Annotated in this window: 47 protein-coding genes and 9 pseudogenes; 18 read left to right on the forward strand and 38 right to left on the reverse strand. The window is 59.9% G+C overall.

Annotation, left to right across the window (positions count from 1 at the left end; genetic code table 11):
* Window positions 1-185 (reverse strand): hypothetical protein (locus tag NKI58_RS28345; protein ID WP_352828387.1); only part of this gene is annotated, 185 nt, incomplete at its 3' end.
* A gap of 10 nt (window positions 186-195) precedes the next feature.
* On the opposite strand from NKI58_RS28345, the gene NKI58_RS28350 reads away from it, so the two are divergent.
* Window positions 196-459, forward strand: a complete 264-nt coding sequence (locus tag NKI58_RS28350) for a helix-turn-helix transcriptional regulator (protein ID WP_036239966.1) — start codon at window positions 196-198, stop codon at window positions 457-459.
* A 300-nt stretch (window positions 460-759) separates the two neighbouring features.
* Here NKI58_RS28350 and NKI58_RS28355 read toward each other — a convergent pair whose 3' ends face one another.
* Entirely contained in the window at window positions 760-2520 is a 1761-nt protein-coding gene (locus NKI58_RS28355; protein WP_502898846.1) for a DUF3363 domain-containing protein, read from the reverse strand.
* Window positions 2517-2873, reverse strand: a complete 357-nt coding sequence (locus NKI58_RS28360) for a hypothetical protein (protein WP_352787223.1) — start codon at window positions 2871-2873, stop codon at window positions 2517-2519. Before NKI58_RS28360 ends, NKI58_RS28355 begins: the two co-directional genes overlap by 4 nt.
* 525 nt (window positions 2874-3398) lie before the next feature.
* Between NKI58_RS28360 and NKI58_RS28365 the strand changes: the two genes are divergently transcribed.
* A complete protein-coding gene (locus tag NKI58_RS28365) occupies window positions 3399-3761 on the forward strand; it encodes a hypothetical protein (protein ID WP_352637569.1) in 363 nt (120 codons plus the stop codon).
* Here NKI58_RS28365 and NKI58_RS35635 read toward each other — a convergent pair.
* Window positions 3758-4159, reverse strand: coding sequence for a hypothetical protein (locus tag NKI58_RS35635; protein WP_245274834.1), 402 nt, complete (start codon window positions 4157-4159; stop codon window positions 3758-3760). The genes NKI58_RS28365 and NKI58_RS35635 overlap by 4 nt on opposite strands.
* Here NKI58_RS35635 and NKI58_RS28375 point away from each other — a divergent pair.
* Together NKI58_RS28375 and NKI58_RS28380 are read left to right on the forward strand one after the other, a co-directional pair.
* On the forward strand, window positions 4158-4328 hold the full coding sequence (locus NKI58_RS28375) for a hypothetical protein (protein ID WP_245274835.1): 171 nt from the start codon (window positions 4158-4160) through the stop codon (window positions 4326-4328). The genes NKI58_RS35635 and NKI58_RS28375 overlap by 2 nt on opposite strands.
* Before the next feature lie 449 nt (window positions 4329-4777).
* Window positions 4778-5236: pseudogene (locus NKI58_RS28380) on the forward strand (Ros/MucR family transcriptional regulator); the annotation flags it as partial.
* A 157-nt stretch (window positions 5237-5393) separates the two neighbouring features.
* Here the strand turns inward: NKI58_RS28380 and NKI58_RS28385 are convergent.
* Window positions 5394-5705, reverse strand: coding sequence for a DUF736 domain-containing protein (locus tag NKI58_RS28385; RefSeq protein ID WP_023680034.1), 312 nt, complete (start codon window positions 5703-5705; stop codon window positions 5394-5396).
* Between the two features lie 410 nt (window positions 5706-6115).
* Window positions 6116-6881: pseudogene (locus NKI58_RS28390) on the reverse strand (IS110 family RNA-guided transposase); the annotation flags it as partial.
* Between the two features lie 551 nt (window positions 6882-7432).
* Here NKI58_RS28390 and NKI58_RS28395 point away from each other — a divergent pair.
* A complete protein-coding gene (locus tag NKI58_RS28395) occupies window positions 7433-7654 on the forward strand; it encodes a hypothetical protein (protein ID WP_023680037.1) in 222 nt (73 codons plus the stop codon).
* Window positions 7655-7749: 95 nt separating this feature from the next.
* Here NKI58_RS28395 and NKI58_RS28400 read toward each other — a convergent pair whose 3' ends face one another.
* The 6 genes and pseudogenes from NKI58_RS28400 to NKI58_RS28425 form a co-directional block, all read right to left on the reverse strand.
* Window positions 7750-8220 (reverse strand): hypothetical protein, encoded by a 471-nt coding sequence (locus NKI58_RS28400; protein WP_352637564.1) that lies wholly within the window; start codon window positions 8218-8220, stop codon window positions 7750-7752.
* 733 nt (window positions 8221-8953) lie between these two features.
* Window positions 8954-9550 carry a 2-hydroxychromene-2-carboxylate isomerase gene (locus NKI58_RS28405; RefSeq protein ID WP_352637562.1) on the reverse strand — a complete coding sequence of 199 codons (597 nt, stop codon included), beginning with the start codon at window positions 9548-9550 and terminating at the stop codon, window positions 8954-8956.
* Window positions 9551-9626: 76 nt separating this feature from the next.
* The gene (locus tag NKI58_RS28410) at window positions 9627-12110 is read right to left on the reverse strand and encodes an ATP-binding protein (protein WP_352824682.1); all 2484 of its coding nucleotides are present in this window, start codon (window positions 12108-12110) and stop codon (window positions 9627-9629) included.
* The gene (locus NKI58_RS28415) at window positions 12110-13006 is read right to left on the reverse strand and encodes an adenylate/guanylate cyclase domain-containing protein (protein ID WP_352757322.1); all 897 of its coding nucleotides are present in this window, start codon (window positions 13004-13006) and stop codon (window positions 12110-12112) included. The genes NKI58_RS28410 and NKI58_RS28415 overlap by 1 nt, the downstream gene beginning before the upstream one ends.
* 147 nt (window positions 13007-13153) lie before the next feature.
* A complete protein-coding gene (locus tag NKI58_RS28420) occupies window positions 13154-13633 on the reverse strand; it encodes a c-type cytochrome (protein WP_352457996.1) in 480 nt (159 codons plus the stop codon).
* A 55-nt stretch (window positions 13634-13688) separates the two neighbouring features.
* Window positions 13689-14144 (reverse strand): annotated as a pseudogene (locus NKI58_RS28425) (IS1 family transposase); the annotation flags it as partial.
* 293 nt (window positions 14145-14437) lie between these two features.
* Here NKI58_RS28425 and NKI58_RS28430 point away from each other — a divergent pair.
* The 4 genes from NKI58_RS28430 to NKI58_RS28445 all read left to right on the forward strand — a co-directional run bounded on the left by NKI58_RS28430 (window position 14438) and on the right by NKI58_RS28445 (window position 16195).
* A complete protein-coding gene (locus NKI58_RS28430; RefSeq protein ID WP_031212899.1) occupies window positions 14438-14689 on the forward strand; it encodes a hypothetical protein in 252 nt (83 codons plus the stop codon).
* A 66-nt stretch (window positions 14690-14755) separates the two neighbouring features.
* Complete coding sequence (locus NKI58_RS28435; protein ID WP_352622060.1) at window positions 14756-15007, forward strand: helix-turn-helix domain-containing protein; 252 nt, start codon at window positions 14756-14758, stop codon at window positions 15005-15007.
* Window positions 15007-15861 (forward strand): hypothetical protein, encoded by an 855-nt coding sequence (locus NKI58_RS28440; RefSeq protein ID WP_352828393.1) that lies wholly within the window; start codon window positions 15007-15009, stop codon window positions 15859-15861. The genes NKI58_RS28435 and NKI58_RS28440 overlap by 1 nt, the downstream gene beginning before the upstream one ends.
* Before the next feature lie 13 nt (window positions 15862-15874).
* Window positions 15875-16195, forward strand: a complete 321-nt coding sequence (locus NKI58_RS28445; RefSeq protein ID WP_352787231.1) for a tyrosine-type recombinase/integrase — start codon at window positions 15875-15877, stop codon at window positions 16193-16195.
* A gap of 710 nt (window positions 16196-16905) precedes the next feature.
* Here NKI58_RS28445 and NKI58_RS28450 read toward each other — a convergent pair.
* The 5 genes from NKI58_RS28450 to NKI58_RS28470 form a co-directional block, all read right to left on the reverse strand.
* Window positions 16906-19107 (reverse strand): xanthine dehydrogenase family protein molybdopterin-binding subunit, encoded by a 2202-nt coding sequence (locus NKI58_RS28450; RefSeq protein WP_352853983.1) that lies wholly within the window; start codon window positions 19105-19107, stop codon window positions 16906-16908.
* 3 nt (window positions 19108-19110) lie between these two features.
* On the reverse strand, window positions 19111-19569 hold the full coding sequence (locus tag NKI58_RS28455; RefSeq protein WP_352467057.1) for a (2Fe-2S)-binding protein: 459 nt from the start codon (window positions 19567-19569) through the stop codon (window positions 19111-19113).
* 237 nt (window positions 19570-19806) lie between these two features.
* Entirely contained in the window at window positions 19807-20121 is a 315-nt protein-coding gene (locus NKI58_RS28460; RefSeq protein WP_352854033.1) for a DUF4917 family protein, read from the reverse strand.
* A 658-nt stretch (window positions 20122-20779) separates the two neighbouring features.
* Window positions 20780-22195, reverse strand: coding sequence for a mannose-1-phosphate guanylyltransferase/mannose-6-phosphate isomerase (locus NKI58_RS28465; protein WP_352622068.1), 1416 nt, complete (start codon window positions 22193-22195; stop codon window positions 20780-20782).
* A 242-nt stretch (window positions 22196-22437) separates the two neighbouring features.
* Entirely contained in the window at window positions 22438-23427 is a 990-nt protein-coding gene (locus NKI58_RS28470; RefSeq protein ID WP_352853985.1) for a nodulation protein NodZ, read from the reverse strand.
* Between the two features lie 797 nt (window positions 23428-24224).
* On the opposite strand from NKI58_RS28470, the gene NKI58_RS28475 reads away from it, so the two are divergent.
* The 3 genes and pseudogenes from NKI58_RS28475 (at window position 24225) to gmd (ending at window position 26583) form a co-directional block, all read left to right on the forward strand.
* Window positions 24225-24626 (forward strand): hypothetical protein, encoded by a 402-nt coding sequence (locus NKI58_RS28475; protein WP_352853987.1) that lies wholly within the window; start codon window positions 24225-24227, stop codon window positions 24624-24626.
* 440 nt (window positions 24627-25066) lie between these two features.
* Window positions 25067-25381, forward strand: a pseudogene (locus NKI58_RS28480) (nodulation factor ABC transporter ATP-binding protein NodI); the annotation flags it as partial.
* Window positions 25382-25512: 131 nt separating this feature from the next.
* The gene (gene gmd, locus NKI58_RS28485; RefSeq protein ID WP_352853989.1) at window positions 25513-26583 is read left to right on the forward strand and encodes a GDP-mannose 4,6-dehydratase; all 1071 of its coding nucleotides are present in this window, start codon (window positions 25513-25515) and stop codon (window positions 26581-26583) included.
* A gap of 124 nt (window positions 26584-26707) precedes the next feature.
* On the opposite strand, the pseudogene NKI58_RS28490 reads toward gmd, so the two are convergent.
* Window positions 26708-26986, reverse strand: a pseudogene (locus NKI58_RS28490) (integrase core domain-containing protein); the annotation flags it as partial.
* A 922-nt stretch (window positions 26987-27908) separates the two neighbouring features.
* Between NKI58_RS28490 and NKI58_RS28495 the strand changes: the two are divergent.
* From NKI58_RS28495 to NKI58_RS28510, 4 genes are all read left to right on the forward strand, one after another.
* On the forward strand, window positions 27909-28181 hold the full coding sequence (locus NKI58_RS28495; protein ID WP_352467052.1) for a hypothetical protein: 273 nt from the start codon (window positions 27909-27911) through the stop codon (window positions 28179-28181).
* A gap of 96 nt (window positions 28182-28277) precedes the next feature.
* A complete protein-coding gene (locus tag NKI58_RS28500; protein ID WP_352853990.1) occupies window positions 28278-29003 on the forward strand; it encodes a thermonuclease family protein in 726 nt (241 codons plus the stop codon).
* Window positions 29004-29278: 275 nt separating this feature from the next.
* Window positions 29279-29608: a hypothetical protein gene (locus NKI58_RS28505; RefSeq protein WP_352853992.1), complete on the forward strand. Its 330-nt coding sequence runs from the start codon at window positions 29279-29281 to the stop codon at window positions 29606-29608.
* Window positions 29592-30794: a PAN domain-containing protein gene (locus NKI58_RS28510; RefSeq protein WP_352853994.1), complete on the forward strand. Its 1203-nt coding sequence runs from the start codon at window positions 29592-29594 to the stop codon at window positions 30792-30794. Before NKI58_RS28505 ends, NKI58_RS28510 begins: the two co-directional genes overlap by 17 nt.
* A 337-nt stretch (window positions 30795-31131) precedes the next feature.
* Here the strand turns inward: NKI58_RS28510 and NKI58_RS28515 are convergent, their stop codons facing one another.
* The 3 genes and pseudogenes from NKI58_RS28515 to NKI58_RS28525 all read right to left on the reverse strand — a co-directional run bounded on the left by NKI58_RS28515 (window position 31132) and on the right by NKI58_RS28525 (window position 35401).
* The gene (locus NKI58_RS28515; RefSeq protein ID WP_352853995.1) at window positions 31132-34458 is read right to left on the reverse strand and encodes a DEAD/DEAH box helicase; all 3327 of its coding nucleotides are present in this window, start codon (window positions 34456-34458) and stop codon (window positions 31132-31134) included.
* A 197-nt stretch (window positions 34459-34655) separates the two neighbouring features.
* Window positions 34656-34955: pseudogene (locus NKI58_RS28520) on the reverse strand (site-specific integrase); the annotation flags it as partial.
* Between the two features lie 296 nt (window positions 34956-35251).
* Window positions 35252-35401: a hypothetical protein gene (locus NKI58_RS28525; RefSeq protein ID WP_352854036.1), complete on the reverse strand. Its 150-nt coding sequence runs from the start codon at window positions 35399-35401 to the stop codon at window positions 35252-35254.
* Between the two features lie 377 nt (window positions 35402-35778).
* Here NKI58_RS28525 and NKI58_RS28530 point away from each other — a divergent pair, with 377 nt between their 5' ends.
* Window positions 35779-37194, forward strand: coding sequence for a hypothetical protein (locus NKI58_RS28530; protein WP_352853996.1), 1416 nt, complete (start codon window positions 35779-35781; stop codon window positions 37192-37194).
* Between the two features lie 263 nt (window positions 37195-37457).
* Here NKI58_RS28530 and NKI58_RS28535 read toward each other — a convergent pair whose 3' ends face one another.
* The 17 genes and pseudogenes from NKI58_RS28535 to NKI58_RS28620 form a co-directional block, all read right to left on the reverse strand.
* Window positions 37458-40520, reverse strand: a complete 3063-nt coding sequence (locus NKI58_RS28535) for a DEAD/DEAH box helicase (protein WP_352853997.1) — start codon at window positions 40518-40520, stop codon at window positions 37458-37460.
* Window positions 40521-40566: 46 nt separating this feature from the next.
* A pseudogene (locus NKI58_RS35640) lies at window positions 40567-41378 on the reverse strand (Hachiman antiphage defense system protein HamA).
* A gap of 371 nt (window positions 41379-41749) precedes the next feature.
* Complete coding sequence (locus NKI58_RS28550) at window positions 41750-42022, reverse strand: DUF2274 domain-containing protein (RefSeq protein ID WP_023718715.1); 273 nt, start codon at window positions 42020-42022, stop codon at window positions 41750-41752.
* 11 nt (window positions 42023-42033) lie between these two features.
* Complete coding sequence (locus NKI58_RS28555) at window positions 42034-43251, reverse strand: TraB/TrbI/VirB10 family type IV secretion system protein (protein WP_352854003.1); 1218 nt, start codon at window positions 43249-43251, stop codon at window positions 42034-42036.
* Between the two features lie 10 nt (window positions 43252-43261).
* Window positions 43262-44290 (reverse strand): P-type conjugative transfer protein TrbG, encoded by a 1029-nt coding sequence (gene trbG, locus NKI58_RS28560; RefSeq protein ID WP_352854004.1) that lies wholly within the window; start codon window positions 44288-44290, stop codon window positions 43262-43264.
* Entirely contained in the window at window positions 44280-45011 is a 732-nt protein-coding gene (gene trbF / locus NKI58_RS28565; RefSeq protein WP_031212913.1) for a conjugal transfer protein TrbF, read from the reverse strand. Before trbF ends, trbG begins: the two co-directional genes overlap by 11 nt.
* Window positions 45012-46334, reverse strand: coding sequence for a P-type conjugative transfer protein TrbL (trbL, locus tag NKI58_RS28570; protein ID WP_352838356.1), 1323 nt, complete (start codon window positions 46332-46334; stop codon window positions 45012-45014).
* A gap of 36 nt (window positions 46335-46370) precedes the next feature.
* The gene (gene trbJ / locus NKI58_RS28575) at window positions 46371-47096 is read right to left on the reverse strand and encodes a P-type conjugative transfer protein TrbJ (RefSeq protein ID WP_352854005.1); all 726 of its coding nucleotides are present in this window, start codon (window positions 47094-47096) and stop codon (window positions 46371-46373) included.
* Window positions 47093-49543, reverse strand: a complete 2451-nt coding sequence (gene trbE, locus NKI58_RS28580; RefSeq protein WP_352854007.1) for a conjugal transfer protein TrbE — start codon at window positions 49541-49543, stop codon at window positions 47093-47095. The genes trbJ and trbE overlap by 4 nt, the downstream gene beginning before the upstream one ends.
* Entirely contained in the window at window positions 49537-49809 is a 273-nt protein-coding gene (locus NKI58_RS28585; RefSeq protein ID WP_352571685.1) for a VirB3 family type IV secretion system protein, read from the reverse strand. The genes trbE and NKI58_RS28585 overlap by 7 nt, the downstream gene beginning before the upstream one ends.
* Entirely contained in the window at window positions 49809-50117 is a 309-nt protein-coding gene (locus NKI58_RS28590) for a TrbC/VirB2 family type IV secretion system protein (RefSeq protein ID WP_023680310.1), read from the reverse strand. Before NKI58_RS28590 ends, NKI58_RS28585 begins: the two co-directional genes overlap by 1 nt.
* Before the next feature lie 11 nt (window positions 50118-50128).
* The gene (trbB, locus tag NKI58_RS28595) at window positions 50129-51097 is read right to left on the reverse strand and encodes a P-type conjugative transfer ATPase TrbB (RefSeq protein ID WP_352854009.1); all 969 of its coding nucleotides are present in this window, start codon (window positions 51095-51097) and stop codon (window positions 50129-50131) included.
* On the reverse strand, window positions 51094-51507 hold the full coding sequence (locus tag NKI58_RS28600) for a CopG family transcriptional regulator (protein ID WP_352467842.1): 414 nt from the start codon (window positions 51505-51507) through the stop codon (window positions 51094-51096). The genes trbB and NKI58_RS28600 overlap by 4 nt, the downstream gene beginning before the upstream one ends.
* 120 nt (window positions 51508-51627) lie before the next feature.
* Window positions 51628-53655 carry a conjugal transfer protein TraG gene (locus NKI58_RS28605; protein WP_352854012.1) on the reverse strand — a complete coding sequence of 676 codons (2028 nt, stop codon included), beginning with the start codon at window positions 53653-53655 and terminating at the stop codon, window positions 51628-51630.
* 423 nt (window positions 53656-54078) lie between these two features.
* A complete protein-coding gene (locus NKI58_RS28610) occupies window positions 54079-54312 on the reverse strand; it encodes a GcrA family cell cycle regulator (RefSeq protein ID WP_352457941.1) in 234 nt (77 codons plus the stop codon).
* 803 nt (window positions 54313-55115) lie between these two features.
* Window positions 55116-55572 (reverse strand): annotated as a pseudogene (locus tag NKI58_RS28615) (amino acid ABC transporter ATP-binding protein); the annotation flags it as partial.
* A gap of 179 nt (window positions 55573-55751) precedes the next feature.
* Window positions 55752-55909: pseudogene (locus tag NKI58_RS28620) on the reverse strand (aminoglycoside phosphotransferase); the annotation flags it as partial.
* Between the two features lie 676 nt (window positions 55910-56585).
* Here NKI58_RS28620 and NKI58_RS28625 point away from each other — a divergent pair.
* Entirely contained in the window at window positions 56586-56804 is a 219-nt protein-coding gene (locus tag NKI58_RS28625; RefSeq protein ID WP_352854037.1) for a KTSC domain-containing protein, read from the forward strand.
* Window positions 56805-57671 lie beyond the last annotated feature (867 nt).

Genomic DNA, 57671 nt, shown 5'->3' on the forward strand with positions numbered 1-57671 from the left:
AATGATGTCAGAAGCTGGTAAGGCAGAAAATGACAAAAGCGCTTGACCCCAAGCCGCCGAATAGAGAAGCCATGATCCGAGCTCCAATCAGCTTGGGTAGTGGTTAGGCCGTGCAAGGTGTAACGAGCACCTCGTGCGGCCGCATCTTTGTCTTCCAAAATGTCACTTTTTGTGACTTTTAACAAGCAGAATATCATGAAAAAAGACATATCGCCCCAGCAGCTCCGCGCCGCCCGAGCCTTAATTGATTGGACGAGAGAGGATCTGGCTAACGCATCGGGGATAACCGTTCGCACGCTCGTCAGAATTGAGAATGCCCAAACGACTTCGAGGCAAACCACGTTTGACGCGTTAGTTGCGGCGCTCGAAACTGCCGGGATCGAATTCATCCCGGAAAACGGTGGTGGTGCTGGCGTTCGCCTGGCGCGTAGATCTAACAGTCCAAAAGGCCAAATGTGACCGTTTTGCATAGACCGGCTGTCGTTCGTAACCGTGGCCTGCGGGATTACCGAAAGCCGCAATTGCGTATCCGACCTGTTGGAGCGGCGCTCGACTGGTCAGAGGGAAGGCTTGGCGCGCTGCTCCTCAATAGGTGAGCTAGCAACAGCTCGTCTGGACCGAAGACGATCCGCTCCGAGGCCGCCCGAAACGGCGGCGAAATTCTCAAGGCTCTGACGGATGGAGCAACAGAATTCCTTGTGGAGCGCGGCAGCGGAACCTGGAGTAGGAAAGGCCTTGGTGAGCACCATACCTCAGCCGTCACATCCCGATTCCGCGCTTTCTGCCGAAGCTCCAGTCGATGCCGCCGCTGTTTTGCACGAGGCCGGTGATGTGCTGGCCGATGCGCCCTTCCAGCATCGGCTGCCAGGGCACGAGCCGAAAGCCGAGACCATTGTCCAGCATGGCGAAGCGCCCGCTCGCAAGACTGACGGGGCCAAGCAGCGTGCCGCCGACATGATTGCCGGGCTGGACGGGCGCGAAAGTGAGGCCGCGCGCAGCGGCCATTTCTTTGCCGACGCGCGTAACCTCCTGGCGCTCCAGCGTGGCTACAAGGTCGCGCGCGAAGGTGATGGTGCGGCTCGTCGCGTCGCGTTCGGCATGGCCCAGCCTGACGAGTTGGGCAGCCCGTTTGTCGAGCGCGTTGTCCACGTCAAGGGCGAAGCCTGACCGGACCATCGGCACAGGGTTTCTGGCCGTAAGCTCCCGATCGAGCCAGGTGGCGCCGTCGCTGCCGATCTGCGCGTCGAGGTCAAGCGTCGAAAGCAGGCGGACGGAGAAGTCTTTTGCGCGGTTCTGGCCATCGTAGGCAATGCCGCGCTCGGACAGGTCTTTTGGTACGCGCCAGTGGTCTTCGTCGATGCGTTCGACATGGCCGGCCCGGCGCAGCGCTTCGAGACGGCGGACATGGAAGCGGACGAAGGCGTCCGGGTCCTTGCCCTGCTGCAAAAATGTTTCCCGGATCGCCTCCAGGTGCCTGCTCGGCCGATAGATGCCATCCTCGCCGGCTGCGACGCCGATGTTGCGGTCGGCGGCACGCGGCTCCTCCTTCGGCGGGATCGGATCAAGCGCTACGATATGGCCGCGCTGAATGTCTTCGAGCTTTGCCGCATCGGCGGTCTCGACAAAGTGCGTTCGCCCGTCGACGCCATCGATGACGAGCGACAGCCGGTCGCTCATCTCGTCGCCGGCAAGACCCTTGGCGAGCACACGGCCGACGACCGGCTCGGTGATGGTCTGGCGGTGCATGACATATTGCGCGGGGCCTCGCTCGTGGGCGAGGCCGTGCTCCTCGAGTGCCCGGTGCATGGTCTTGATGATGTCGTTGCGCTCGCCAAGCGCGCGCAGCGTGCTTTCGGCTTTGTCGGAGATCAACCACCGGCCGGGCTCGATCTCGTTCGCCAGGCCGAAGTGCTCCAGCTTCTTTGCCCGATCGATCAGCAGATAGCGATTGCTGGAAATGGTGTAGCTGTCGCTGGCATTGGGACGGAGGTCGACAACATCGTGCTCCTGCTGTTCGGCGATCAGCATGCGGTCGAGCCGGGTCAGCCGTTCGGCGTCCACCTCGTTGGCCAGCTTGCGGGCGACCTCGATCTCGCTTTGCAGCCCAAGCTCCCGTTCCACCAGCTCGCCTGCCCGGTGACGGATGCCATGGGCGATGTAGTCGCCGGCGATGTTCAGGATCTTGCCGTCGCCGGTGACGCCGCGCACCAGGATGTGGGTATGCGGATGACCGGTGTTGTGATGGTCGACAGCGATCCAGTCGAGGCGCGTGTCAAGATCGGCTTCCATCTGGAGCATGAGATCGCGGGTGAAGGAGCGCAGGTCTTCCATCTCGGCGGCATCCTCCGGCGCGACGATGAAGCGGAACTGATGCCGGTCACCGCGTCCGCGCTCGACGAAGGCCTTGCCGTCGGCCTCGTCGTCGAAGGCCGAGTACACCCTGCCCTTCTCGCCGTCCCTGGTGACGCCGTCGCGCTGGAGATAGCGCAGATGCGCGTTAACGGCCTTGCTCGACGTCACGAACTTTTGGCCGTGCCCGGTGGTCCCTTGCCTCGCCCCGGCAGCTTGACCACGCGCGCCTTCACGACGACGCGGCGGGAGCGAAAGCGGACGCCATTGCCGTCCTGCTTCCAACCGCCACCATCCCTTGGCAACTCTGCTGCCAGCTTGCCGCCGCGGCCGCGGGCGTTGAAGCGGCCACTCCCCTTTCCGGCACCGCTGCTTGCACCGAGGCGATAGGGATTGCCGCCCTGCTTGCGGATGGCAATCTCGACCTGGCGCACAAAGGGCAGTGCGCGAGAATTGACCGGCGCGCCGCCATGCCGCGTCCGGCCGGTGCGAACCTGGAATTGGTCGCTGTCACGATCTGCCATGACGGCAGCATCGGGCGTCGGGATTCGCTCTTCAAGACGGCCGGAACGCTGAGCGTGCTATGGAGCGCAAAGACTTGCTGTGGCGTAGATCAGCGGATCGCACATCGCTGCGGCACCACATCTTTGCTTTTCAGACCAACAGGATAGTGGACCAACCGTCAGCCACGCACCTCGCGGCCTGCCGCCTAGCGTCGGCACGAGCAGGAAAAAACAATGTGCAGACACACACTTACGAGCAAAGCGAGGGCGAGCGCCAGCTCACTTTATCTTGCTGTCCCCCACCACCCTCGCTGTCCCCCACCACCCTCGGTAACCGTACGGATCCTGCACATCTTTCGGTCGTGCAATCTCGCAACATGTGACGTTCCTTGCTATTGAGAGATTTCCGGCGGTGCCTCAACGTTCCTGGGACAAGGCCAACAACCCGTGCTGGTCGACGCATGACGCGACCTGGTATCGGGCCGTTTTGAGGCGGAGGAATATTGCCGCCGGCGCAAGCTTTCGACGAAGACTTTTGAGCTGTGAGTGCGCCATCTGGTGAGCCCGGAAGATCGGCGCAAACGTGCGGAATATCTGCGGAAATTGCGCCAGGAAAAGCCGGAAAAGCGGGGCAAGAAAGGGCCGCCGAAGCGACGCAAGAGCCCGCGCCGCTACCGCTACAGCGTCCGTACGGACACCGGTCCGATTGCCCTGCAGGCGTTCTGGGGCAAGCATGTGGAGGCGATGAACTGGAGCGGGTTGGGGCTTGCCGAATATGCCGCGGCGCTCGGACTTTCGCCCCATGCGCTGCGCAAATGGCGCGCTCGTCCCCGAGGAATTCGAGGCCGAAGTGGACTGGCGATCTCTGTTGCATCCGAGTGCGCGGGCTCAATTCAGCAGCGCTGCTAATTGCGTACGGCGCCAATGTCACTTGACACCGCGGTTGACGGGCGGTCGAACCGGCGCCGCTTCAGCGACGCACAGAAGCAGGCGATCGTGCAGGAGACGGAGAAGCCCGGCGTCAGTGTGGCGGAGGTTTGCCGCCGCCATGGGATGGCCACCAGCATGCCTTCGGCCGGCGTGTCGAGTTCGGCGTGACCGCTCGCAAGGCGCCGCAATTGGCAACGGTTGCACTCATCCATGGGACGGAAACCGAACCGCCGGTACTGACTGCCCTGCGCAATCTCGTACGACCGCCGGACGGCGTGATGACAGCCCAACTGGACGACGGGCGGCGCGTCTTTGCATCCGTCGGCACAATGCAGATGCAGTCCAGCAGCATCTCGCGGCGAGGAAGAACGCATCATGATCGTCGTTCCGACGGGGGTGAAGGTGCATCTGGCGCTCGGTCATACCGACATGCGCAAGGGGCTCGATGGGCTCGCGGCGCCGTGGTGTCAAACGAGTTGTCAGCTGCGGGGTGGCAAGCGCTTCAAAAGCAGCACGCCGTTCATCAGATATTCGTTGAGCCAGTAGGCGGCAGCCGTTCGGGCGCATGCCGGCTGCCATGTCAGCAACATCCATCCTGCCGATCGGCGCGAGGCGGTGCAGCCCACCTGAATGAGTCCCACAAGAGGTACACGCGAGGGCCAATTCATGCCGGGGCGAGACCAGGACCGCGGCACAGAGTGTCGCGACGACAATTGTTCATGGCTCAATCCTGCGACGCAGGAGCCATGATTCATGGCGCTGGCTTGCGTTGGGCTGTGCGCTTGGCGCGCGGAGAAGCGAGGGGGAAAGCCTTCCTGCTTCCCCGACGCGATCGGCAACTTGTCTGCAGCCGGACCGAACGATCGCAGCGACACTTGCCTGCTTGATATTTACACGGAATGAGGTTTGTTGGCGGAGTAACGAATTATTTGCCTGGATTGGCAAATAGACAGACCATCCGTTTTCAAAGCGCGCTTTGGACAAGAGGAAATTCGATGACCGTTTCTCCAGACCCAAGCGACCAGGCTGATCTCGTATCAATCACCGCCGACATCGTTTCCGCCTACGTTTCGAACAATCCGTTGCCGGTCGGCGAGTTGTCGAAGCTGATCGGGGATGTCTATGTCGCTTTGCAAGGGATCGGCACACCTGTGGCTCCGACCGCAGCCAAACTGGAGCCGGCGGTGTCGATCAAGAAGTCAGTGTCACCTGATTTCATCATATGCCTGGAAGACGGGAAAAAGTTCAAATCCTTGAAGCGGCATATCGGAACGCACTACAATCTGAGTCCGGACGAATACCGCCAGAAATGGAACCTGCCCTCCGACTATCCTATGGTTGCGCCGAACTACGCGGCGACTCGCTCGGCCCTGGCAAAATCAATAGGATTGGGCCGCAAGGCGGCAGCGCCAGCGACAGCTGCGGCGGAAAAACCAAAACGAGCTGCTCGCGCGCCAGCGGCGGCAGCAATTGCCACGGCAATCAAATCGCCGGTGAAGAAGGCGCGCAAAACACCCGTCAAAGCATAGCGTGCTGCACCAGATAGAGGTGCAGTGGCGAACCTGAACATGGCGAAGCCCCGCCTTGCGCGGGGCTTCGTGTTAGCTCGGATCACTCGGCGGCGCGGCGGGACCAGATGAGCGAGAACTCGCCCCCGGGGTCGGTTTCGACCAGGCTCGCATAGATCGGAGCGGGGAAGCTGGGATCGTCGAGCTTGACTGAGTGATAGTCGCGGCCCTCGCGCGAGGTCTTCTTCCATGCCGCCCCGAACTCGATGGCGCCGGCGAAGATGCGGAAGTCCGGACCTTTTTCATTGTCGCCGTCGACCGGGGTGAACGACACTGTCTTGACGTTGAGGTTGAGGGTTTTGACTGAGCCGGAGAAGCCGTTCGCGGTGCGGGAGAATGTGCCGATCGTCGCCATTGTGGTGGTTCCTTCTGTTTCTCGGGCCGCGCCCATTGCGGCTTCACATGAGGGACCACTCGTCAAGCTGTGGCTCTGAGCTGCTGAGTGGTCGTTTCTGGAGGACGCTCCGCTCGGTGCGAGGCGTCCTGTCAAGGGTGCTCAATCGCATTCGGCACAAGCAGCGCGATCCCTACCGCCACATGAACCTGAGGTCTGAGCCCATTCCTGATCCGCGCGTTTGCACGTATCAACCTCACATCCGGTCGCCGCTCGAGCGGCCGCACCATAATCCCGCCTGCGGCGGCAAGGGCTCAGGAGGACGAGACCAGTCTCGATGACGGCGTTCAAAGCCATGCCGCAATGCGGTCGTCCACCTGGTTCCGGCCGGGCTGATCAGGCCCTGGCCGAACTGGAATGCGGTCAGATCGTCATGGTCTTACAAACGCTCCTTCGATCACCACGCCGGCGCGGACGTATTTCCACAAAGCCACGATCAGCTTGCGGGCCAGCGCGGTAATCATCACCTTCTTGAAGCATCCGCCATTCTGGGCAACTCGCTCGTTGAACCAGCGGCTGAGCGCCGAGGCGGGCTGGTGCCGCAACCAGAGCCACGCCATTTCCAGCAGCGTCGATCGCAAGCGTGGGTTTCCGGACTTTCCGATCCCCTGTTCCCGGTCGATCGACCCGCTTTGCCATGGCGTCGGCGCAAGGCCGGCATAGGCCGCCAGCTGCCGGCGATTGTCGAAGCACCGAAACAAGCCCTCTCCCCACAGCACGGCCGCAAACTCTGGTCCGATACCGACGACTTTCGACAGCATAACTACTTCACGCGCCGATTGGCGTTCTTCGGCGAGCATGGCGTCCAGGTTCCGCCTCGACTGCCTTGATCTGATCGAGCAGCATTTCCATTCGGTCGACCTCACGCAGAACCTGGCGCTTCATATTTGCGGGCAGATCCCGTCCATCGCCGGTGTGAAGAGTTTCCAGCCGATCACGACGATCACGCCGCAAAGGATCGTAGCCGGTGATGCCCTGCGAGAAGAGCAGACCCTTGATCCGGTTGCCGTGCCGGATGCGTTCTTCCATCAACACCTTGCGCTCCCGGACGATGCGGCGGCGATCCTCCTCATAAGGGCTCGGCACGCGTAGCATGGAGCAGACTCGCGGTCCGCCACGCTTGAACGCCAGCAGCGACGCCGAGTGGTTTTGAAAGCAAGGCAGCACACAAAGAGCTGGACGAGATCTTTGTTTCGGTGGAGTTGAGCAAGAAGTCCTAGCTGGTCACCTCGATTCGCCGGGAGCTGGCGAGAAATTATCGCGCCATACCATCCCCGGCGCGGATATTGCCGGGTTTCTTGGCCGGCTCGCTCAGTTGAAGCAAAGGCTCGTAGCCGAACCGGCCGCGACTATCCGTTCGTCATCATTCAAGGGGCCGGCCTTGATGGCTTCTGGGTCCACCGAGTTCTGGAAGCAGAAGGCCACGACACTCATGTCGTTGACGCAGCATTTTGAACATCACTACGGTTCGGTCGCTTCTCCAAGCGCCCGCCGTGCGGGTGGCGGAGGAGTTGTATGGCCTCATGAGGGTTGAACGAATGTTTCGGGCAAGTTTGCAGCCAGCTCCGCCGACTGAACCAAGTCCGGAGATTCCATATCGACGCTTGGGTTGGACGCTCGCGCCAGCCGGAACCAACGGCGGCCACAAGCGGTTTACCAATCGAAGGGACTGCAATGGATGCAGGATAATGGAATTTTTGGATATGGAACTGGCGAGAGCCCGACAGCGGCTCAACGGAGCGCAGCTTTCCCTTAAACGTGCGAATGAAATGCTGGATGAAGACTGCGGCGTCGGCATCAATATCGCGCTGTGCAGCAGGATACGGGCTGCGCAACGGCGCGTGGTGGAGGCCAGATCGCGGTTGACGAAGATCGATCCCACCAGCGCTGACGGAGTTCGCACACGTTGAACCATCCGGGCCGTGAAAGCCTTCCGATCCGCCGCTGCCCCATGTCGTCACGGCTAGCGCCTCAGACCGCGCAGCAATATGTGAGGACCGGCCTCTCATTCGTCACGGCCCTCCGGCCAGCTCTTTGCGAGCGTAAGATCGGACAGCGGAACCAAAGGCGGATTCGCGAATTCTACCGCTAGACAATTGGATTGTTGCCCATGAGGCTCGCGACCCTCCACCTTGAAACTGCGAGATACGGCGATGTATATCGCGCCGCCAGGCTCGCGCGAATGACGCGGCAAATGATCCGGCACATCAAGCGCACTGACACCTCGGCTCAAAACGTCGAGCAAGCGCTGGCTAGGTTGGCCGAAGCAAACGCGCCCATGGACCGGCTCACGCTGCATCAGTAAGGCCGCCACGCTCATGCCCGCCCCCGCATCGGCACGATGTGCGGCTGGTTGTTCGGTTACTGCATGTGGCGTTCCCTCCACATCCGTTTCGCGGTGCCGGGGATGGCGCTGATGATCTTGGCGATCGGGCGCTCGCTGCCCAGTCGAGTAGATCGAGCTGCGCTGGGTCATGATATCGCTTCTTCGTGACTCCGCTGGTCCTTAATCGGTTGTTCTTGCGAGACTTATGTAACATCGTGCCAGCGCCGTTCAGCGCATCGTTGCCGCCACGGCCTCGGATGATGTCGGCGACATCGAAAGAGCCGAGCCGTTGATGCAGCCCAGTTCGCTGCTACGGTCAATGATCCTGGTCGGCGGCAGACTTAAAAGCGCTGACGGGTGGCTAGAATGTATCACGTCCACGGATATGCCTACGAGAACGTCTTCCCCTTCGCGGGTGACTTTACGCGGCTTCCTCATCATCGTCTGACTCGTACTTTCGAGCTCGTGACGCTAGATCCCGGGTGCTGTCAGGCCGCATGCCGGCGATAGCAAAAGAACGCCCCCTCAATAGTGGGTCTTGCGATGTAGCGGTCTCCCACCCTCAAATTCCAAACAATTCTCTGTTGGAATACAGCGCGCTCTGAAGCCCAGGATGGCGCCGAAAGCTGTTTGCTGGGCCGTGCGCCAAATCAGCCGAATTGCTCTCTAGAAAGCCGTTCTTCTCCATACCTCTGTGCTACGCTATTGAGCACACAGGTTGGCGATCTCAATGAATTCAAGTGCTTGGCGCATAGCGCCTAGCATCGAGTTTGCAGCCTGCTGCGCTGGAGCGAGAGAACCCGACGACGAACGCGAACGCCCATCGACAGGTTTGAGAGATTTTGCTCTAGTGAGAGTATGATCCACGCCGCATAGACCGGTGTTATTTCGCCTGGCGATTCTTCCAAGAGATCGCGTCCTCAAGCCGGTCGTCACCCCAGAAAATCTCCTTGCCGACGACGAAAGTCGGCGAGCCGAAAATGCCGAGGCTCTTGGCTTGGTTCGTCGCGTCAACAAGCCCCGCCACGGCTTCTTCCGCGTCCGCGCGTGCCAGCACATCCTCCACATCGGCGCCGGCCTCCGTGATACTCTGGCTGATGTTCGGCTCATTTCCGGCAGGAAGTCCTTGTTCGATCCATCGCCTGTAGCTTGCCCGGACATAGGCGGGACACCAGCCTTCTGCTGCCCCCACGATCGCTACACGGTTCGCCCGTTCCAGCTCCGCTAGAGGGTACGGCGCCGGGAGCTTCGGCGAGAGCCCGCGCATTTGCGAGCGCCGCTCGATGTCCCTCCACATATAGGCGGCCTTTGCCGGCTTGTTCACAAAGGGGACGTTGTTCATCTCGATCATCACCACCCGCACATTGAAGGGTTTCCAGACGAAACGAACGCCAGTCTGCTTCTCGACCTGCTCGATGCGCATGACCGACAGGTATGTGTAGGTGCTGCCTATTGAGAACCAGAAGTCGATGATTGGCATTACCTAAAACTCCAGAGCATGACCCGCCTTGTCGCCAGCGAGGTGTGCTCCCAACGCGGCGATCCCGCTCCCGACATTAAGGCAGGCCTGGCTTCGTTGCCATTGTAGTTACCAATACGTCACCGGAAACCTGCGAGGCCAGGAAATTGCGAGCGTCGCGTATGTCCCGAGAGAACTCTGCATCTGCAAAGGGAACCAGGAGTTGCTCCAGCATCGAGCAGGGATAGAGCCCAGGGCTGGCCTCGTGTGCGAAACGCGCGAGATCTGTCGCGGCTCGAAGTTCCAACATTCGGGCGTCCTGCTGCCGCGCAACCTCCATTGCGGCGAGGAGGCTGGTTTCCACCCGGGAGAGGTCCGGCTGTGGTTGCTTCAGTGCCACCAGGCCATCGAGCCGATGAAGTTCAGCCAGCCAGAACTGCTCGCCCGACCGGCCAACGAAGGCGAAACCTTCCCGCACCGCAGCCTCTGCTGCCACCGTATTGCCGGCCTTCAGAAGGCATTCGGCAAGCTGCGCGACGAACACTGACTCGAATAGGTGAGCGTCGCGCGTTCGATTGGAATCGAGCGCCTGACGGATCGTCGCTATGTTCTCGTCGGTTGGCTCGCGCCGGGCTCGCACACATGCATGGCATAGAACGCCGTTTCGCTTCAGGTGCTCGACCTTCCGTTCGCCGCAATAGGTGACGAGCGCAACAGCATCGCTCTCGCAAGCGTCGAGATTGCCGAACAGAAATTGTGGCCACACGATCGTGTAGAAGTTGCCTGCCGCGACGGTGTGAGCGTTGCCATGATTTAACAGCTCTGACCGCACCTGTTCACTGGATTTCGCGACGCCCTCGTACTGTCCCAGCAGAGCTAACGCCATTGTCTTCCAGTACAGGACGTTCAGGCCGGGGTCGATGCCAAACCAGGAGCTCAACACCTTCTGGCGGTCGGGGTCACGATATCTTTCAGCCGACTGCAGACTTTCCAGAGCCTCGCGAGAACGTCCGGTCAGGACCTGGGTCGTCCCGAGAAGCCGATAGGCGACCAACTTGAATGTCGGGTCGACCTGGCGGTCCGCAAACTCTACAATCTGCCGCGCTAGGGCGAACGCATCCTCCATCTTCCCCGCGAAATAGCTGCTCGCGCATAGGCCATGCAGAACCGAGAAGCGTTGCAAGTCGGAACCGACGCCTGCGTCAAGCAGTGATTTGGCACTAGTCAACGCCGCAACTGTTTCCTGGAACGGCAGCAGCGAGTTGGCGCGGGCGACCAATAGAGCCAGTTCAAGTGGTCGACGCACCTGCTCGTCTTCGATTTGCCGGGCTGCCGTCAATCCGGCCCCGGTGTGCTGAGTGGCCTCGGCAAGAGCTGACCGCGACAGGGCCAATTCCGCAGCAGTCAGCCAATAGTGCGCCGCCGGCTCCGAGAGTCCCGCCTCAGTGTAGTGATGGGCGATCACCGCCGGCGCGGATTCGCTGCTATCAGCAAAGCGCTCGACAATTGACCGGGCGATGTCCGCATGGATGCGCTGTCTGCGGGAGCGAAGCAGCGAGTTGTGGGCTGCATCCTGCACGAGCGCGTGTTTGAAAACATAGATCGTGTCACCTATGGCGGCGCGAGAGAATACCAGCTCCGACTCGACCAGTTTGTGTAACGCCTCCTTAAGCGCGGTTCCGGTAATCGGCGAGATCGCTTCCAGCAGACGGTACGAAAATTCCCGGCCGATCGCCGCGCCAATCTGTGCGATTTCCCGGATCGACCCGAGCCTATCCAACCGCGCCATTAGGGAGTCCTGCAGCGTCGATGGAATCGCCAGTGCCGTCAACGGCGCGGCCAGCACAAAACACTGGCTTTGCTCGCGCAGTTGCCCCGATTCAAGGACCGCCTTGGTCAGCTCCTCAACGAATAAGGGAACGCCGTCAGTCTTAGAGATTATCGCGCTTTGCACTTCTGCAGGAATCTCCTTGCCGCCGGTGATGCGATCGATCATGGCTGCAGCGTGACGCCGTCCGAATCGGTTGAGCGCCAACCCTGTCACATGGCCTTGACCGACCCAGGGATTTGTAAACTCCGGGCGAGAGGTCACTATCAACAGCGCCCGCAATCCCGGTACTCGCTCGACGATGCCGCTGAAGAAATCCAGCGAGGTGGGGGCTATCCAGTGCGCGTCCTCCAGCACGGCAAACACGGGCGCCTCTCGCGTCAGCCCGGCGAACAGCTCAATCAACGCGGCAATCGTCTGCTCCTTTGCCTCGCTCGGCACTACTCCGAGGTCCTGAAAGTGTCCCTCGGTCGAGATCGACAGAAGCGAGGCGAGATAGGATGCGACGCCCCGGCCACCGAGGCCCGAGCGGGCGATTAAAGCTTCGAGCCTTTCGATTTGCGCTGTCGGCGGCTCGCCGGACCTAAGACCCAGCGAAGATGATATCTGTCGGACGACCGGATACATCAAGACGTTGCGATGGTGCGGAGAACACTGGTAACGCACAAGGCCATAAGGTTGACCCACGATCCGTTCGCGCAGTGCCTCCAACAGGCGTGACTTGCCGATGCCTGCCTCGCCGGTCAGCAACACTACTTGGCCTTCCCCCCGCACGCGTCGCTCCAGCGGTCGGCAAGCAACGCCACTTCCTGATCACGTCCCACCAGGGGCGCGTTCGACCGGGACGCCTCGAACCGATTGACGTTCTCCGTCTCGCGGAGGACCTCCCAGGCCGAAACCGGAGCATCAAAGCCTTTGATGACGTGGACGCCCAGGGCCTTGAGCTCGAATACCTCGCCAAGTAGTAGGCGCGTCGAAGACGCGATGACGATGCGGCCTGCGTTCGCCAGACCCTGAAGCCGGGCCGCGAGATTCGGCGTATCGCCGACCACCGCATGCTCGCGCGATGCACCATGGCCGATCACGTCCCCCACCACCACCAGGCCAGTCGCAATTCCGACGCGCGCCTGGAGTGTGCCTGCTGCCGCCGTTTCAATCGTGGCAACCGCAGCTACGATCTCCAGAGCGGCACGCACGGAACGCTCCGCGTCGTCTTCATGGGCAAGCGGATAGCCGAAATAGGCCAACACGCCGTCACCCATGAACTTCGCAACAAACCCCCCGTACCGGGCGATGATGACGGAGCAGGCTTCTTGGTAAGCGCGCAGTACGTTGCGCATCTCCTCCGGATCCAGCCGTGTCGACATTTGCGTCGAGCCGACGAGATCGCAGAACATAACTGTAATCTGACGTCGCTCAGCTGTGTCGACATGCGGCGTCGTCGGCTCTATGGGCTCGGGTTCCAATTGCCGCGCACCAAGGCGTTCGATTGCCTTCAACAACCGCTTGCGATGCCCGAGAAGCACGCCGATCTTTTCCAGGTCGGCATCCGTAAGGTCAGGCAGCACTTCGCTGTCTATCCCGTTCTCACGGAACGAAGCTTCATATTGAACAAGACCGAGGCTCTGCAGCCATTTCCCTAAATTCATGGACGTATCGCAGCCCGATTGGACCAATAGTCCTCAAACGGGAGCCGGATGTCTAGTGAAGAGAATTCCGGGTAGTGGGTCAGTTTGAAATCTGACGCTGCGCTTTTTGCCGGGGCGCCGTTCTTCGCTCAGCTCTGGGCATATTTGTCAGTTCTTCGGCATTTGGGGTGGCACAAGTTGAACGTATGGCGTCGTCGGTTCCTTATCAGGGCGAATGCGACTGGGGGCCGGCTTCCCGTGTTTGCCGAGCGACCTAATGTATTGATAGAGCGATTGCATATCGCTCTCGTCCATCGCTCGAAGATTGTACCAAGGCATCGGTGGAGACGTTCTAATGCGCTTCAGCATCCCTACAAATCCACGCTCGGTCATTACCGAAGCATCTATCCGAAGATTGGTCGCATAGGTCGTGCCCCAAGGACCGCGCCAACCGACCGAGTTGCCCATTAAAGCCTTTTCAGGATCAATCTTGCCTTCTGTTTCCCGGTAGCCTTCGGTATGGCAATCGTGACACCCGCCGATGATTGATACCTGCAACCCTCGTTCGACCGATACTTCGCCTTGAGCGAAGGCTGCAATTGGCATCGTGAGACCGGCTAATAGGAAAAACAGGCTTGTGACACGCATCCTTCCCTCCCATGCGTTCCGCTAAGCAGTATGAGCCAACGTCCGAAGGCGACGGCTAGCTTGAAAGGCTCTTTTTGTAAGGGCCGCGAATAGCCGGTTTCTCGGCTTCTCTCGCTTCGATCAGCGCAACGATGTCACCAATCTCCCAAAGCTTGTCAGTGACGCCAGTGGCCATCGCAGGCGTCATGCGCAACGTGGCATGGATGCGAACAAAATTGTAGTACATGAAATGCAACGCCACCGCATTGGCGTGAGCCTCCACCTTCTTGGAAAAGCCATTGGTCAGGCGAGTGAAGCGGCGCATGTGCATCCGCATGGTCAGGTTCTGGCGTTCCGCAAATGACGTGCTGACATGCTTGATGTCAGGATTTCCTTCGATCCGTTCTTTCCGCGCGCCAGTGCATTCGGCGGGGCTATAGCGGCCCTTGGCGCTGTCAGGCGAAGTGCCATAGAGCTTGATCAGCATGGCATAGTCGATATCGCCGCCGAACGCACCTTCAACAGCCTCTAGCGACTTGAACCCCCGACGTCAGCACCGAAACATTCTGCCGCATCTTACCCTGTCCGATTTGCACGTCGCTACTCGCCTTTCCCGAACGAGCCGGCCAAGCAGCTTCCGCACCACGCAACATCTCTTATCTTGGGCAACACGGTCTCTTCATTACCGGATGTGCGGGATGTGGATTTGTTGTGCCGAGTGCAATATGGCCCCGTTTACCGGGACCGAGGCTTGTCGAAACAGTCAACCGCCTGGATTTGATATCGTTGTGCTGTTTCAGTACCGACGTTCTCGAGGCCGCGTCTATGAAGAGTGACGCGCTTTCGTACCCGCCCCGCGGCCTCTCTCGTGAGGAAGCAGCGCGCTATGTCGGCGTCGGATCGACACTATTCGACGACATGGTTGCTGACGGCCGCATGCCGAGGCCTAAGCACGTCAACAGTCGCGCGATCTGGGATCGTGTGGCGCTCGATATCGCTTTCTCCGCCCTGCCAGACAAAGACAATGGTCTCCAACAACTATTGGAGCGGAGCAAACGAGAGCCGACAAGGAGATAAGCAACTACGCACATTGCGTATACGCTGCAGGCGTAGTACAGTCATCGCCTGAGCGGATGAGATGACGTGAACGACAATGAAAAGCTCGCGCGAGAAGTGAAAGCCTGGCGGGCGAAGGGAGGATTCACCGCCGAGAGTGCAGCCAAGGTCTTGGGAATACCGAAACGCACTTTTGAAGGCATAGAGCAAGGTCGGGGCTTCCCTTACCCGGTACTCCTGCGCGTTGCCATGGAAAGCAAGACCCTTTCGCTTCAGGCAATGTTGGAGGATTCCCCGCCTGTTGAGCAACGGCAGCGGAAAACTCAAAGGGAGATTTAATGGCCAGGCCATTCAAAGATATCCGCTACCCCGGCGTTTCGTCGCGCATCAAGAACGGAAAGCTCGTCTATCGCTATCGCGGCAAAGGAATGCCCGAAATTCGGCTTCCTGGCGGACCAGGCGATCCTGAGTTCGAAGCCTATGAACAGGCAACGCAAGGCCAAGGTCAAAAGGCCGTCATCATTGACTTGCCCGGTCGGGCGTTGCCAAAGACATTTGGTCATGCTGCGCGCCGACTTGAAGCGACGATGGAATGGCTGGACTTCGACGAAGCGACGCAGCAGAAGAATGCTCGGCTTATTGAGCGCTTCCTTCAGATGCAGGTCGATCCTGCCTATCCGCTGACTTGGCGCAACACGCCGGTGGAACATCTCGATGCCGACCATCTGCGTGCGATTATCGAAAGTGTCTTTGCCACCAACCGGACGGTTGCCAAGCACCTGCTGGTGGCAATCAAGAAGCTCCTGTGGGTGGCGATCGAAGTTGAGAAATGGATCAAACCGCAGGACGATCCCTCGCTGTCGATCCGCGTCCGCATTCCAAAATCGACTGCCAATCCCGCCTGGCCGATCGCCATTCGTGAAAAGTTCGAGGCGCACCATCCAATCGGCTCAGCGCCGCGCACCTGCTATGCGCTTGGTTTCTGGCTCGGCAACCGACGCGGCGATATCGCCTCACTGGCGTGGGACGATTTGGTCTTCGAGGAGATCGAATTGTTCGATGGCTCCTTGGAAACAATCGAAGCCTTCGACTTCCGACAGCAGAAAAATCGTAACCGTCATGGCGGGCGCGAGATGTTCATCCCGGTTGTGGACAAGCTGGCGCAAGCTTTTAGTGCCACTAGATCGCTCTAAGGGTGGCACGGTATTGAAGAACGGCTATGGGCGTCCGTTCTCCGAAAAGAGCCTCACCGGCATGATGGCACATTGGAACAAGCAAACCGGCATCCCGGAGGGCTACACCCTGCACGGGCTGCGCCGTACCTTCGGTACGTATCTCGCCGAATGCAACATCCAAGCGCGTGCTATCATGGAGGCGATGGGGCATTCTTCAATGACGGTAACAGACGAGTATGTGCGAGAGGCCAATAAGAAACGGATGGCTGTCGATATCGCCCGCGCCATTAACGAGCGGGAGGCCAAACGCGACGCCATGAAGCAACGGACACCGCTGCGCGTCATCAAATGAGCGGTTTCAAACCGACCACATGCAGGGTGGCCTATCGGCCGCCCTTTTTGTTGGGCCCATAACGGGCCCAAAACGTTTTGCGCCGAGGCCACTTTTTATAAACAAAATCAATGGTCATGGTGGGCCCGGAGGGTATTCAGAAAGCCATAAAAATCAATTGGTAAGAGATCAGTGGGACTTCAGAGCATTCAAATCTTTTCCAATGTTTTTCAATGTTGTTGTCCCACTCAGAAGTGCCTCAGTCCACCAAGCCGACGCACTGAACGCCTCACTCGGAAGGGAGGTTTGCGCAAGGTGAAAGGAAGATCGCGTCGGTGTGCAGCCTTCCTGAGAAAGGTCGCGGTAGAGCCAACTGCTGACGCTCAGCGCGAAGACATCAATGTCCTGTTATGGGGCCGTCAGAGGACCGCCGCTTCTCGCGCCCAGAAAGCGATAGCAGACATGCAACTAGGTGGTACAAAAGTCTCTAGCGTGACCCTTTCGAGACATTTGCGTGCGGCATTTGCGTCTCGAAAGCGGTTCTTCAGTGCTACCAGCACCAACGACCGTCTGCGGTCGTTCAGAACACGGGTTACCGTCTCTAAACCGGATATTGGACCGGGCAGCCGCCGGAAATTGATCGAATGGAGGTGATCGCCTGTCAGGAGGCGTTCAAAAACGACCTACGACCGCGATCTTCATCGCGGCCGTTTTCACGGTGTCATTCCCGGCTATGCTGACAAGTTCTTTATGATCGGCAGCTTGCGGATCGTCTTGCCCGTCGCCGCCCGTAGCGCGTTGGCGACGGCCGGGCCGATCGGCGGCACACCGGGCTCGCCAACGCCCGTGGGCGGCTCGTCGGACGGCACAATGTGCACCTCGACGCGCGGCATCTGCTCGATCCTGAGCGGCGTATAGGTATCGTAGTTCTCTTGGTCTATGACACCGCCCGTCAGGGTCAGCTCCTCCTGGAGGATCGCGCCTAGCCCGAAGCCGATACCGCCCTCCATCTGAGCGCGGATCTGGTCAGGATTTATCGCGGTGCCGCAATCTACCGCGCAGACGACGCGGTCGACTTTGAAATCATTTCCATCGTTGAAGGTGATCTCCACCACCTCGGCGACATAGGTCGAGAGGCTTTCATGCAGGGCCACGCCGCGGAAACGGCCTTCCGGCAGAGGCTTATCCCAGCCTGCCTTCTCAGCAGCCAATTTCAGCACGCCGGCATGCCGTGGATGGTGACCGAGCATCGACAAGCGGAAATCGACCGGATCACGGTTCGCAGCGGCGGCGAGCTCATCGATCAGGGTTTCCATTGCGTAAGCGGTGTGGGTGGAGCCTACCGAACGCCACCACAGCACTGGGATGTTCACGTCCGTCGTGGTCAGCTCGACCTTCAGGTTCGGGATCGCATAGGGCAGGTTGGTGGCGCCCTCCACGGAGGTCGGATCGATGCCGTTCTCGATCATCGCCGCAAAGGGCGAACCGCCCGCGATCGATTGGCCCACGATGTGGTCATGGAGAGCGACGACATTGCCTTCCTTGTCGAGCCCCGCCTTGACTGCGTGCACATAGACCGGCCGGTACCGCCCACCCCGCATGTCGTTCTCGCGGGTCCACTGCACCTTCACTGGCTTGCCGGGTCCCAGTGCACGCGCTGTGGAAACAGCTTCGATAATGAGATCTGCGTCCGAGACCGCTCGGCGGCCGAAGCTGCCGCCGGTCTTCATCACGTGCAGCCTCACCTTGTCCGGCGTGGTGCCGCCTACTTGAGCGGCAGCCGCCTGATAAAGGTCGGGCATCTGGTGTCCGCCCCAGACGTCGATGGTGCCGTCTTCGTTGATTCGGGCGGCCGCGTTGAGTGGCTCGATCGAAGCATGGACAAGATAGGGGAATTCGTAGTGCCCTTGGATGACTTTCTCAGCACTGGCCAACGCTGCGGGAGTGTTACCGTCGTCGCGCGCGGTGGCCGCGCCCGGATCGTCTGCTGCCTTAGTGTATTCGGCCATGATCTCGGCCGTGCCGCGCCTTTCGGCCTTCTCTTCGTTCCAGGTCACCTCCACGAGATCGCGGCCCTTGAGCGCCGTCCACATGTCCCTGCCGACGACGGCAATGCCGCGCGGCGTCTGGACGACATCGACAATGCCGTCGAGTGCCTTGGCCTTGGAGGCGTCGAAGCTCTCGATCTCAGCGCCGAACTTCGGCGGATGGATCATAACGGCCGTATTGAGTCCATCCATCTTGAGGTCGATCGTGTAGGTCTGCGCGCCATTGGTCTTGCCGGCGGAATCGTAGCGCTTGAGGCTGTCCGATCCGATCTGGGCCCACTTGTCGCGCGGCTTTAGCGGCACGTCGTCGGGAACCGGCATTCCCGCTGCGGCTTCAGCCAGGTCACCGAAGCGCGCCTGCATCCCTGAGGCGTGCGACACGACCCCGGAAGCGACTGTGATCTCGCCGGCTGGCACGTCCCACCGCTGCGCCGCGGCCGCCACCAGCATGGCCCGTGCGGCAGCACCCGCCTTGCGGTAGCGCTCCCACGACGAGCTCATCGACGTGGAGCCACCGGTTCCCTGCGCGGCCCCGCCCCAGGCGAGATTGCCGTAGAGCGCGGTATTGCCATATCCGCCGACCACGTGGATCTGCGCCCAGGCGCCGTCGAGCTCTTCCATAACCAGGGTGGCGATGCCGAAATAGGAGCCTTGTCCCATCTCCAACTGCGACGAGTGGATGACGATTCGGTTCTCCGGTGTGATCTCGACATAGGTCTGGAAGGGGTTCGCCTGGACCGTTGCAGGCGTCGTTTGTGCGTTGGCGGGCGCGGCCATCATTAGCCGGTAGCCCACGGCGAGGCCCGCGGTGGTGACGACCGTGCCGAGGAGGAACTGGCGGCGCGTGGGCGCCACGGCATTATGCTTCGGGAGAAACTGCAACATGCCTCAAGTCTCCAGCCGGTTGGCGGTCTCGTGGATGGCCGCGCGGATGCGATGATAGGTGGCGCAGCGGCAGAGATTGCCGCTCATCGCCGAATCAATATCATCGTCCGTCGGCTTCGGCGTCTCTGTCAGGAGGGCCACGGCCGACATGATCTGGCCAGACTGGCAATATCCGCATTGAGGTACGTCGAACTCGGCCCACACGGCCTGGACCGTTTCGCCGATCTTGCCCGACACGCCCTCAATGGTGGTGATCGAGGCTCCTTCGATGTCGCCGACTGCGGTCTGGCACGAGCGCGTCGGCATGCCGTTAACGTGAACCGTGCAAGCGCCGCACTGGGCAAGGCCGCAACCGAATTTCGTTCCTGTGAGTCCGATGCCGTCACGGATCGCCCAGAGCAGCGGCATCTCTGGATCGACGTCGAGTGTTCGCGCCTCGCCATTGAGGGTAAAAGCGACCATGGCTTGCTCTCCTTGTCCTGAGCTGGCTATCTCGTTGCGCCTCCGCCCGGCTAGGAACCGGACTCTTCTTGCTGAGGCATAGCGACCACAGACTAGGATCGCGCAGCTCGAGCAACAAGCCGCTAGCTGGCAATCGCGAGATCGTGAAGTGGCTCGTGTCGAAAGGCTGGAGGCAACTGAATGTCATTTTTGGGCCGACCGGCCGGTCAGTTTCCGGCTCGATGACCTGGTTGGCAGTCATTCCGCTTCTAAGCCTAAACCCCAGACATGAACTGTAGCAGCATCATAAAAGACGACATCAAGCGGCGATTTTTCGTTGCACTGCACCGCTAGCTCGTTCGCGTGGTTCATGATCCGCTGGTTATCCGCGGATGCTGGTTCACCATAGATGCCAACACAGAGCTTGTGAAACTTGCCACGCGCTATGCGGTTAAGGATGTGGTCGTCATTCGTAGCGAGCGAATGGTGGAAAATGAGGAAGCAATGGCTGGCGGTCTTCACATTCGCGGTGAACTGCTTGAAGCCTTGGTACAGGTAGGCATTGTGACGGATCTTCGCCTTCTTCTGGGCGCTGGTGGGCTGATGAAGGGCGGCTTAGGGTCATGATTTCCGGTTCATCGCGCTGCAATGACCGATGAGTCACAGACGCTGCATTTCGCGCTAGACCGCAGCTGCGGTATTCTCGATCATACGCTCAGCCATCCTATTCGCACCTCGTTGCCGCCGTTCGCCGCACCTATCGATCGGAGGCCTTCCAGCCTCGCGATAGCCGCGCTATGTGGCTGCACACAACCTGACGACGAACAGGAGCAAGATTGGACATAGAAGCCAGCACAAGATCGCCCTCCCCCTGTCCTTGCTCGTTTTCATGCGAAAACAATCAAACTGAGTGCTGCGGGGATAGCGAGGTCGATTTGGCCCACTTCAGAGCAAAGTCGGCCATAAGCCATTGATATAATTTTGGTGGGCCCTGAGGGTGCTTGGAAAGTCAGAAATATCAAAGGCTATTCGACAGTGGGACTGTGTTGCGTTACTATGCTCTCCGGTCTTTTCCGGTTGATTTGTCCCACCCCTGATGCCGATTGCGGTCCTTCGCCGCTGCCTTGGTCAATTCCCGATTCCACAAGCATCCGGTCCTGAGTGGGCAGACGGCCTTCCTAGTGGTAATTAGTCAGCGACACGTTGACCGTTCTCGTCATGCGGGTGAAATCTACGTTCGACCATATACGTCGTCGAAGCGAACGATATCATCCTCGCCGAGATAATCGCCGCTCTGCACTTCAATGATCACCAGGTCAATTCTGCCTGGGTTCTCCAGCCGATGCTTATGGCCGCAGGGGATGTAGGCTGATTCGTTTGTCGCCAGGAACAACTCCTGCTCGCCATTGACGATTTTCGCGGAGCCGCTGACCACGACCCAGTGCTCCGAACGATGATAGTGCATCTGCAGGCTCAGCCGCCGACCGGGCTTCACCTCGATGCGTTTGATCTTGAAGCGCTCGCCTTCCTCAAGAACCGTGTAGGTACCCCACGGCCGGTGTACCGTGCTGTGGACCAGGTGAGCTTCATGTCCTGAAGCCTTGAGGCCCTCGAACAGCTTCTTGACGTCCTGAACGCGGTCGCGGGATGCGACAAGCAAAGCGTCCGGGGAATCGACGATCACCAGATCGCTGACACCGACCGTGCCGATGACGCGCTTGTCGGAGCTCACATAGCTGCCGGTCGTGTCGACCATATGCACATCGCCGCGTATCCTGTTCCCGCTTTCGTCGGCGGCGATCAAATCGGCCATTGCGTTCCAGGATCCGATGTCGTTCCAATCCATGTCGCAGGCAACCACGGCAAGTTTGTTCGTCTTCTCCATGACAGCGTGGTCGAGCGAGATTCGCGGGGCGGAGCCGAAATGCTCAGGCGCGAGTTCGATTTTGGCAAAGCCTTCGCCTTGACTGAAGCGGCCGTTCTCGTAGCTGTCGGAGACGGCCTGGATCACCGCGGGGCAATGCGATGCCATCTCGTCGAGCATGGTTTGTGCGCTAAAGCAGAAAATGCCGGCGTTCCAGAAGAAGCGCTTGGACGCAACATAGGCTTTGGCTGTGTCCAGATCCGGTTTTTCAACGAAACGGACGACTTTCTCACCATCCGCTTCGATATAGCCGAATGCCGTGTCCGGTCTGGTTGGGGTGATGCCCAATGTGGCGATCCGCCCGAGCTTCGCATGTTCGATGGCCCGGCACATGACGTCTAAAAATGCAGGCAGGTTGCCAACCATGTGATCGGCTGGGAAGACGCATAGAATCGCGTCAGGGCCTTGCGTTGCCTTGGCATGGATGGCGGCTGCCGCAACGGCTGCGGCCGTATCCCGGCCTTCAGGCTCGAGCAGAAAGGTGCGTGGCAGGACCACGGAATCTAGTTCGTCGAACTCGTCCTTGGTAAGGAAGAGGTGTTCCCCAGATGTCACGGCGACGAGTTCCACTACGCCCTTTATCGAACCGACGCGCAACACAGTGTGCTGCATCAGTGAATGCCCGTCTGCCACTTTGAGGAAAGGTTTAGGGTGCGATTGCCTTGAGGCGGGCCATAGCCGCGATCCGGCTCCGCCGCTGATGATGACGGGAACCACTTTCATAGAACAACCTCGATTTCGTCTCTGGAGTGATTGCCCGCGCCCTTTCGAGCGTTAGCGTCACGATCGCCGTCGCTCTGGCTTGGTCTGCGGCCTCCGAGTAACAGTGAAGTTCTGGCGCGTTGCCGAACGGCCTCAGATGACGACGCTATCGGTATCGTACGACGCTTCCATGGCCTCGATGAGAAATGGACATTCAACTATGCCTGTTGGTTGCATCCGCCGAATTGCGCAGGTGGCGGGTCTTAACTGAGACCAGAGATTCTTTGGCTGTCTTCTATCAAAATCAAACGACTTGGCTCCTTCAGATCGAACTCGATTACCCGTGGCACGAAAAGGCGTGCATATCGTGTAAAGGCGCTCGTCGGAGGAAACCGAATTACGGTATCGCAGCGCCCGAGAAGATACATCTCAACGAGGGCGGAAATTGCGCCGTCAATCCCAAGTGCTGCAGTGTGTAAGGGGCCGTCTTGATCGGATCGGAAATGCTTGGGGACGGTGAGAAGATCGGGAAACCTGGCCGACAGATGATCCAGGATCTGGGCGCTGTCCGTGCACAAGAACAGCCGCACAGGCCTGGGGTGCGGTAAAGCTTTAGCCTTATCAATCGCAGTGCACACTTGTCGAACGGCGAGCTCCGGATCGGCCCAGTAGGGCGCATGGTCCATGATGTCTTCACCGTTACCATGCCGAACATGAACCCCGATAATGCTGTGCCCCTCGAAACATTCCTGATAAATGGCATCTATGCGTGCTTGAATTTCAGACCGAGGCTTGACACTCTGGAAGACCTGCCGCTCGGCATCCTCATCGCACCGCCACATCAAACAAGCGTCACACACTACTGTGTTCGCTTCGACATCGTGTTCGGCCTGAAAGAGCTCGCCCAACTCGTCGCGCTCTTGGAAAATCTGCTCATCTGGGCGGTAAAGGCAGTCGATCGCTGGCCTATTCCACCACTCCGGGAAGAATGGACCCGGGAAGGAAAAGTCGTTGATCCGGTCGTCGCAAATAGCCGGTACGCCAGCGATGTCATTGATCGGTTGGAAGAACACCGGAAAGGCATTTGCGAAGGGTTGGTCGAGATAGCAGGACCCGCGCCAGTCGACGGCTAGCGTTCGTCCCGACCGCTGAGCGTAGCGCCAAGCGGCCGCCAGCGACCACAGACAATCACCGAACCCCGTACGCCTCTGAGAGACGACGAACCTGCGCTTTACCAATCCACTGACCTGCATATTCGGAAATCTCGTTTCAGAGACGAGGTTGCATCTGGCTTGGGATCTCTTAATCGATACTAGTCGATCGTTACGCCGGGCGATTTGGTAGAGGCTGCGCCGTGGGGCAGAAGAGCTCCCTCAGCACTGCCTATCCTTATCTCTGTGACGCTCGCAAATCTTGACGCCGGTACACTCGCTTCCGGTTTAAATTCAGCGTTCTCTAATGCGCCCGGCGACATGTGTAAAATTGATTACGTGGATGTGGCCCATCCATGTGTTGGATACTAAGGCGTTCCTTGACGATGAGCCTCTGCTGACGTGGGGCCGCGCTTTGCTAAGCGAAACAGCCGGTCGAGGCAGTCCACAAAGCCCTTTTTCAAGTCCAATTCTTAACTGCCTCAACGTAACATGGCATTTGCGGGCGTTTCCTGAAGGACGGATGTGCAGGACCCGCCAGCCGTCGAATGTCAGGCGCAGGCCATCCACGTCATTTATGGCCATCATGGCGTCCGGTCCCATCGAAAGATGCGACACGGCGCCCTCTGACGCTTTCAAGTGCGCCAACATGGCGCAAATCCTGCCGGATAACTTTCGAGCCGGCTGGACTGAGCGACTGGCACGCGATGCTGGTGCGACGATGGCCGAGAGAGGAATTTTGGCGTCTGCAGCCATGTGGAGGATCGTTCCGACGGTTCTGCGGGTTCTCGGTGTCAGAGCCGACACCTGTGCGAACCCGCTCTCGTCCGTTTTCGACAGGCCCTTGAGGTTCATGACCCTGTTGTTCGCCGAGATCACCCGCCAGTTCAGCGATCCAGGTGAAGATCGGCACGCCTGTCGATGCGGCGATCATCGCCTCGGCCAGCGAAGATGAAGAGGGCCATTGGGTCAAGTACAAGCGCCGACCAGCGTTTCATTGCTTCAAAGCCCATTTCGGTGCCCTCGCCGATACGGCCCTTGTCGAGGAGATCGCCGTCACGGCGCCCACACCGAGGACGGCAACGCCGTTCCTGATGCTCTGCCCGACAATCCCGGCGAAGTGTTTGCCGACAGCGCCTACCGAGGCAATCATCTCGGCGACGCGGTGCGCGCCAAGGGTGGAAGGCCGCGCATCGTCGCAACCGCTATGTGGGGGCGCGACGAGGCCGAAAGCTCGACGCCTGGAACCAACCGATCCACAGAATTTGTACCCGGATCGAGAAGATCTTCGGCACCTGTAGCCGGATGCGATGGCGAGGGCTGGCAAAGGCGGCCGTTCAAATTCGCCGCACTGCGATCGCCTACAGTATGAAACCCAGTTTGATGGTCGCCTCGTCCCGCCCATCGTTGAAGCCCAGCCACCGTTTTCGGGCTAGCGCGCCCGAAATTTCTTGGAGGTCAATACGTAATGCCCTACCCGGCTTTTCGCCGCCGTCTCAGATGTGCGGTTCGCCCGAAGCCCGCCCACTGGCACGAACTTTGTCTTCGCGCGGAGCGAAACCTCGCGCCCACGACTTTGTGCCGCCGATGGTGCCGCGCTGCCCTGTCAAACAATCCATTTTATGGATGCACCTCATCCAAACAATCGATTTCACTGATCAAAACAATTTCCATTAGAAGACGCTGAAGCAGGCAAAGATTACTTGGTCAGCGCAAAAGAGGGATGGTGGAGTGCTAGTGTGGGTTGGACCCACATGCTCGCCATTTTATCTGGGAACGGCTACTGCCCTGCTGGCGCGAGGCAATACGATTCTACTGGCCACCCACTTCGTGGAAGAAGCGGAGCGGCTATGCAACCGACTGTGCGTGCTTGAGAACGGATGTAGAATCCCAGAAGGGCGTCCTAACTCGCTGATTGATGAGCAAATCGGGTGCGACGTGATTGAAATCTATGTCGCTCACCCGTGAGCTGAGTTCGGCACTCAGGCCGCATGTGCGACTTAGGCAGGTTAGCGGCGAGACTCTGTTTTGCTATGCCTCGAAGCAGGAGCAGGTGTGCTCGCTGGCTGACACTGTCAATGACGAGCTCCGCGCCGCATCTGTCGAAATCCTACCATAGGGTATGAGGCGGGCCGCCGGTGTGGCGAGCCAGATTCGAAACTTCAACTACCATAGAGCAGGAAGAAAATGGGCGAGAACAGGAAAGTTGCTCTGGTTACGGGCATAACGGGACAGGATGGTGCCTATCTCACGCGTCTTCTGCTGGAAAAAGGCTACGTCGTTCATGGGATTAAGCGACGTTCCTCTTCCTTCAACACGGGTCGCATCGAAGACCTCTACCAAGACCCGCACGATCCCGATCCGCGCCTAATTTTGCATTACGGTGACCTCACTGATGCGACTAATCTCATCCGAGTAGTTCAGGAATCCCAGCCAGACGAGATTTACAACTTGGCCGCTCAGAGCCATGTCCAGGTGTCGTTCGAAACGCCGGAATACACAGCAAACGCCGACGGTATCGGAACATTGCGACTTCTTGAGGCGATCCGCCTCCTCGGTCTGAAGGACAAGACCCGCTTCTATCAGGCCTCGACTTCAGAGCTCTACGGCCTCGTGCAATCCGTACCGCAGAACGAAACAACGCCCTTTTATCCGCGCAGCCCTTACGCCGCCGCCAAGCTCTACGCCTACTGGATCGTGGTCAACTATCGCGAGGCCTATGGTATCCATGCTTCCAACGGCATTCTCTTCAATCATGAAAGCCCACTGCGCGGCGAAACTTTTGTGACGCGCAAGATCACCCGCGCCGCCGCTGCTATTTACCTCGGCAAGCAGGACAAGCTTTATCTCGGCAATCTCGATGCTCAACGCGATTGGGGCCATGCGCGTGAGTACGTGCGTGGTATGTGGATGATGATGCAGCAGGATCAACCGGATGATTACGTGCTGGCGACGGGCAAGACGACCCCTGTCCGCCAATTCGTCGAATGGGTTTTCGAAGATGTCGGCGTCGAGCTCGAATGGCGTGGTGAGGGAGTCGACGAAAAGGGCTATGATGTCGAGACCGGCAGATGCCTAGTCCAGGTAGACCCACGCTACTTCCGCCCCACGGAAGTCGATCTTCTCCTGGGCGATGCCACCAAGGCGAAGGAGAAGCTCGGCTGGGTGCATGAGACATCCGTGCGCGAGCTCGCCGCGGAAATGGTGCGGGAAGACCTTAAGGTCATGCAGACATCGGTAATCATGAAGGAAGCATAATGTACGATCTGAAGGGAAAAGCCGTGTGGGTCGCGGGCCACAAGCATGGTGGGCAGCGCTGTTGTAGGCCGCCTCGCGTCTGAAGACTGCAAAGTTATGGCCACCCTGACGTTTCCCCCAAATTTTATCCAGTCGTGAGTTCGTTTCCGGGGGTGGATTTGCCCTGATGGCCGGTGGACGCGACGGGTGCTGGCGCGGAGCGTTTCACGTTGCGCAGCGCGAGCGACCGTCGCGGGTTGAAGGTCGATGCACATTCGTTGGGTGTCTGCCATCCGATGTGCGAGTGCGGACGCGCGCCGTTGTAATCGGCGCGCCATACATTGAGCCTCGCGCGGGCCTGGGCCAGGGACGTGAACCGCGTCTCGTTGAGGAGTTCATCGCGAAGGGGGCCGTTGAAGCTCTCGCGTTAGGGTCCTAGCCAACCTCCGACTGTGAACTCGCGGAAGCGATTTACGGCAAGCGCACACAGCAGCTCGTCCACGGCGTTCGTACATGAAGTTTGGAAACTTATAATACTGGTACACACCTCCAAGGGGGAACATTATCTCCAATATCTCAGCGATTACGGGATAGCTATCTGCCTTCAGCTACCTCGGCCTAGTGCAGAATCTTGGCCGAATGAACTCGGCGCTCTTGCTGCACACCAATGGTCCGTCCCGCACGAAGTGCGATCATACCGCCGCAGCTTACCTTCAAATCCGGCACTGGCGAGGATCTAGATCCAAGCCGACGGCGCCGGGGATCAAATAAAAAGCCGCCGACCGAAGCCAGCGGGCTTGATTGGGATGGCCCGCGCGGACGGTCAAGGCTGCGCCGGCCGACCATGGCGGAGGGACCACCTTGGCCAACGGCACGGCCCGATGACGGCGTGCCGATGTACCACAACATGCGGCGAGATAGAGCCTTCCGGCGTCGCGGAAAAAAGCCCGCCGGTTTTGAGCCAGCGGGCAAGTTCTGGAGTGGCTGAGATCAACCCAGCATCAGTCAACGACCGGCGGAAGGGTTGGTTGCAGTGGATGCCAGCTAGCCGCAGCATGCTGTGAATCGTAGCAATGTGAAAAACAAAACTCTGGACTTCTAGGTCGGACTCGCCCCAATATTTGTTTGGGGGAATTCACATGAAAATTGGAGCACTCATCGCAAGTGCAGCCCTGTGCGTCAGCGGCTGCTCTACGAGCACTGTCGTGTCGGACAGCGATCTCACGGCAATGAATACCGTTGCGCTATGTCACGTTCTCGCCAGCAGCACGGACGAACAGTATCGTAGCAGGGTAGCGGCCCTTCTAGTGCGCAGGGGCGCAACAGCAGAGAAGTGCACCAGGCTTGTGCAAACCGACAATGCTGTCGCGACAGGCATAGCGATCGCGGCTGTCGGCGGCGCAGCTGTGGGTGTCGCTGCCAACAACGGCTATGGAGGCGGAACATATTACCGGCCACCGCCACCACAAACCTATGGCGTCGCGTGGGACCAATTCTATGGCCAGAACTACAGCGTTATCTGGCGCTGCCGCGACCGGTCCACCGGGCGGTTCGTTGACGACTACTATTGCGCCGGCCTGCCCATGGTCGACAGCGCATGGCCGGGCTGGTCGGCGTAGCGGATGAGCAGGCCATACCGCAAATATCGATCCAATCGGTGGCAGAGACCCACCGGTGCCAAGCTGTGGCGGCGCCAACGTGCGAGGGTGCCGGCAATGCTCGGTCTTACGGCAGCGGCGGCGGTGGCCGCCTTCCTGGCGCCGTCGGGCGCGCAACGTAGCGACGATGCATCAAAGGCCAGCCCACGAAGGGCGGCGCCCGCCTCGCTTACCGGTGTCGCTTCCGTCATTGACGGCGATACGATCGAAATCCACGGCCAGCGCGTCCGCTTCAACGGCATCGACGCGCCAGAGAGCCGGCAGCTGTGCCGCGATGCGAATGGCGCCGAGTATCCTTGCGGCCGGCGATCGGCCGAAGCGCTGGACACTTTCCTGGCCGCGTCGAGGCCGCTCGAATGCACATTCGTGACGTGGGACCGCTACCACCGCTTTGTGGGCGATTGTCGGCGCGCCGACGGCGCGGGCGTGGCCGCCTGGATGGTCAAGCACGGCCAGGCGCTGGATTGGCCTCACTACAGCCAGGGCGCCTATGCGGGGCAGCAGGCGCAAGCCCAAGCCTCAAAGATCGGCCTGTGGGCCGGGGCGTTTCAGGCACCCTGGGAATGGCGCGCTGCGCACGCCGACGGCGCGGCGCCATCGAGTCGCCCGCTGGGCATCATCAGCCGTAAGCTGGTCGCGCAGAGCGGCTATTCTTGCGAGCCGCGGAGAACGTGCAAGCAGATCGGTTCCTGCGACGAAGCCAACTGGTACCTGCAAAACTGCTCATGGGGCGGAAAACTCGATCGCGACAAGGATGGGATCCCATGCGAAACACTCTGCTAGCTGAAATGTAACGGAGTAAGCGCGCTACGGCCTGTTCGGCTTTCCGCTTACACCGATCCAACGAAGACCATGGTAAGACCTGATTGCAAAGGAACTCAGCGGTTTGGAGAAGGAGCGGATCCCCATGGCGCGAACCGATCAGGTCCGGCGTATTGCCTCACGATGGTACGGGAGCAAACCGGAGTTAGTCACCGAAGCGCAAGCGGGAAAAATCTCTGTAATTTGGTTTGGCTCCCTCGCGCTCATTGCCGCCACTCGCGGGACCAATCACGGCAATGGTGGCACTCGCTCTCCAGCGAATTGCCGCCCGAGAAGAGGATAATTCGAAGAGCAAGTTTTCCAGACTGCTTCGCAGAATGCTTTTGAGTTGGCGCTGGCGGCGGGTTCGAACAGTCGAGGTACCGGTCGAAGTTACGGTAGAGAAAGAGGTTGAGAAGAGGGTAGAGGTGCCTGTCGAAAAAATCGTCAAAGAGATCCTCTACGTTCCGCTCTTCACCGACGACCCCGAAGTTCTTCGAAAAGCCCTGGACCAAGATTTGCCGCCTGAGGTCGCTGATCTCGTGACGGTATCAATGAAGGACCGCAAAAGTGCTCGTCAGGCATAACACCACGCTGCTTGAACAAGCCGTCGATCTCGCCGTCAAGAGGTCGGCAATTCCGACCCTGCAAGCTCAAGCCGCGGCTCAAGAGAAAACAGCTCGAGCGACCGCCTTTCGCCGAATGGCGACTGGCGGAGCCATTGCAGTGGCGGCGGTCGGGATTGGGCTAGGCATCAATCTTGGTCTATGGGACAAAACCTTGCCGGAGCCGGCGGCTTTGCCGACCATAGAGCAGCCAAGCGATCTCACCTCCCCAAAAGACGAGCCGCCTATTCCTGTTCCAACTCCAAAGCCAGCTCAGGAGCAGGCGCCCCAGGCTGACGTCCCTACCAGGCCTGACGTGGTGACCGTCGACTTCAACAAGTTCGCCACCAAGAAGGTCGAGTTCCAAGGCACCACTTGGGAGTTAATCACAGGTCACCACTTCAAGGATGAGAACGACGAAACCTGGGACCGAGCGTGGTGTTACTCTCGGCGGAGTGTGAACGGCGTAGACGTAAATGTATCATTGGCAGCTCGTTCTGCCCCGACAGCGCCACCAGCCGGGCCTGGTGCTGCTGCGCAGACGCTTCAATTGGTCGGCCTTAATGATTCATCCGCCGTCGATCTTGCAATAAGATGCGCGTGGCTGGATGGTCGCACATTTGCGTCTTCAGACATCATTCCTGACCCGTCACGAGAGCAGGCCGCAACTGTCCCCGCAGAAACTCCTGCGACAGAGGTCGACCCAGATAGTGGATTTGTTGTCGTGTCCGGGTGGGACGCGATCGGAAACGACCTGCCGGATATGCCAATTAGGAACGTGAGTTCTGAGCAGTGTCAAACCGCCTGTGATACCGACTTCAGGTGTCTAGCGGTTACTTATAACACGAAATTTCGAGCTTGTTTCATGAAAGGGGACGCATCGCTACTGGTCAAAAGCGAAGAGTCGATCATGGCCGCAAAGAAAGTGGTCGAGAGCAATTTGCGCTACTCGAATTTGGTGTTCGCCATAAAAACGGAAATTTCTGGCAATGCCTATTGGACCTCTCCGCTCCGATATCCCGACTGCATACTGCAATGTGCAAACGACAAATCCTGCTTGGGGTTCAATTTCCGCAAAAAAGAAAGTGCGTGTGTCCTTTTCAACAGCATAACCCAATCCGCTGATAACGCAGCGGTCGCATCTGGCATCAAGAGCGTCGCCAACTAAAGTTGAAGCAAAGCACCTATCCTCAAGGAGCGATTGAAGCCAAGCCACTTGTCAAAGAAAGTGGCTAGAAAAAAGTCCACGATAACCTTTGGGTTAGCGGTAGGAATGTTCTTCGACGAAGCTCTAACAGAATGCAAAGTGGAGCCAACTGAGGCATCTCAGAGAAAGAATTGTCGTCGGCGCATTGCGGGACCGTCTGACTGAATGTCAAAAATTGGGCCGTGAGCGGACTGTCTGCTCCCAGATGTAAGGATGGGATAGCTGCCTTTCCACAAGGCAAGGGTGAGGTGGTCGGTGTGAGATCGGAGCATTAACCCATAGCCTTCCCGGTCAGTCGCTACTCGTTGAACCAAGCGAGCATCGCTATTCGGTAGGTGTCCATGAGATATGCCTGCGTGGCGGCTAGCAGCTCCAGGTGTTCGCTTTCCGTCTGACGCTTCGAGTACCCCGGCTGGACAAGGGTGATCGTGAAATCCGGACGCAGCTGCCGCCACTTGTTTATCCAGGCTATCAGCATCGCCTGACCTCCGAGTTCGTATCGGCTCGCCTTTCCGGCCTTGAGACGATCGGCCTCCCTGCGATGGAGTCTTTTCAGCATGTCTCCGAGATGCTCGGCCCACCGGATGGATTTTTGCGCTTGGCCGCATATCTCGTAGAGGTCTTCGACACGGGCTCCGGGGACCGGCCCCGAAGAATACTTGCAATGGAATAAATGGACCTTGAGCCGGCCATCCTCCAGTCTCATAGCCACGACGTCCGCGACCTCGCCGGCCCCGTCATCGTCGAACACGATATCCCAGCCTCCTCCATCGACGAGGGAATTGATAACCCTCCGCTGAATCGAGTCCGCCCGTTTTGTCGGCCCTTGGGATTCCTTGCGAATGTTGACGCCGGGCCAACTGTCGGAGGTAATCCTGTCTAGATCGAAAGGCAGCACGTCTTCCCGCTTGGGCACAATGAACAGGGATGCACCCACCAGCATGTCGCCATCGGCGAGATAGACGTGCGGCGGGCTCTCCGCGAACATGTCAAGGAGAGGACGCTCCCTATTACCGATCCGCAACGCAAGGTCGGGTCCGGTCCGCCGTGTATAGCGGGCGATGCCCCGTTCGATGGTAAAGGTGTACGCGGTGGTGAACGTATCGCTGACCACCCTGAACTTCACGCCATCATCGGAAGAGAAGCTTTCCAGTTCGACGGCGCATTCATGGAAAGGCACGACCTGCTCGCTTGCCAGGAGCAATACCTTATCCTCGTTCTCGAACAGCAGGTCTTCGGGCCAATCCACCGCCAGCGGGGTCTTGTTCCCTGGCAGCGTGTCCAGGGCGACAGCCTTGATCAGGTTGCGCAAGATATGTTCGGTGGTGATATGCTCGTCGAGGAGTTTGGCGCCCAGCTGTTGGCACCAGCGCATCCATTCCGCGGGATTGTTTGTAGTGGACTGCGACCAGATCTTTCCCTTGATCGAACACCCCATGCTCGATCTTGCGCGGATCGACCCTTGTATCAGACCGTCCTCGTCGACCCTCTCCTCGTCTACAAAGCCCTGGCCGAAGAGGTTATTGAGCGTCTTGGTCCTATTGCCGGCATAGGCATTGAGCTGGTCGGCAATATCGACGCCCATGAACATTGAGTAACGGACAGGCTTGCGCTGAGCCTCGCTCAGTCCCAGATTGCTCAACATCAGCCGGTCGAAGCCGCTGAGCACACGGAAGATAGTCTCGCCGCCCATCCGCTGGACATCCGGACCAGCAAGGGCCCGCGCTAAGGGCTGATGGAGGTCCTTCTTCCTAGAGGTGTTGATGAAGAGCAGGTTCTGCTCTTCATCCCAGTGAGCCATGATCAGGTTGTACTGTACGTTTCTAGGGAATTTGATACTCGTCCACGGCAACGCCTCCTCGTCCCGTGTCACAAGTATCAGCAGCCGCTCGTCGGGATTAATGCTGGGGCCGTCCGCTATGGTCGCGCGCGGACCGATCGCGTTCTCGATGTCGGACGTATCCCACTCCCCACACGTCGTCCGGTAGACGATCGTGCTCATGCGCGGCTGCAGGTTCTCGACATGGAAGCTTTCCGCCGGGGCTAGCAGACCGGTGATGATGTCCTCGCGGCGCTTGGCATCGAAGGTTTTCCTAAAGCCCACCACGTTCAGAAGGTGGTTCCAGTCTGCATCCTCAGCGTAGAGCGCCTTCAACCTCTCGTTCACGTCATCCATCGCGATATTTGCGATCACTGTTGCGTCGCCTAGGTCGGTGCGCGTGCGAGTGAAACGGCCCACGAATTGCAGGGTGATCGCCTCGCTTTTGTGCTTGTCGTGCAGTGCCGCGATCTTGAGCTCTGGCAAATCGAAACCCTCACCGAGCATGTTGACGCAAACAATAATGGACGCCTCGCCGGAACGCAGCTTCCTCAGGGCTTCCCACCGAGCACCCGCACCCATCTTGCTGTGGGTGAGTTGCGGGTTGAACTCTTCGCCGGCCCTGGCGACATACTTCGCATGCAATGCCTTGGCGTCCTCGATGGTCTCCACCCTCGCCATTGCCAGATGGGGCCGGTTTTTCGCGCGATCCTCGCGCAGTTTCGCCAGTACTTGCCCAATAATGAGGTCGTCTGCGTCGGCGCGGTCCAGTCCCATCACCGGGATATAGTTCACCGGCTTGAACAAACCATCGAGCTGCGCCTGGCGGAGGGGATAGCTGTAGATATGCTTGCCGTCGACGCGTTTGCCATCATTGCGATAGGGGGTGGCGGTGAACTGCAAGACGGGTCTCTGGTCGAACCGCTGTTTAAAGACGCGCCACGTCTTGGCGCCGATATGGTGGGCTTCGTCGACGAAGAGATGCGACGCCCATTCCGAAACCGCCGCCTGCATGTCCTCGGACAGTTCGGCGACGACGCTCATGGTTGCGACGACCACCTGCGCACTGCCCAACAGGCGGTTCATGCCCTCGAGCGTCTTGGGAGCGCGGGTCAAGGCAACGACGGTGGGTAGCAATGCCCCCGGAGCGAGGCACCCCGTCTCCTTCAGCTTGCCCAGCCCCAGGAATTTGCCGGCGACCTGAGAGCGTAGCTGGTCCGTGGGCACGATCACGAAGAGGCGCGGGATAGCGGCCATCACCAGCAGCGCCAACATAGTCTCGGTCTTACCGGTCCCAGTCGGCAGCACAACAGTGACGGCGCTCTTGCTCACGCTCCAGTGCGCAAGGACCGCACGAACCGCGCCGACTTGGGGAATCCGCATTCCGGGACGTACCAGCCGGGTGCCGTCGTAGCGTTCGACGCGGAGATCGAAAGCGTCCTGCCAAGACGCAATTGTCCGGCCGGTGTCGGCGACTTGCGCGGGCGTCAGATCGTCTATCGGTGTCGGCTTGGGCAATATCCACTTGCCGCCTGTCGCCGCTGCATGAATCGTCGAGGCGTCGTCGACCTTGAGCACCGCCTGTTGGTCTAGCAGCGACGTGGTCGTGCGATCTAAGACCGCAAACGGGAGGAAGTCCGGACTCGAGCATCGGAACCCTGTACCTTTCGGCAACAACGACCACTTGACCTTCAACCGCTGCTCAGGGTGGGAAAGCCGCCTTAAAATACTGCCTTCGATCTTGCCAGTATGGCTCACCAGTTCAGGAAGCGTGATCTCCGCATCCTTGGCAAAAAGATCGTGCAACGCTATGCCCCCGACAAAAGAACAGTGCTTATCCGTAGAACGTGTTCTGGACAGTCAATCAGACCGCCAGACGCCGCAATACTTCAGCGATTGCGGGATTGTCATTTATCGCATAGCACTCGTCAACCGGAGGTCGCATTCTAAGGCCGCTTATCCCGAGTGGATATTGCCGATTTTGCATGCTGCTAATCCGGAACCAGCCGACTTGCTCGCGCATCGGAAGTGATCTCGAACTGGACCGGCCTGCCGTTCTTCTGCTGGACCACCATAGAGCGGGCCCCTATTTCCGGACCCGCCACAAGCAAACCAATTTTGATCTTCACCAGGTCACATTCTCGCAACTTGCTGTCTATCGCGAGGTCAAAAAGCGCCCGATCCCGCGTATGTCCTTCGCGATCGAGGAAGAAACGGATCGCCCAAATCTGCCGGGGCTTCAGGGCTCGCTTAGCTCCAACCCGCCGACCCGCGTTCCATGCCGGCCGACCTCTGGCTGCCAGAACATATCGTGAAAAACCACCGTCATTCTCCTCGGCCAACCTTGGCCAAGGAAGAAACGATCAGGGCTTCTTGCTGACGCGGGCCGGGAGGACCATCCGCTTTCGTATGCGGTGGCGTGAATAGCTGCAATTTGAACGCCTACCAGTTCACTTTCCAGTTCCTGACACTAAGCGCTCAACAGCGTCAAAGCCACCATTGCCGATACCGGCTCAGGGGGTCGGCCGCATAACGCCGCAGAGTGCTGCCGCATCTCGCCGATGGTGCCGGAACTTCTAATTCGACCTAAGATTTCTAATTATGCTTTCAGTGCCCGATCGCACGACGTTGGGGAGGATTTGATATCGATGTTGGGCGAGACATGCAGAGAGAACGACATGCTGATAGCAGAGCGCGTTTCCGCCGACGGGTCGCCGATAAGCATCCCGACTGATGTGATGCCCTTCATGCTTTCATTTACAACGAGAGCGTAGCCGCGCTGCCGCACGTCCGGAAGCTGGCGGCAATCCACCTAGGCGTTCCATAAGCCACTGCCAAAGCCTATTCCGATGCACAAAAAGCCTTGCAGAAAAACCAGGATTACAGGTTGTGTGACGAAGAGATCGACCAAGTTCGTACAAAGTCACTTAGAAGATTGTAGCCACTAATCCCTTTGCGGATTCCACAGAAGCCATCGACGGTAGATAATAGTACCAACTGTTTCAGCAACCGCTCCAGGTAACCGCCATTCCGCCGATAAAGAAAGCCCTAGGCCTCACGCCCACCGAGCAGCATCTAGCCAAGCTGGCCGATGATACGTTTCTCGACCTCTGGTCCTGGCCCAACGTGTTCAAGAAGGCAGGCAAGGAGCTATGTGACCTTCTTGTGGTCTGCGGTGACGATGTGCTGATGTTTAGCGACAAGCATGTCGCGTGGCCGGATGCCCCTTTTGAACTCGCATGGAAACGCTGGTACAGCCGGGCGATCGGGGAATCCGCCGAGCAAATCCGCAAGGCGGATCTCTGGCTGAAAAAGAATCCGCAAGCGATATTCGCGGATGGCAAATGCGAACAACCCATCCCGCTGAAGTTGCCGCCTATCGGGCAAAGGCGCGTCCATGGCATCTGCGTCGCCTCCGGCGGAGAGCAGGCCGCTTCATCCTACTTCGATGACCCGGACGGGACTTTCATGATCGTGCCGCACCTTCGCGGGAAGGACCATGTTAACTTCACCCTGCCGCATCATCGGCCTTTCTGCATTGGCGACGTCGATCCCGATGGTCCCTTCGTCCATGTGTTCAACATGGCAACCCTTGATGTCGTCATGTCGGAATTCGACACGATTACCGACTTCACGAAATACCTCAACGCGCGTGCAGGTCTCATTCGATCGGGAAAGTTGTCGCTTTCACCGAGCGAAGCAGAGCTGGTGGCCAACTATCTGTTGATGATGGAGCCGAACGGGGAGCATCGGTTCCCTATGATTTCGGATGTGAAGGGTACCAACGCAGATGCTGACACGGCAATTGCATTTGTGCAGGGCGAATACGCCTATCTGGCCCGCTCCCCGGAATATCAACGGCGATGGACGGCGAACCGTATCTCGTATGAGTGGGACCGGCTGATAGGCCTTTTCACCCACGGGGTCCTGAACGACACCCAATTCCGAATCTTAGATACCGATCCCACCGTCGAACTCGCGGAACGAGCGCTGCGCATTATGGCGAGAGAAGACCGTGTGCAGCGCCGCGTGCTCGCTGAGGCGATCATCGGTGCGCGGGAAGCACTCGAAGCGCAGAAGATGGGACGGCTTGCCCGCATCGCCATGACACGTGATCGGTCCACGGGTGAAAAAGTCGCCTATGTCTTTCTTGTTCTCGCCGGCGCCGACACAATGGCGCAGGAAGATTATCGCCGTGTCAGAGCAACTATGCTGCAGACATACTGCCTCGCTGCTTTGCACGACGACCGTGATCTGAAACTCTGCGTTGGAATCGCTGTGATGGCGATCTCCGATACGGGCGACTCGGAGGATCTCGTTGCCTATCCGCAGCAAGAGTGGACACCGGAATTGATCGAAGACTTGGGCGTGGACCGCGAGAATTTCGAAGTCCTGCAAAAGCCCCTTGAATTGAAGACAACGCCCATCCACGCAAGCAGCTTCCCTCCCGATCCCGCGTTTGAAGGCATGAGCCGGCAGCAGCGTCGCGCGCTGGAACGTCAACGAGCGAAGCAGCAACGATCGGCGTGGCGATCGCGATGAGGTGCGCGCCGAACCGAAGCGATTGCGATTTCGGAGCCGCAACGGGCTGGCAGAATCCGGGTGAGCGAGCCGAATTTAGTTGCCATGAAGGCCACGATCGCTTGCTGTTCGCCACGTCACCGCTTTCGCGCGGTCGACGTAGAGGCAGTCCGCATTTTGTGCTTTGGTATGATGAATTAAGCTGTTGGTGGTCACTCAGACGCTGGCAATGGTGAAGGACGCTCGATCGCGGACGTCCCGCAGATTGCAGGCCTGTTTCAGTCTTAGCCGGACGAAAGCTCGAACGCGACCTCCTCGAAGTACCTTGGGAACGGCTTAATAGTGGCCAGTACCAATTCTCGCTCAGCCCGACATGCCGTGACCACGTCGCGATAGCCGTCGACGGCCGGGAACGCGGCGCCGAGGGCCTGGGCCACCACCCTGTCGGCGAACCCCGCCTCATGGAACGCAATGGCCGCGTCACTGGGCAGACCATACTTGATCTTTTTCTGGACGGTCACCAGCCGGGAATGCAGATCTTGGGATCTTTCCTCGACGAGGTCGGCCAATGCCGCGACGACCATCGACAGGTCGTACGCGAAGCCGCTTTCGCACAGGTGGACGACGTGTTCCGAAGTCGCGTTCGCGTTGCCGAACCTGACGCGGGCCGCCGTCAACGGCATCCGGATCTGGTCATAGGTCTTGCCGGCAATCCAGTCGGCAAAGCAACCCCACCGCAATTCCTCGGGGACTGCCGCCAAAACCGGTGCGTGGGCGTGCCGGCCCGCCTTTTCCAAAACCACGGTCAACAGCTCTTCCTCAGTATGGGTTACCGACAGCAGTTCCAGATGTTGGTCCATCCAGTCAGCCAACGCTTTTACGTCGGACGACGGCAACGGCGACTTTCTCACCAGATTTATCAGGCTTAGGTCCGCACCCTGCTGAACAGCTTTGGCGGCCGCCTGGAACACCACAAGGACCTTAGCCTTCAGATCGTCTTCCGAGAGGTGATACGCCAAGGTGCTGCGCGCAAGTTCCTCGACACGTTCATCGGCGAGGTCGTTCTCGAAATTGACGTAGGAAGCCAGATACGATGCTATGCTCTGCACCGCGCGCGCCCTTTCGGTGAGAAACCGGCTGAATTCCTTCGCTTTCAGCCCTGGGCGCTCGCTCACTGCGACCGCTGTGTATGCAGCTATGATCTCCTTGGTAGCGAACGTGAGATCAAGCCATTCGGCCGGCAGATCCAACGTGATCGTTGGCACGCCCCTACCTTTCTGCTCGAAGCTGTCGAAAAGCTTGAGGATGGCGCTAGCCGACGGTTCCGAATTATCTGCGTTGAGCAATCTTCTTGTCTTCGACCAGCGCCATTGGCCGTCCCTTTCTTTTTCGTCGTAGAGCGACGGGGCGGAGAATATCACGTTACCTTCGGTATACATGCCTGCTCGGCCCGCGCGCCCCATCAGGTTGTGAAAATCGCGCACCGCGATCTCTTCCTTGCCCTGCTGGGTGGATGTCACCACGAGATAGCGTATCGGAAAATTCACGCCCTGCGCCAGGGTAGACGTGCAGACCACCATTCGCGCAAGGCCTGCCTTCATGGCGTGCTCGATGGACAGCCGCAGGCCTGGCGGCGTGTTGGCGTGGTGCGACAGGATCCCGAGCCTCGCGGCCTTCGATACGCGCCCAAGCCCGAGATGGGTTTGACAAAGATCGGCTATTTTCCGGATCTCGTCTCCGTGAGAGTTGGCCAAGGGCCAATCGAGCGTTGAACCGCGCTCAGCCACATCCACTGCGCGGTCGCAAATCGTGCCCACGCTCTCCTTCTTTCCGCAGAAGATGGCTACGCTACCGTTCGCCGCAAGGTGTTGGCCAAGATAAAGGCCGATGTCAGTGTTGCTTCTGGCGGTACCCCGCTCCGGAAAGCGCCTTTCTGTTCGTTCGCCTTTCTTTGCGGCCAGAACCTTTGACTCCACGATGCGAGGCACGAAAAATTCGTCCGCATTGGGATCGGACGGGCTGACGTAGCGCAACCAGGCCCGCTCGAACTGCCAACTCGCGAAGGCGATGTTCCTCACTGTCGGCAGCAGTCCGGATCCCGACACCACCGCGGTCTCGTCGCCGATCAGCCAACCGGCGATGTCGGCTGCGTTCCCGATGACCGCTGAGATCAACACGACCTGTGCGTTCTTAGGCAACGAGATACGCATGGAGGCAAGCAACAGCTCGTACGTAGGGCCGCGGGTCAATCCATCGAACTGATGTCCTTCGTCGTAGATAACCAGTCCGACCTCTTCGGCGAATTCCGGCTTGCGCCGAAGCATGTAGAGGAGCTTTTCGGGAGTCACGACGAACACCGAATTCTGCTTTCGCGCCTCCTCGAGATCGATGTCGAAGAGGTAGGAGTCCGAGATCTCGTTGATCAGGACCTCTTCGCCAGCGAATGAGCGCACCAAATCTGAGCGGATGTCGTGGCATAGAGACCTGAAGGGACCAACTATGACGACCAGCGACGAGCGCCGCGCCAGGAAGTGCGCGCGGATCATGAACTCCGTAGCGCGGGTCTTGCCCGCAGACGTCGGCATCTGAATTACCGCAGAACGTCCACTTAAAATCCCCTGTTCGCAAAGCAGCTTCTGGGCCGGCCAAAGCTCTGCGGGGAAAGTCTCTTTACGCAGGGCTGGCCCCCAATCGGCCAAGTTGAGTCCCGAACTCAGCGGCAGAAGCGTACGGGCCGCTCCGTCCAGTTTTCGAGAGATAAGCGCGATCACGAGGTCGGCGTAGAACAGCTCGCGGGCCGACCCCGCCGAATAGGCTTCAGCCTTCAACTTCTCGCAGAGAACGCGGATTTCTTCGGCTCCGCCCTGCATGACGTAAAACGCCCGCATTGCGGCCAATATCCCGTCAACGAAATGACGGTGCGCGAAGACCTCCTCCACCGGATCGAAAAGCCCTTTCAGGATCCGGTAGGCCAGAAAGGCAAGGCCGTGCCCGAATTCCAAGGCTGGAGGCTCGGCCTTCTTTAAGACAACCGCTGCGCTGCCGATACTGTCGGACAAATAGTAGGATGCGGCGCATAGGAGGGAGAACTCGTTCGTCAGATTTTCGTCAAGCCTGGACTCCAGGAAGGCGTCGAAATACCGGGCGGAGAAGTGAACCATATCACGGATCGATCCGTCTCGCTCATCCCAAGACCTCGGTCGGTCGCTCTCTGCCTCCATAGCGATGAACCGGTCCGCAAGGGCCGCCGCGGAGTCGCCCAGTATCCCGACCGCCAGGACCACCAGCGAGTCCGGCGCGCGCGTGAACTCGTTGTAGTCCTCCTCCTCCGCCCTGAATTCGAGCATCTTCGCTCGGGACCGGACGGAAGCCAGCAATTGGATGGAGTTGCGCTCAGGCTTCATTGGCGGCCCGGTCGTAAAGGGTACGCACGAGGTCCATCATCGAAGTGCCGCGAATGATCAGAAGCCGCAAGTTCTTTATGTTGGGATGGTGCTTGGCGAGCGTTGTCGTGAAATCGACGCTGTCGAATACCTTTTGGTCGAGCACTGCGCCCGCGGCGTTGACGCGCCTAAAAGGTCGATCGTTGTGATTCTGGAAGCGCTGCACACGTTTCGCCGCCGCGCGGTCGTTGCGAAGCAGACGTTGCTTTATGGCGTTCAGGGACATGGCTTCGCGGGTCATGTCCTTGATGGAATCCTCCACTGCGTTCTGCAAGCGGTTTTTGTACTTGTCCTCAGGCCGGCCTTCGACTCTATCAGCAGAAGCTCATCCCTTGGATGAACAGGGGAGTCGCCATGAAACTTGAATGCAACCACGTCGCAGCCGTTCGACGGAACGTTCCGGTTGTCGCGGTTCTCGTATCTGCCCTCCCGAGGGCACCAGTAGCCCAAGATATACTCAGCGAAGTCGGCGAGCAGGATTTCGCCGAAGTCGCCCGAACGGGTGCCGGGTCCGGGAGCCTGGATGGGGTCCGGAAACTTTACCGTTGCCAAATAGGTGGCCGGCGTGTGCACTGTGCCCTCGATCGAGTCCGCCAGATCTTCGTCTTTGCAATAGTGCTGCCTGAAATGCCTCGCCCATGAGGACAGCACCGCGTCGTCTGGCTCGTGTCCGAGTTCCCAGACCTCGACCTCGATGCCTTCGGTCGTGGCGATATTGGTCGCCGTCTTCTTTAGCCAGCCGATATGCGCAGGTGCCGCCATGATTCCCCCCGATCATCACAGTCTCTAGCATTCCCCGCCCGACGACCGGAACCGCCTAAGATGGATATGTCGAAGGTATGGTATACGGACCAAGGCGCTCGGCCAAGACCAAGTTCAGGGGCAGGAAAGTTCCAAGATGCATCTGAAAGGAGCAGGTCAAGAGGTTCTGCGGGCTCTTTGCCTTTGAAGGTGTCCGCTCCTGGCACTCTGCCGCTTATGCTCAATGACCACAATGGGGCCAGAGCCGGCATTGGTTCGGGGCAGATCAGCTCGTCTATTTTGCCCTGTGTTTCGGCTTGCCGCCGGCAAGTTGCTTCAATGCATTTGCCCGCCTAGAAAGGTGCCCCCTCGGACTCACTGGTCGCTGTCATTTATTCGGACCCTGAAATTGGCTGCCGCCGCGATTTCTCTGACTTGTCGACGACAGGGAGCCCTTCCTTTCTGGCCTTGGCAAACGCTCGATCGCTCTCCAGGAACTCCGCCAGCATGAACGGGATCAGTTCCGCTACCGATTCGGACTCGCCATAGGTCTGACGATAAAGCGCCGCATAGTCCTTCAGTGCTTGGTTCAGGTCTGCACTTACGCTTATGGTGATCTTCGAAGGTGTCCGATCCGGAAGTTTGCCGAGTTTCAGATTGGTCATGATGACTCCAGTCAATTCGGGTACGGCCGCAGCACAAGATCCTTGTGCACGATGACGCGCAGTGGCCAACCGGGCCGGATAGTGATGGTGGGTTGGATATTGAGGTTCTTCTCGGTGATGCGCTGGCCAGCTCGACTGACGTTCTGCTGAGCGGATTCGCGGATTGCTTTGACTAGGTCGCTTTCGTCTTCCCCGAGGCTCAGCTCGGTGCCGACCCCTACCAACGTGGCCAGCGCAACGCCTTTGATCAGCTGCCAGGTGTGGAAATCCACCTTGTCCTCAAGCCCGGCATAGCCGGCGGTGTCCGTCGCCGGCAGATTGTCGATTTCGATCGAAGAGCCGTCGGGCAGCAGTATCCGTTGCCAGACCAGCAGCGCGCGCCTTTGTCCAAAGGCAACAACGCTGTCATAGGTGCCAATCAGGCGAGAGCCTTGCGGAATGAGCAAGGTGCTGCCGGTGACTGTGTCGTGCACATTCTCGGTGACCTGTGCGACGACGAGGCCGGGCAAGTCGGAATTGATGCCAGTGATCAGGCTCGCTGCGATGACGCTGCCGGCCATCAGCTGATACGGCGAAGCCGGCGTCTGCAGTGCATGCAGATTGTAGATTCCACTTGTGTTCCGCTGGCTGACAAAATCGAGCTTGCGCTGTTGATTGTTTTGGTCGCCCTCGGCCGGTGCAACGGAAGCTAAATCGCGTGCGGCATCGGATTGTGGAGCCGTTGCCTCAAAGGGTGGACGCCCGCCCTGCCCGTTGCCGGCGATCTCCGCTTGCCGGGGTCGATTTTCGATCCGGAAGAAGACTTGCGATTCGCGTGCCTCGACCGCCTGCTGTGCAAGGCGCTGCTCCTCCGCCGAAACCTCCTGGCCCGGCGTGATGCCCAGCTGGCGTTGGTGCTCAAGGATGGGGCGGCCGAGGTCGCCGGGCAGCGGTGGTCCAAGCACCGGAGGCTTGGGCTTGATCCCGGAATAGTCCTTAGGCAGCCGTTCAATTGCCTCCGCGGTTGGCTTCCGCTCAGTGTTGTAAAGCTCTTCAGCCTGCTCTTTGATGCGCAGCGCCGGTCCGTGCAGCGCCATCATGGTGACGCCTAGAACGGTGCCGGAACAAACAGCTGCAATGGCGACAATAATGCCGCGCTTGAAGCGCACAGCGCGGCGAGGCGAGGCCCGCAGCTGCAGCTGTTCTGGATCGAGTTTCGGTGGAGCATCGGAGCGGGAAGTATCCGTCATGGGCCGTCCCTCACCTGCTGGAACGCGAAAAGAGCAATAGCCGCCGCGGCGCTTGCCTGCCGTCGGTCCTCGTGATGCGCACCACCTGCTGCTGCTTGGCGCCGAGGCGCAGTTCGGCCGCGGCGAAGAGGCGATCGACGATGTAATAGTTGCCCCGTATGCGGTAGTTGACGAGCTGGTTGTCCCCGTCAGCACCGACGATGAAGAGCGGCGGAGCCTCGCCCTGATCGATGCGGCGCGGAAACTCGATATAGACCTTGCTGCCATCATCGAAGGCGCGCGTCGGCCTCCAGGGCGGCATGTCGCCCGTAATCGAATAGCGGAAGCGAATATTTTCGAGAGCCACATTCGACGCCACTGGCATAGCAGCCTCGGCCTGCGCATTGCGCCGGCGTAGCGCGATGATCTGGTCCTCGCTGTAGGTCCAGGAGATTGCCGCCATGGCGGTCTTATCCGTGCTTTGAAGCTGCAGGTGATAGCTTCGCCGGTCCGTGGTGATCACCAGATTGGTGGCAAGTCCTGGCGCGAAGGGCTTCACCAGCACATGGGTGCGCTGATCATCGCCGGAGCCACTGACGGTGTCGCCAATTACCCAGCGCACTGTATCGCCGGCCGACACGGATTGGAGTTTCTCGCCTGACTGCAGAGCGATATCGCTGACGCGCTCCGGTGCGGCATAGAGCTGGTAGAGCGCGCCTTCGGCAAAGGGGTAAACCTGCACCGCATTCACATAGCCATATTTGGAGGGTTGCTGCGTCGCCGCCTTGTTGGCATCGGCGACACGTTCTTCAGGCGAGCGCCTGTCTTCAGCAGCCTTGCCCGGCTCGGGCTGCAACTGGCCGGGCAGCGGCAGCGGTTTCGGCACTTCCACGACTTTGACGGGCTTCTCCGGCGCCTTCTCAATCGCCGCCGGCTTGAAGTCAGCATGGTCATAGGAAATCTGCGGCGGCGGCACCGGCTTCGAGGCACAGGCGGAGATGACCGCAGCCAACGCCGAGAGGATTAGCGCAGTGCGGAGCGACGAGAGTCTATTTATCATTGGCGGGCTCCTTTGGGGGAACGGAAGTCTGCGCGGCACTGTCGAGCTCGCGCGACCAGTCGATGGCATTGATGAAGACGCCGAGCGGGTTTTTGCGCAGCTGATCGGTATTGTTCGGCGGCCGGATCACAATGGTGAGGATCCCGGTCCAACGCGTTGTGCTGGCGAGGCTGCCGCGCTCAAAGACCTGCTCGGTCCATTTGACTTGAAAGGAGCTGTCGGACGCTCGAACCACGCTCGTCACCTGCACCGAGACGCTGCGCGTGCCGATCTTGCCGAACGGGTCGTTGGCCTTAGCGTACTCGTTGAGAAAGAGGGCTCCACGGTCGGTGGCAAAGTCGTAGGCCGAGAGCCAATTCTGCCGCACCAGCACCGCATCGGTGGAAACAGAGCGGACATTCTGGATGAAGCGGCCGAGATGCCAGGCGATCTGGGCATCGGTGGGCTCGTAGTCCCGGATTGCTGGGGCGACGGCGCGCGCCTCGCCGAAACGATCTACCTCGACGACATAGGGCACGACGCGGCCCTGCATCGACTGCCACAAGAGTCCACCAGAGAGCCCGGTGGCCAGAGCGAGGCAGCCGAAGGCCATCAGGCGCCAGTTCCTTGCCTGCACGCGCGCTGTGCCGATGCGCTCGTCCCAAAGTTGGGCGGCCTTCTGGTATGGTGTGACGGGGTGGGGCGTCTTCCCGTAGCGTTGAACAGGTCGCTTGAAGAGCATCTAGTCTTCCTTGTCATTGAGAGAGGGGTTGGCGCCGCTTCCACCCCGATCGCCATCACGGACGGCCTGCGTGGCGGCGTGGCGATGGGCGCGCGCGGTCTGTTCGGAACGCAAGCGCCTCGCCCACGCCGGCGCGGCATTGGCACCTGACGCGGCAGGGTTTCCGGTCATTGATGCGGTCGGCGTGCCGCCCGCCGCGGTCCAGGCGGCATCGCGGCTGGCATCGGCGCTGCGCCGGAATGGTTCTGTTGCAGATCGCATTCCCCGCATCGCGGCGCCGGCAGCTGCGCCGGCAACGCCTTGCAGTCCAGCAGCTACGCCGGAGAGGCCGGACTCGGGCGATGTTGCACGCCCCATCTGCCAAGCTGTGGAAGCAGCCGATCCCATGGCCGTGCCGGCTCGAACGGCGGCGAGACCGCCGCCGGTTGCCATGCGCGCGCCGGCAAGCGCCGCACCTCCGGCAACGAGCGTTGATCCGGCGGCCGCCGCGGTGGTTCCGAGTGCGGCTCCCGCGCCAAGCTGCGGCGCGCCCGAGACAAGACCCGAGGCAATTCCCGGCCCGAAAATGCCGAGCCCAAGCAGCGCCAACGCGCCCAGTACCTGTGACATGGCCGCGGCCAAGTCCGGCTCCTTGCCTTGCAGCGCGGAAGCGAACTCGCCGAAGAGCGTGGAGCCGATGCCGACGATGACAGCAAGCACCATCACCTTAATGCCCGACGAGATCACATTGCCGAGCACGCGCTCGGCCAGAAACGCCGAGCGGTTCCAGAGCGCGAAAGGCACTAGAACAAAACCGGCCAATGTGGTGAGTTTGAACTCCAGGATGGTGATGAAGAGCTGAATTGAAAGAATGAAGAAGGCGATGAGGACCAGGAACCAGGCGAGAAGCAGCACGAAGATGGTCAGCGCGTTGCCAAAGATCTCGGGGAAGCCGACTAGCTGGCTCGCTTGATTGAGCAGCGGCCAGGCGCCCTCGAAGCCGGCCGCGGCAATGCGGCCTGGCCGCAGGAGACTGTCGGCGGACAGATTGCCGGCCGATGCGTTGATGCCGAGCCCGGCAAAGGAATGGTAGATGATGTCGGCGAGGTTCTTAAAATTGTTCAGGATGAAGGCGAAGGCGCCGACATAGAGCACTTTTCGGACAAGCCGGCCAAGAACATTGGGCTCGCCGCCGAACGCCCAGACCAGGCCTGCCAGCGTGATGTCGATGCCGATCAGGATGGTGGTGAGAAAGGCGACGTCGCCCGAAAGCAGACCGAACCCGCTATCAATATAGCGGGTAAAAGTCTCCATGAAGCGATCAATGACGCCGAGGTCATTCATGTCGCCGCCTTCCTCGTTGTCTTGAAGAACTGCTGATCAGTTGCCGGGATAGGCCGTACCGGTGCCCAGGAAACGCTTCGTCGTCTCGCGGGCGGCTTCCTCGGACTGCGCCTTGCGGGCAGCATCTTCGGCTTCAGCCCGGAACTGGGTCGCGAGCAGCGTCTGGATCTGCATCTGCTGCTTGGTCGAAAGCGCGATCAGCTGATTGGTGGCCTGGCTTGCCTCAAGGGCACCTGCCGCGCCCTGACTGCGGTTGACGAGATCGGTAAGCAGGTCGCCGTCGGCCCGCACGTTCTCCACGATCTGCGACTGCGCGCTCATGGTTTGGCGGAACGCCTGCATGGCGTTTTGCCAGCGCTCGCGCGCGGCGCTCGCCACATCGCTGACCTCGATTGTGGCGTCGTAGCTTTCCGGATATTGCACACGCCACTGGTTCTGAAGCTTGTCGAGATCGAAGCTCAGGCCGCTGGCCTGGGTCATCAGGCCGTCGATCCGTTGGAGCGAACCTGTGAGCTGGCCCACGGAAGAAAAATCCAGGCGCTGAAGGTTGCGCGCCATGTTCTGCAGCATGGTCGCCTGGTTCTGAAGCGACTGGATTTGGTTGTTGATCTGCTCCAATGCGCGTGCTGCCGACAGCACATTCTGCGTATAGTTGGACGGGTCAAACACGATGACCGCATAGGCCGGCTGGACGTAGTCAGCCATCGGTTTGGCGATCAGGGAAACGGTGACCAGGCTAGTAAAAAGGCGGCGTCCGATCATGACGATTGCTCCTTGTTAGGTTGAGGAAATTGCTGGAGAAGCTCGGCAGCCCAATCCAGGCCGCGCGCACTGAAGAAACGGGCGGCAAAGCTGCCCTGCCCTTCTTCGGAAAGAACATCGTCGATCAGGGTCTGCGCGGCCGGGTCGGAGGCGCCGCAAAGCGCAAGAGCGATCGGGCCTAGCCCGAGCTCGAAGAGGCGATTGCCGCGGCGCGACTGCAGATAGTAGTGGCGCTTCGGCGTGGCGCGGGCGACCAATTCGATCTGTCGCTCATTAAGACCGAAGCGCTCATAGGCTGCCCGTGCCTGCGGCTCCACCGCACGATCATTGGGGAGAAAAATGCGCTGTGGGCAGCTCTCGATGATCGCCGGCGCGATGGAAGAGCCAGCGATGTCGGCAAGCGACTGCGTGGCAAAGATCACCGACACGTTCTTCTTTCGCAGCACCTTCAGCCATTCACGGATGCGGGCGGCAAAGAGAGGGTTGTCGAGATAGACCCACGCCTCGTCGAGCATCAGCAGCGTCGGCCGTCCGTCGAACCGCTCCTCGAGACGATGGAACAGATAGGTGAGCACCGGGAGCACAGCGCCTTGGCTGTGCATCAGCTCTTCGGTCTCGAAACACTGCACATCCGACAAAGCCAGCCGATCTTCATCGGCATCGAGCAGACGCCCGAACGGGCCATCGAGCGTGTACGGCATCAACGCGGATTTCAGCGCATTGGACTGAAGCAGAACCGACAGGCCCGTCAGCGTGCGTTCCTGCACCGGCGCAGTGGCAAGGCTGATGAGTGCCGACCAGATCGCCTCCTTTACCTCCGGCGTAACGGTGACATTCTCATGGGCGACGAGGCCGGCGATCCATTCCGCCGCCCAGCTGCGAGTAGCCTGGTCGCCGATATTGCTCAGTGGCTGGAAGGCAAGCGCACCATCCGCGCCCAGCGCGTGGTGTTCTCCGCCCATGGCCAGTGTTGCCGCACGAGCCGAATTGCCCTTGTCGAAGACATAGACCTGCGCCCCGGCATAGCGTCGAAACTGCAGAGCGACTAGCGCAAGCAGAACCGACTTGCCGGCACCGGTCGGCCCAACGACCAGCATGTGGCCGACATCGCCAATGTGGGTGGAAAGCCGAAACGGTGTCGACCCGTTGGTCTCTGCGAAGAGAAGCGGCGGGGATTCGGTCCCAGTCACGTTGGCGAGATGCTCGTTATCCACCGGACCGGCCCACGCCGACGACAGCGGCATGACATGGGCAAGATTCAGCGTGTGAACGAGCGGCTGGCGAACGTTAGCGTAGACATGACCGGGCAACGAGCCGAGCCACGCCTCGACCGCATTGATGCTTTCACGGATCGTGGTGAAGCCGAGCCCATTGACTATGCGCTCAACCGCTCGGAGCTTTTCTGCGGCGGCCTGTCGGTCCTGGTCCCATACCGTCACCGTTGTGGTGAGATAGCCGAAGCCGACGTGATCGCCGCCCAATGCCTGAAGGGCGGCATCCGCATCGAGCGCCTTGTTGTCGGCGTCACTATCGACGAGAGGGACGGGTTCGTTGGTCACGACCTCGCGCAGGATGGCTGCGACCGATTTGCGCTTGGCAAACCACTGACGGCGCAACCGGGTCAGTGTCTTTGTGGCTTCCGTCTTGTCGAGCGGGATGAAGCGCGTCATCCAGCGGTAGGCGAAATCCTGATGGTTGAGCGCGTCGAGGATCCCTGGCCGGGTGACGTTCGGGAAACCAAGGATGGTGAGGGTGCACAGATGCTGCTCACCCAGCATCGGCTCCAGGCCGCCGGTAAGCGGCGCGTCAACCAGAACACCGTCGAGATACATTGGCGTTTCCGGCATGGCGACCGGATGGCGGTAGGTCGAGATTGTGCCGTGCAGATAGGTTAGCGTCTCGGCATCATCGAGGGCGCGCACTTCCGGCATGAAGCCGGATAGCAAATCCAGGACGCGGTCGGTCTCGTCGCGAAACCACGCCAGCTCCTGGCGCCAGTCTCTAGCCCCTCCCGAGTGATGCGAGTCGACCAGTGCGCTTTCCGCCCGCGCCTGGCCATCTGGCGCCGGCATGAAGACCAAGGTCAGATGATAGCGACTCTCGAAGTGCGCGACCTTGCCCTCGAAGGCCGCGCGCCGTTCCTCATCGACCAGCCATGAGGCAGCATCGGGAAAAGCCGAGCTCGGATAGCCCAGCGCTTCAACGCGCTCGGCCTCGAAAAACAACCCCCATCCGGAGCCCAACCTTCGTAGCGCATTGTTGGCTCGTGCGCAGACGCCGACCAACTCGGCTTCGGTCGCGCTTTCAAGGTCGGGGCCACGGAAGCGGAAGGTTCGCTGGAAGCTACTGTCTTTATTGAGCACGATGCCGGGCGCGACCAAAGCGGCCCAGGGCAGATGGTCGGCAAGCCGATCGGCTTTGCCGCGATACTCCGAAAGGTTCAGCATGCAAGCCACCCCTTCAGGCGAAGATGACGGACAAGCACGCTGGCGAAGTCCGGATCGCGGCGAGCGGCAAAGACCGCGAGGGTGTGGCCGGCGATCCAGAGCGCCAGTCCGGCGATCCACTGCTGCAGGCCAAGGCCTATTGCCGCGGCCACCGTGCCGTTGAGGATCGCCACCGCTCGCGGCGCGCCGCCCAGCAGGATCGGCTCAGTCAATGCCCTGTGAACGGGGACTTCGAAACCCTCGACATGCTGCTCTCCGGTGGCCATCAGACGAGTGCCCCGCCGCCGAAGGAGAAGAAGGAGAGAAAGAAGCTCGATGCCGCGAAGGCGATCGACAGGCCGAAGACAATCTGGATCAGCCGGCGAAAACCGCCTGCCGTGTCACCGAAAGCAAGGGTCAGGCCGGTGGTGATGATGATGATCACCGCGACGATCTTGGCGACCGGTCCCTGCACCGACTCAAGGATCTGCTGCAGCGGCTGTTCCCAAGGCATGCCGGAGCCCGCTGCGTGGGCCGGGACGGTGAGAAGAAACGCGAGCGCGGTGGACGAAAGGAAGCGAAGCTTCTTGAGCATGAGGTGACCTTTCAAAACTGCTGGAGTTGCGGAAGCGTGAGCGGGGTGACAGCGTAATCACCGCTGCTGTCGAGACCGGTGACCTCAGCGATCGCGTCAATGCGGCGCGAGGATCCGCGCCCAGCGATGAAGACGATCAGATCTACCGCATCAGCGATGAGGCGGCGGGGAACGGTGACGACGGCTTCCTGGGCGAGCTGCTCGATACGGTAGAGAGCGGAGCGCGCCGAATTGGCGTGAACCGTCGCGATGCCGCCGGGATGCCCGGTGTTCCATGCCTTCAGCATGTCCAGGGCTTCCGCGCCCCTGACTTCGCCCACGATGATGCGGTCGGGTCTGAGCCGCAGGGTCGAGCGCACGAGATCGGCGAGCGTGACCGACCCCCGCCTCGTCCTCAAGGCAACGCAATCCTTCCCCGCGCATTGCAGTTCGCGCGTGTCCTCGATCAGGATCACCCGCTCGTCGCAATCGGCGGCTTGTGCCAGCAGCGCATTGGCAAGTGTTGTCTTGCCCGACGACGTGCCGCCGGCGACCAGGATGTTGCGCCGCTCGCGGACCGCCTTCTTCAGCGCATCGGCCTGCAGCGGCAGCATGACCCGGTCGGCGACATAGTCGGCCAATGTGTAGAGTTTCGCCGCAGGCTTTCGAATGGCGAAGCATGGCCCCAGCACGACAGGCGGCAGCAGACCCTCGAAGCGCTCGCCCGATGGCAATTCGGCGCTGACAATCGGATTGTCAGCATGCGCCTCGGCGCGCACGTGGGAGGCGACCAGGCGGATGATGCGTTCGGCCTCAGAAGGATGCATGTGCACGCCGGTGTCGACCCGGCCTTCACCCAACCGGTCGAGCCGCAGCGCACCGTCGGGATTGACCATCACCTCAATGACGGTCGGATCGGCAAGGGCTTCGGTGATCGCCGGACCCATGGCGGTGCGCAGCATGACGCGGCGGCGATGGTCGGCTTCCGGATGAGAACTCATCCTTCCCCTCCCCTGCGATCGTCGGTGCCAAGTGACCGTTTCCCGGAAGCGATTTGGCGGCCGACCTGTTCGACGAATTTGTCGAAGCGCTCCTGGGCAATCGCTTGCGTGGCCCTGTCCGGCACCGGCGTGTGAGCATGAAGCGTGATCGAAAAGCGGATGAAGAGCGCCAGGCTCTCCAGGATCATCTCGACATCGCGCCTGACATGTCCGAGGTCGCGGGAAAGACGGTCGAGCCTCTTGCCGTAGCGCTGGTCGAGTTCATTCTCCCCACGCCGCTCGATAAAGGCCTCGACCGCGTGCGCCACAATGGCCGATTTGGTGGTCGATGGATTGCGGCTGAGGTTCTCCAGCTTCTCGCTCAACTCGGGTTCAAGCAAAAACTGGTGACGAATGCGGTGGGGCTTCATGCTGCTCGTTCCCTCTGACCGGCGCTGATGCACCGGCGACGGGAACGAGCATCGTCGAGATCCTCGAAATCGCTTACGGCCGTTATCTACGCTGAGATGCGCCCGCGTATGGCGCGCCGTTCAGAAGCCGGGCACGATGTCCTTGTCGTCGCCCATTCCCTCGTTGAGGCCGTACGCACGTGCTGCGGTGGAAATCCGATCCATGACGCGCTTGTCGGCGAGCGTCTCGCAGTCATCGTCTGCGGGCGTGAATAGATCGCCCTGATCACGCTCCTGGGCGACTAGGGTCCGTTCTTCGGGCAGGCCCGGATGGCGCTGCTGCTGGACACCTCCGTCTTCGATTGCCGCGCCGGCACTGTCGTCGTCGCCAGCAAGACGCCGATCCACGCCGCGCACCTGTCCGCTCCAATCGTCCGGGCGCGACGTGGGCCGATCCGCGTAGGCACCGTCGCGCAGCACCGGCGAAGGCAGCACTCGCTCCGTGAAATTCGGATCTTGGTAATAACGCAACTTCTTGGCGCGAATCGGCGGCAATCCCGAAACCAGGATTAGTTCGTCAGCCTGCGGCAACTGCATCACCTCACCCGGCGTCAGCAGGGGGCGAGCGGTCTCTTGGCGGCTTACCATGACGTGGGACAACCAGGGCGCCAACCGATGGCCGGCATAGTTGCGCATCGATCTGAGTTCCGTCGCGGTACCGAGCGCGTCCGAGATGCGTTTGGCCGTGCGCTCGTCATTTGAGGAAAAGGCAATCCGCACATGGCAATTGTCGAGAATGGCGTTGTTCTCGCCATAGGCCTTGGAGATTTGGTTCAACGATTGCGCTATCAGATAAGCGCGGATGCCATAGCCTGCCATGAAGGCGAGCGCAGTCTCGAAGAAGTCGAGCCGACCGAGCGCCGGGAATTCATCCAGCATCATCAGGAGCTGATGCTTGCGGCTCTTCTTTGGATCGCCCTCCAGGCGCTCGGTCAACCGCCGGCCGATTTGATTGAGCACCAATCGCACCAGGGGCTTAGTGCGCGAGATATCCGACGGCGGCACGACCAGATACAGCGACATCGGTCGCTCGGCATCCACAAGGTCGGCAATGCGCCAGTCGCAGGCCGATGTTGCGGCGGCCACCGTTGGATCTCGATAGAGCCCGAGAAACGACATGGCGGTCGAGAGAACGCCTGAGCGCTCATTCTCTGACTTGTTCAGCACCTCACGAGCCGCCGAGGCCACGACCGGATGGACCTGAGGCTTGTCCATTGTGCCGAGGTGGTTTGTGGTCATCATCCGCTGCAGTGTCGCAGCGAATGAGCGTTGCGGGTCCGACAGGAAGGTGGCGACACGGGCGAGTGTCTTTTCCTCTTCGGCGTAGAGCACGTGCAAGATGGCGCCAACTAGGAGTGAATGACTGGTCTTCTCCCAATGGTTCCGCCGCTCCAGCGCGCCTTCCGGATCGACGAGAATGTCGGCGATGTTCTGAACGTCGCGGACCTCATCTGGACCTTTGCGCACTTCCAGCAGCGGGTTGTACCGCGCCGATCTCGGATCGGTCGGATTGAACAAGAGACAGTGCGAGAACTTCGACCTCCAGCCAGAGGTCAGCTGCCAGTTCTCGCCTTTGATGTCGTGAATGACGGCCGAGCCGGTCCAGGAGAGAAGGGTTGGAACAACGAGTCCGACGCCCTTGCCCGAACGTGTCGGCGCAAAGGCCATGACGTGTTCCGGTCCGTCATGGCGCAGATAGCGATAATTCAGTCCGCCAAGGAAAACGCCGGCCGGCTGAAACAGCCCCGCCTTCTCGATCTCCAGCTTCATGGCCCATCGTGAGGACCCATAGGTGGTGACCAACCCCCGCTGCCGTGCGCGCCAGAGGGATCCAGCTATCGCGGCGGCACAGCCCAGGAACCCGCTGGCCCCGGCAAGTATGCCAGCCTTGTCGAAGACTTCAGGCGCATAGGCGTCAAATTGGAACCACCATTCGAACAGTTTCCACGGCTGGTAGATCGGCCAGCCGACTGTCACAAACCATGGCGCGCCGAGTGGCGGCTGATAGGAGAGCATGTGGGCGCACCATTGGGTTGCAGTCCACACGCCAAGAATGACAATTGCGAATACGACAGCGATCTGCCCAATCAGCAACTTCGTGGGTGTCAATGGCTTGCTCCGCTCTTCTGGGCAGACGGACCAAACATCGCGCCGAGCGATGAGAATTCGAACGGCCGCTATGTGCGACTAGGTGCGATGACAAGGTTGATAGGCATTGTTCAGCTGCGAACAGCGAAAATCCGCCGCAGCAACCTATCGGCGGTGCCAGGTACGCGGTTTGGTCGCAGAAATGTTGGCTTCAGGCGCGGGCACATTGAAGATGTGCTGACAGACAAACCTTTGGAGCCGACGCGTTTGTGCGAGTAGCGAGCTGAAGGGCTCGGCGAGAAGTCGTCGTTCTCAATCGGGCGAAGGGGGAGACATCGGCGAAGACGGCATAAGGGAGCATGGGCCAGACCGAGCCGACGGAAAGGTCGTAGCCAAGGCCTTGGAGCGCATAGCGCCTGGCCGAGAGGCCGCCGCCAGCCAGACTTACGCGGCGCGTCGTTGAGCGAGGTGGAGACCCGAACGGGCTCGACGAGGGTCCACGGCGGTCACAATGTTGTGGTGGTGATCGCAGTAGACGCGATCCGGCGAAGTTGGCCCAGCACAAAAACGATAACCGCCGGGTACTGACGGGTCTTCGCTCACCGGGAAGCGGCACTGATAGAGCCCTAGCTGAATGAGGGGGACGTCTCTCGAAGTTGGTCTGATATTTTCAGGCATGATGGTTTCCTAGTTCGTAGCAATTGGCAGCTGACGGCCGCAGTGCGACCCGTCGGGACGAGCTTCTCTCGTTTTGGAGGGCTATGGGTCACCATATGGTGTTGGTAGCACCATCAATGAAGCCCTACGCCCTGCTTCTGAAGCCAATAGTTTGCGACTTAAAGCCACACGACGCGCGAACGCATTAGCAATCTACCATCGTCTCCCCAAGGCACTCGCCCGCCGCGGTTTGCCGGCGGCGGGGTGGCACTGGCTTGTGGCCGCTATGAGACGCGCTCTGCCGAGACCCTCGTTCACAGTCCGGACCAGCTCATGCCGGGCCGCTCTAGCCGACAAAACCCAAATCACTCTAAAACGACCGAGTTCCGAACCCTTGCAGTCGATCAGTTACGAGGTCGCATGACGCATCTGACCCAACCGCGACTTAGGAGCTGTGAAGCGAAGGACCGAAACGGGCATCGACAGCAGACGCTTAAATCCGGGGATCGACGAGCATTTTGATTGGCCACCTCATGTGGCCGCTGCTTCTGCTTTGTTCGGGGAAATCAGCGCAGGCGCTCGACACGGGCGGCGCCACCTGGGCCTACAGCTCCGACATGCTGGGCAACCGGCTATCAGTTGTCGACCCCAATCTTGGCGCTTGGACCCATAAATTTCGACCTCCCAGTCAGCTGGTCGAACTAAGGGACGCCCGCGCATCCACAACGAACTTGGCGCCTAGTGGCGCGCTGAAGATGTGAGAGTGACGACGGAGCGGCCGGACGGCGCCCACCAGACATTCCGCTTCGCGGGGGTTAGCTGAGCTAATGCAGGATCTGGGCCAGAAATAGCTTGCGCTCGTGGCGCGAGTTCGAGAAGAACTCGGCCGGTGTGTTGATCTCTAGGATTTCACCCTGGTCCATGAGGACGACACGGTCGGCCACCTGTCGGGCGAAGCCCATCTCGTGGCTAACACACAGCACGGTCATGCCTCTTCGGCCAGCGAGACCATGGTGTCGAGCACTTCCTTGACCATTTCAGGGTCGAGCGCAGAGGTGGGCTCGTCGAAGAGCATGATCTTCGGGCTCATGCAAAGCAGCGCGCGATGGCCACCCGCTGCTGCTGGCCTCCGGAGAGCTGCCCGGGGTATTTGTGCGCCTGATCCGGGATCTTCACGCGATCGAGATAGTGCATGGCGACCTGCTCGGCTTCCTTGCGCCGCATCTTGCGCACCCTGATGGGCGCCAGCGTCAGGTTTTCCAAAATCGTCAGCTTCATGAACTGATTGTGGAGCATGCGATATTCGAACGGAGCGCCGCAGCTGTTACGCTGCCGAACTGGAGAACCTTTTTCGAGACCCAGCCCAGCCGGTCAATCTCCTCGTTGCCGACCGCGATAAACAATTATTGGGCTATTCCGCCATTAGCCATCGATCAAAGGGCTCTAACTTCGGCGAGCCGCTAGATTGCGTAATCGTTTTCCAACAGACAGCGGCTTCCCATCCGGCTGACGCCTGAGCGACAATGTAATGAGCGGCTTCTTCGAAACCAGCCGCATTGTTGGGGTCGCCATGAACAACACATGTCCTGCGCCCGACGAGCCGCGACCACGCTGCCCTACCGAGCGAAAGGCGCAAATGTCGCTCCGCTGACGCTTCAAAGCCAAGCCCGCACACGTCACCGATAAGAGCTTTAGCTATTGCGTTGCGGCATCGTCGCTGCGCCTCCGGAACATCGAATAGGCCCACTCGCGGCGCTCGCACTCGATCTAGGTGCGGGTTTCCCTTGCCTCATCGCCCTGTCAACGCCTTGCAAATGAGCGAAACCAAGCTGTCGCGCGCTCGCTTGTGAAGCGCGCCTTTCGGCCGCCATGCAAGGAAATCATCAACACTCATTCAATCAACGGGTTTGTGTCGGCGTCTGGCTGGCTGAATTCCACATATAGATGCAGTTCGTCCGGCACGAAGACGACCCTCCACAATCCTTTGATGTCATTGGCAAGGTTGTAGGCGAGGACGGTGGGCGGGGCACTCCTTTCGCCGTGGAGTGTGCCTATCTCACGGGAAAATTCCATCACCAGAAGTTAGTATTGACGCTCGCGCTTTCTCAGAAATCCATCGTCCGCGTGATGCCGAAAGGTGCAGCTAGCTTTTTGTGTATCTCGATTGGGAACACGGGACCGCCGCGAAAGTTCGGTGCACGCAGCGAATCCTCCCCCTCCAGGTATTGCTGCAGATCGGTATCCCGATCGGCCCGCGCTCCCCGCAAGGGCGCGGGCCTCGGCCTGTGGTGCTCATGCCATCTACTTCGATCCGCAAGATGGAATATGATCTGGATAGAAGGACCCTCTCGGTGTGGTTCGTCGCCAGCGGCAAGCGGTACGAGTTTGAGGGGGTACCGCCGGAAACCTTTGCCGCGTTCCGGGCCGCGTTCGCCGAGGGCCGCTATTTCAACGACCACATCCGCAACAATTTCCGCTACCGTCTGGTTGCGAGCGATAGCGACCCGGGATGACCTGACCTGCCGGCGGCTCAATCGTCCTGTCGCTCCAACCGGCGGTTGGTGGACGCGTTGCCGCTGTGGCGCTTAGGGTTGGTTACGGTCCGCGCTCACTTGGCAAGCCCAACCCCCGCATCCCCCCGCCTGGTGCAAAGCGTTTGATCGGTCCCGCCGTTCTGGCAGTGCGGCGGGACTTTTTTGCGGTCCAGGTGGAGCATCGGCGCGCGGGGAAGGCGCGGTGCACGCAGCACCCTTTTCTCATCCAACGTACGTCGGTGGCGCGCTGAAGGGTCTCAACGTCGGTCTGCCGCCGGAGCTCAACTAGCTGGACTATTGCTCGACCGGAAGCGGCTCGTGCTGCGGCTCAGCGTGGTGGAACACCTGTCCAAGATCGCGCGCGTCGAACGTTTGGCCGCAGACTGGGCAGTAGACAAAATGCTTCGACTCGTCCTCTACCGGCCCGTCATGCGGCCTGCCCTCATAGCCTGTCGCGATGTTGTCGGTTCTAATCCGGGGCAACGACAAGTGCCTTTCGTCGTTTTGGCGGCCGATATTTCTCCATTAGCCGGACCTTGTCACGGTCGACCGTGACCAGCGGCCCGAGGTCGATCGTCACGGTGTCCTCGTCGATGCGCGTGACCTCGCCTTTTCAGGTCATTTGCTGGCCTCGGTTCACCTTGGTGTGGTCGATGATGGAATGTGGGAAGTCGTAATCTGGGATAGAGACGCTTACGCGGTCCTCTGTTATCCGCCTTCGAACCGTGGCAGTAATCGCCACCTGGTCACCAATGCCTATTCCCCGAGCCATGCCATGGATTCTGGTGCGGGCAGCGTCTTCTTCAAGAGGCTTCTAATATACGCCCGCCATCCTAAGGCTGACGT

Source organism: Mesorhizobium sp. M0522 (assembly GCF_040321085.1).
Taxonomy (GTDB): domain Bacteria; phylum Pseudomonadota; class Alphaproteobacteria; order Rhizobiales; family Rhizobiaceae; genus Mesorhizobium.

Excerpts from the sequence above, each read along its gene's own strand:
- NKI58_RS28350 (WP_036239966.1), top strand. The coding sequence starts at position 196 with ATGAAAAAAGACATATCGCCCCAGCAGCTCCGCGCCGCCCGAGCCTTA.
- NKI58_RS28360 (WP_352787223.1), bottom strand. The coding sequence starts at position 2,873 with ATGGCAGATCGTGACAGCGACCAATTCCAGGTTCGCACCGGCCGGACG.
- NKI58_RS28375 (WP_245274835.1), top strand. The coding sequence starts at position 4,158 with ATGATCGTCGTTCCGACGGGGGTGAAGGTGCATCTGGCGCTCGGTCAT.
- NKI58_RS35635 (WP_245274834.1), bottom strand. The coding sequence starts at position 4,159 with ATGATGCGTTCTTCCTCGCCGCGAGATGCTGCTGGACTGCATCTGCAT.
- NKI58_RS28385 (WP_023680034.1), bottom strand. The coding sequence starts at position 5,705 with ATGGCGACGATCGGCACATTCTCCCGCACCGCGAACGGCTTCTCCGGC.
- NKI58_RS28395 (WP_023680037.1), top strand. The coding sequence starts at position 7,433 with ATGGAATTTTTGGATATGGAACTGGCGAGAGCCCGACAGCGGCTCAAC.
- NKI58_RS28400 (WP_352637564.1), bottom strand. The coding sequence starts at position 8,220 with ATGACCCAGCGCAGCTCGATCTACTCGACTGGGCAGCGAGCGCCCGAT.
- NKI58_RS28405 (WP_352637562.1), bottom strand. The coding sequence starts at position 9,550 with ATGCCAATCATCGACTTCTGGTTCTCAATAGGCAGCACCTACACATAC.
- NKI58_RS28415 (WP_352757322.1), bottom strand. The coding sequence starts at position 13,006 with ATGAATTTAGGGAAATGGCTGCAGAGCCTCGGTCTTGTTCAATATGAA.
- NKI58_RS28420 (WP_352457996.1), bottom strand. The coding sequence starts at position 13,633 with ATGCGTGTCACAAGCCTGTTTTTCCTATTAGCCGGTCTCACGATGCCA.
- NKI58_RS28430 (WP_031212899.1), top strand. The coding sequence starts at position 14,438 with ATGAAGAGTGACGCGCTTTCGTACCCGCCCCGCGGCCTCTCTCGTGAG.
- NKI58_RS28440 (WP_352828393.1), top strand. The coding sequence starts at position 15,007 with ATGGCCAGGCCATTCAAAGATATCCGCTACCCCGGCGTTTCGTCGCGC.
- NKI58_RS28450 (WP_352853983.1), bottom strand. The coding sequence starts at position 19,107 with ATGTTGCAGTTTCTCCCGAAGCATAATGCCGTGGCGCCCACGCGCCGC.
- NKI58_RS28455 (WP_352467057.1), bottom strand. The coding sequence starts at position 19,569 with ATGGTCGCTTTTACCCTCAATGGCGAGGCGCGAACACTCGACGTCGAT.
- NKI58_RS28465 (WP_352622068.1), bottom strand. The coding sequence starts at position 22,195 with ATGAAAGTGGTTCCCGTCATCATCAGCGGCGGAGCCGGATCGCGGCTA.
- NKI58_RS28470 (WP_352853985.1), bottom strand. The coding sequence starts at position 23,427 with ATGCAGGTCAGTGGATTGGTAAAGCGCAGGTTCGTCGTCTCTCAGAGG.
- gmd (WP_352853989.1), top strand. The coding sequence starts at position 25,513 with ATGGGCGAGAACAGGAAAGTTGCTCTGGTTACGGGCATAACGGGACAG.
- NKI58_RS28500 (WP_352853990.1), top strand. The coding sequence starts at position 28,278 with ATGCTCGGTCTTACGGCAGCGGCGGCGGTGGCCGCCTTCCTGGCGCCG.
- NKI58_RS28505 (WP_352853992.1), top strand. The coding sequence starts at position 29,279 with ATGGTGGCACTCGCTCTCCAGCGAATTGCCGCCCGAGAAGAGGATAAT.
- NKI58_RS28525 (WP_352854036.1), bottom strand. The coding sequence starts at position 35,401 with ATGAAGGGCATCACATCAGTCGGGATGCTTATCGGCGACCCGTCGGCG.
- NKI58_RS28535 (WP_352853997.1), bottom strand. The coding sequence starts at position 40,520 with ATGCTCGAATTCAGGGCGGAGGAGGAGGACTACAACGAGTTCACGCGC.
- NKI58_RS28550 (WP_023718715.1), bottom strand. The coding sequence starts at position 42,022 with ATGACCAATCTGAAACTCGGCAAACTTCCGGATCGGACACCTTCGAAG.
- NKI58_RS28555 (WP_352854003.1), bottom strand. The coding sequence starts at position 43,251 with ATGACGGATACTTCCCGCTCCGATGCTCCACCGAAACTCGATCCAGAA.
- trbG (WP_352854004.1), bottom strand. The coding sequence starts at position 44,290 with ATGATAAATAGACTCTCGTCGCTCCGCACTGCGCTAATCCTCTCGGCG.
- trbF (WP_031212913.1), bottom strand. The coding sequence starts at position 45,011 with ATGCTCTTCAAGCGACCTGTTCAACGCTACGGGAAGACGCCCCACCCC.
- trbL (WP_352838356.1), bottom strand. The coding sequence starts at position 46,334 with ATGAATGACCTCGGCGTCATTGATCGCTTCATGGAGACTTTTACCCGC.
- trbJ (WP_352854005.1), bottom strand. The coding sequence starts at position 47,096 with ATGATCGGACGCCGCCTTTTTACTAGCCTGGTCACCGTTTCCCTGATC.
- trbE (WP_352854007.1), bottom strand. The coding sequence starts at position 49,543 with ATGCTGAACCTTTCGGAGTATCGCGGCAAAGCCGATCGGCTTGCCGAC.
- NKI58_RS28585 (WP_352571685.1), bottom strand. The coding sequence starts at position 49,809 with ATGGCCACCGGAGAGCAGCATGTCGAGGGTTTCGAAGTCCCCGTTCAC.
- NKI58_RS28590 (WP_023680310.1), bottom strand. The coding sequence starts at position 50,117 with ATGCTCAAGAAGCTTCGCTTCCTTTCGTCCACCGCGCTCGCGTTTCTT.
- trbB (WP_352854009.1), bottom strand. The coding sequence starts at position 51,097 with ATGAGTTCTCATCCGGAAGCCGACCATCGCCGCCGCGTCATGCTGCGC.
- NKI58_RS28600 (WP_352467842.1), bottom strand. The coding sequence starts at position 51,507 with ATGAAGCCCCACCGCATTCGTCACCAGTTTTTGCTTGAACCCGAGTTG.
- NKI58_RS28610 (WP_352457941.1), bottom strand. The coding sequence starts at position 54,312 with ATGCCTGAAAATATCAGACCAACTTCGAGAGACGTCCCCCTCATTCAG.
- NKI58_RS28625 (WP_352854037.1), top strand. The coding sequence starts at position 56,586 with ATGCCATCTACTTCGATCCGCAAGATGGAATATGATCTGGATAGAAGG.